Origin of the sequence: Pontibacter anaerobius (assembly GCF_026241195.1) — a bacterium.
Taxonomy (GTDB): Bacteria; Bacteroidota; Bacteroidia; order Cytophagales; family Hymenobacteraceae; genus Pontibacter; species Pontibacter anaerobius.
Genome location: NZ_JAPFQO010000002.1, coordinates 346,029 through 403,699, shown reverse-complemented (window position 1 = coordinate 403,699; position 57,671 = coordinate 346,029). Strand labels below are relative to the sequence as shown.

Sequence of the window (57,671 nt, the reverse complement as noted above, 5' to 3'; positions counted from 1 at the left end):
GCGGCTGCAGATAGCGGCATTGGCGCCCAGTTCCAGAAAGTATTTCACCATAGAACGGCCCAGTCCCGTACCACCACCGGTTACGATGATGGTTTTGCCTTTCAGAGCGCCCTCTTTTAACATTGGTTCAGCTTTAATCATAGGTCTATCGTTTAAGGTTATGCGGCTATACGTTATCTAGGTTTAAACCAGAGATAAGTATAGTGTTGATCTCATTTTTATCAATATACTCCTTTTATCAAAATTAAAGGCAAATGAATAAAGAGCAAATACAGAAAGAGCTGATGCAGGCTGTGGACGGGCTGCTGATGCAAAGTGAGATAGAGGCCCCTTTCGAGTTTGTATACCTCGAGCTGCCCGGTGACAAGCAGCTGACACCTGACGATGTAGTGGAGCACGCCGGTAAACCTTCGGGTATGGCCGTTAAGGTGCAGGAACTGGATGAATTTATGCAACAGGTGCAAGGCGTAGACTCCGATGTGAGGGAAGAAACGCCAGACGGCAAGGCTGCCTTCCGGCACTTAACATCTACACTGAAGCGCCTGCTGCAGAACGTGAAAGTGTACAGCATTTCCCAGATCGGAACGGAAGTATACATACTCGGCAGAGCAGAAAAAGGGAAATACGCAGGCTTGCGCACCATGGTAATTCAGGACGAAGCGACGATAAAGGAACAGGAGGAGTAGCCTTTTCCTAAAAATGATCCTGCAGCAGCTTGTTTACAGCTATGATACCGCTCAGGCAAACACCAGGAATTCCCTGGCCGGGGTACACGGTATCGCCGCAGAGGTAGGCACCGCGGTGGTCTAAACGGGCATCTTTCATCTGCCAGGGCTTTATGCGGCGGTACTGGGGGTAGCCGCCCACTGCACCGTAAGCCCGTTTGGTCCAGAAGATCCAGGCACCGGGAGTCGCAGCCTGTACAGAAAGTATACTTTCCCTGCGGATTAGGCCGCGCTCAACCAGCACGTCAAGTATGGCCATTTCTATACTTTGTTTATCCTTGACCACGTGCAGCTGCGGATCATGCACATGGGTGCTAATGCTGGCCACCATCTCCCCTGCCGGTGCTCTTGCGGTATCCTGCGGATGGCTGAAGCTGATAAAGATACTCTTGCCGCCTATTCCGGGGACCCCCTGCGGCACATGTACCTGGTGGTGCAGCACCTCCTGCCGCTTCTCCTCAGCGCGCAGTACCAGCGACATGGTAAACGCTCCGTTCAATTGTTCGCTCTCAAGCAAGTATGGCTTTAGGCGTTGCTTAGTTTTTTGATCCTGAAAGAGCAGCAGCGTATTGTTCAACGGAATCCCGGAGATCACAAACCTGCTTTCGAAGCTTTCTTTATTTGTGTCCAATCTGTATCCATCAGCTAGAGTTGCCACCGCCTGTACTTCTTGGCCATATTTTATACTTGATCCATTAGCAAGAATATATTGCTCCACAGGTTTAACCAGGTTGATCAGCCCACCGGGTACATAGTAATTGCTATAGAGGGTGTAGCAAAGTGCTGTTGCTCCGAACAGCTCATTAACCTCTGGCAGGTAGCTCTGCGCCGTTATCAGCAGCTGCTCGTTCACAAAATCGACAAACAACTGGTTTTGCAGCAGATCATACTTGCGCAGCACGTCTTCCATCGTCAGAAATGCCCCGGGCAAAAGCTTCACCTGACCGGGTCTGGCACGTAGCCCCGAAAGCAGCAGATCTTTAAAATTGGAGAAAGGAAAACTCTGCTGCTGCAGCGAGGAGCGCCATACTTGCTGGCTCATGCTGAAGCAATGCTCCCAGAACGGGCGCTGGTTATACTTACCGAACACTCTTTCCGCTTCAGCAATCCAATCGTGCAGGTGGGCATGCCTGGTTAGGGTTTGCCCATCCGGCAGGTGTACCTGCATCGGTATCTGTAGTTGCTGAAGCGGCACCTGAATACCGGTTTCATCCAGAAAATGGCGCAGCGGCATGTGCTTGTCCAGGCCAACCAATGTGGTGGCGCCTGTTTCGAACCAGTAGCCTTTTCGTTTATAGGAAGTGGCGCAGCCGCCTGGGTACTTGGCCTGTTCCAGCACGCACACCTTCAGCCCACGCTTCGAAAGCAGGGCCGCCGCCGTCAGAGAACCGAAGCCGGAGCCAATTATCGCCACATCATATTTCATTTATACTTTACTTTGTGCCACTTTTAACAGAAGTATTGCCATTCTAAACCATGTGGGGCACGTATTGTTGTGGAAGTATAAACTCAAGAAGAAAAGATGGAGGATAAAAAGACAATCAGCATCATGGGGTGCGGATGGCTGGGCATGCCGCTGGCCGAGCAACTGATGTTGCATGGTTATACCGTGAAGGGCTCTACCACTACCCCGGAGAAGATAGAGGTGATGCTGGAGAAGGGCATACAGCCTTTCCTGCTAGACCTGGGCAGCGAACAGCTTGACAAAGCCGCACTGGAGGATTTTCTGGACGCTGATGTGCTTGTGCTGAACATTCCCCCTCACCTTCGCTCCGATGGCGGCGAGGCCTATCTAAGCCAGATGCACCTCCTGCTGAAAGCCCTTCTCTCTTCGCTGGTAAGCCGCATACTTTTCGTTTCCTCCACCTCCGTGTACCAGGACTTGAACAGGGTGGTTACAGAAGAGGATATCAGTTTTACGGAAGAGGCAGACCCTGACAATATGCTGCTGCAGGCGGAGCTGCTTTTCCAGGACCGGGAAGATTGGGTTACGACCATTGTGCGCTTTGGCGGCCTGGTGGGCGGCAACCGGCAGCCGGGTCGCTGGTTAGCTGGTAAAAAGAATGTGCTTAACGGCGATGCCCCGGTCAACCTCATCCACCTCGATGATTGCGTGAATATCCTTTACCGTATTCTAGAGCAGGAAAAATGGGGCAAAGTATACAACGCCTGTGCCGATGGCCACCCGCTCCGCAAGGAATTTTATACTGCTACAGCCCAAGCATTAAGTCTTACGCCACCAGAGTTTGCAGATATGGAGGAGACAAAGTTTAAGCTTATTAATAGCCAAAAACTGAAGGATGAACTGTCGTATACGTTCATCCACCCTGAGCCAATGACATTCTTTTCGTAATTTTGCTTTTTAAATGGAGGGTAATGCGCCGGGAAGCATTGATGACAAAGTATAAAAGCGGCCACCTCCCAAAAACTAACGAGCAAATTAGCAGATGCAGATAGCAGTAATCGGTGGCGGAGCCGCAGGGTTTTTCGGGGCAATAACGTGTGCGGAGGCAAACCCACAGGCAAAGGTGCTGCTATTGGAAAAGACGAACAAGCTGCTCTCTAAAGTACGCGTTTCGGGCGGTGGGCGCTGCAATGTTACCCACAACTGCTTTGTGCCAACCGTTTTTTCGCAGTATTACCCGCGCGGAGGCAAGCAGCTGAAAGAGGCGTTAAAAGTTTTCGGTGCTCGCGAGACAGTGGAGTGGTTTGAGCGGCGCGGCGTAAAGCTGAAGGCTGAGTCCGATGGCCGGATGTTTCCCGTTACCGATAACTCCGAGACCATCATCGAATGTCTGCAGCAGCAAGCCCGTATAGCCGGGGTGCAGATAAAAACCAGTGCAGCCGTAGAAAGTATAAAACCTGTCCGGGACGGGAATAAAACATACTTTCTGCTTAACCTCAGCAACGGCGAAATTATAAAAGCCGACAAGGTGCTTGTTAGTACCGGCGGCAACCCCAAAAGCCAGGGCTACGACTGGCTGCGGCAGCTGGGCCATACTATACAGGAACCGGTACCATCGCTGTTTACGTTCAACGTCCCCTCTTCCCCGCTTAAAGAGTTACAGGGGGTATCTGTACCGCATGCACGGGTACGTATTGCCGGACAAAAGCTGGAGTATGAGGGGCCGCTGCTCATCACCCACTGGGGCTACTCCGGTCCGGCGGTGCTGAAGCTATCGGCCTGGGGTGCCCGTTATTTTTACGAGCAAAAGTATGCTTTCACGGCCCTCATCCAGTGGGTGCCGGAGCAAACCGAAGAAAGCCTGCGGGAGCAACTGCAGCAGTATCGGCAGGCACACCCGAAGAAAATAGTAGCCGGCAACTCCCTTTTTGGTTTACCGCAGCGGCTTTGGCAGGAACTTACGCAGCTTGCCGAAGTACCGGAACAGGTAAGGTGGGCAGATCTCCCTGCAAAAAATACAAATAAACTGGTAGAAGCACTACTGCGCATGCCGGTGCCGGTAAACGGTAAAACGACCTTTAAGGAAGAGTTTGTGACGTGCGGCGGCATAGATTTACGTCAGGTGAACATGAAAACAATGGAAAGCCGCCTACAGCCGGGGTTATACTTTGCAGGCGAAGTGCTGGATATTGATGGCATTACCGGAGGCTTTAACTTCCAGGCTGCCTGGACCACCGGTTACCTGGCAGGCAAGTCATTGGCTTAAATTTCGTTCAAGCGCCCTAATTGGCAACCAAAGCACTTCCATATCAGTATTAATGCATATTAGAACAAAACTGATAAAACTATGGAAATTAATAAAGAAGTACAGTCCACTGTACACCACCTGATTGAGCGTTGTAAAGATGGTGCCAAAGGCTACAAAACAGCATCGGAGGATGTGGAGGACCAGGATCTGAAAGACCTGTTCCGCAAGTATGCCGTGCAGCGCGACAGCATGATCACGGAGCTGCAGGATCAACTGCACAAAATGGGCCACGTAGATGATGAGTCCAGCTCCATTGAAGGCACCATGCACCGTGCCTGGATCGACCTGAAATCTGCGCTTACTTCTAGAGACAGGGTGCGCGTGCTGGAAGAGTGCGAGCGCGGCGAGGACTATGCAGTAAAAGCCTATAAGGAAGCTCTTGAAAAAGACCTTCCTGCACAGCTGAAGCAGATTATTGAGCAGCAGTACATGGATGTGAAACACGCCCACGACCACATCCGCTCACTGCGAGATGCTGCTAGAGACTAAAAATATCGAATCTCTCACTAAAAGGAGCTGTAAGGCTCCTTTTTTTGTGCCCTTTACTCTGTTTGTTTGCGTTTATAACTATAGGGGATTTTTTCTCAGTTAAATATAAAGCCTATGTCTCTTAGAAAGTTATATGAGGAGGGGTTGAAAGAAGCGCTGGCAGATAACTACTTGGATCACCCACGTAAATATTTTACGCATCAAGATTTTAACAACATACCTTTTATACTTAAGAACTACTTGGAGTCCTGCGGGTATATCGGGAGCCCAAAACATCAAAACATCCTGTTACACTTTGAAGACGCTGAAATAAAGATGAAGCCGGGCAAAAAATGGCTGCACCTTACCTGTCAGCAATTCAATTCGGCCTATCCTCCTGTCCGTATTGCGCTACTGCAGAGCAAACTGTATGGTTTTGTACAGTTTGGAGCCATAGACAGGTACCAGCACGGCCATGGAGACATGCACGTGAAGCTTGCCGGCCTAACAATCAATAAAAACTCAGGGATGGAAATGGACCGTGCTGCTCTGGTAACTTACCTGGCAGAATCAATCTTGCTGCCTGCAGCGTTGCTGCAGAATAACATTAGCTGGCAGGCTATAGCAGCCGACCACATAAAGGCCAGCTTAACAGATGCAGGCATGACAGTAACCGGAGAGTTTTACTTCAACAAAAACAACCAGCTGCATAGGTTCAAGACAGAAGACAGGTTTTTCTCGGAGGGCGCAGAATATGTGCGCAGGCCCTGGTCTGCTTTTTATGAAAAATTTGAAGAGCGGAACGGCATAAGAATGCCTACATCAATCAGGGCGGTCTGGCATATGCCCGATAACCAGGATTTCGAGTACTTCAGGGCCATCATCAAAAAGGTAGACTATAACCTGAGCTCCCCAAAAAGCTAAGTTATACAGAAATGAAAGCCTTTAAAAAACAACAAGGGCAACATCCGTCTGATGTTACCCTTGTCATATCTAACTGCGTTAACAGTCAGCTTAATCTTCCAACCTTTTTATGATACTCTATTAACGGACGGGCTAAAATTAGGTTATGCTTTTCTGAAAAATTTTTAAATCAAAAAGGCCGACGTTTCAAGTCGGCCTTTTCTTCAAGCTCGGAAGTTTAACACTTCTTGCGCTGATTACATTTATTTATACGTGCAGTAAAATGCAGTGTTTCAGCAAAATGAAAGATTAAAACCTTCTTTTACGGAAACCGCCGCCGCCGCCTCTTCTATCGCCGCCTCGGTCACGGTCGCCGCCGCCACCGCCGCTACGGCGGTCTCTGAAGCCACCACGATCGCCGCCGAAACCTCCGCGATCGCCACCTCGGTCACGATCACCGCCACGGAAACCGCCGCCGCCTCTGCGGCCGCCTCTGTCTCCTCCACGGTCACCGCCGCCACCGAAGCCGAAGTCTTCTCCGCCTTCTTTCGGGCCTGAACCTTTCTTCTGTGACTTTTCAACGATCACCATACGGCCATCATACTCCACGCGTCCAATGCTCTCCACGATTTCAGCCGTGTATTCGGTTGGCACCTCTACAAAGCTGAACTTGTCGTACAAATCAATATCGCCTACACGCCCTTCCGGAATGCTGGAGTTCTGCGCCAACAGGTCGATCAGGTCGCGTGGGTGTACGCGGTCTTTCTTACCGATAGTGATGAACAGGCGGTCCATACCTTCTTTGGCAGCATTCAGGCCTTTTTCAGCCTCAGCACCTTTCTCCTTCACCTTCTGCTCCTTCAGGCTCATTTTCAGGAGCGCTGCAGCCAGGTCAAGCGGGGTGTAGCCCTCTGTCTCGTTCACAAAACGCTCGATGCGCGCCACGTGCTTGGCCAGGTGGCCCTTCTCCAGCACTTCCTTCACTTTGTCGAAGAAAATATTGGTGCGGATCTCGTTTACGTCCTCCAGGGATGGGACTTGCTGCAACACGATCTTCGCCTTGGTATAGCGCATGATGTCCTTCAGTTTGTAACCATCCGAGCGGCCTCCTACAAAAGAGAATGCCTTGCCAGACTTACCGGCACGGCCGGTACGGCCAATGCGGTGTACATAAGATTCTTCGTCCTGCGGCAGGTCGTAGTTAAACACGGCCTCCACATTCTCTACGTCAAGTCCACGGGCAGCCACATCGGTTGCTACCAGTATTTCAAGGGTACCGTTTCTGAATTTGTTCATCACGGCAGTACGCTGGTTCTGGTTCAGGTCACCATGCAGGGCGTCTGAGAAATAGCCGCGAGCCTGCAGGCCGCTTACCAGGTCGTCCACCATACGCTTCGTGTTACAGAAGATGATCACCGACTTCATGTTATACATGTCCAGCAAGCGGGAAAGAACCTCCTGCTTGGCGCTGTTACGTACTTCAAAATAAGCCTGGTCGATGTTGGTTACGGTCAGCTCCTGGTGTACCACTTTCACAATAACCGGGTCGGTCTGGTAACGCTTGGTCATCTCCATAATCGGCTTAGACATAGTAGCCGAGAAGAAGATTGTCTGGCGATCTTCCGGAATACGCTCCAGCACATACTCAATGTCTTCACGGAAGCCCATGTCCAGCATTTCGTCCGCTTCGTCAAGTATGATCTTCTTCACACCGTCCAGTTGCAGGGTGCCACGGTTAATGTGGTCCATCACGCGGCCCGGCGTACCGATTACGATCTGAACACCTTGTTTAAGGGCGCGCAGCTGGCGGTCGTAGCTTTGGCCGCCATAAATAGGCACCACGCTGATTCCTGGCTTATACTTTGCCAGTTTCTGGATCTCTCCGGATACCTGAATGGCCAGCTCGCGCGTTGGGCATAAGATAAGCGCCTGCACACGACGGTCATTCGGGTCAATGGTTTCAATGGTTGGGATGCCGAAAGCGGCGGTTTTGCCAGTGCCGGTCTGGGCCTGGCCGATGATGTCTTTTCCTTCTAAAACAACCGGGATTGCTTGTGTCTGGATTGGGGAGGCTTCTTCGAAACCCATGTCAGCGATGGCACGCTGTACTTCCGGCGAAAGCGGAAGCTCTTCAAATCTGATTTTGTTCATCTAACTTTTTATAACTGATACATCTGGAGGCAGCCTGCTAATCAACCATTCTCTGCAATTAAGAGAGCGACAAATAAAAACAACTAAGTAGCCAACAGTGTAGTAACCAGTTATCTGTAAATCAGACTGTTCCAAATAAGGTGCAAAGGTACTGACTTAATTCCAAATTAACTAATACCTGCCATAAATTACCACAAATCCTTAATTGGACACCATTTTAAGATTTTCACCCTCAAAATCAGTCCTTTTACTCATTTTTATAATTTAAATATGTATACTTAAATTTTTCTCTTAAATTACGCTTTAATTCTAAATAAATATAAAATAAAGGCAACTAACTTAATCACCACTCGTTAAAAGTTTATATTCACCAGTAAAATACACCTATTCGCCATGGATAAGATTTTATGGTGAATTATTTAGACAAACCCTGCGTAGTATACTCATAAAATCAGTTAGATTTTTAAGAGTAATGTTCCTTTTTTCCTGATCCGCTTACCAGAAAATTGCATCACTACAAAGCATTTTGCAACGCTAACAAGCTTGCAAGCGACTATGTAACAGCATTTTAGTGTTTATTCTGAAAGCTATAAAGATTCTTATAATATATAGAAAATATTTTTAAATCATTAAGCCCGGTATTATGTTGCACTTCTCCAAAATCTCGACCAAAGGTAAAGACTTCAACCTTATCGCATCAGGTGCGCTTGCTTTTAAAATCCACAACAAGATTTTAAAAGATGAAACCTACCACAAAGGTGCTAAGATCAGCCGTAACATGCTGCTAGGCAGTGCGCCTGCCAAAGCCCTGAATGCTGACCGCCGCAATGTGTTCTATGTGATCCTGTCGGACGTAGACAGAACGAATATAGAAGCACTTTGTGAACTGATAGCTCAGGAGCGCAAAAAAGGAAGCTACGCGGTGTGCCAGGTTATCCCACTGTACTACAACGAGCCCTCCTTTAAAGCCCTGAAAACACTGCGCCAGAACTTTGATGAGGTAATTGAACTGAACAAATTTAACCTGGGCACAAGCAAAGCCCTGATAAGTGCCGAGCAACAGCGCTGCCTGATCACAGACTACTCGCTATCTATGGCCCGTATCATGTACCATGTTTGCGTAAAAGACTTCGCCCCTATTTCACAGGAAGCAAAGGGAGAGCTGGTGTATGCTGGCTAAAAGCTGTAAGGTTTTGCAAAGATTACAAGAGTCTCTGACCTGAAACAGGCGGAGGCTCTTTTTTTATTCTCTTGCTGCTGTTACACTTACACCTTTTTTGCTAATATTTTTAGCCTTATACTTGATACATGCGCTGGCAAAACTGTATCTTTAAAGTATAGATACCACTGCCATGCCATCTGTCTTTAAGATATACTCCTCCTCTGCCGGCTCCGGCAAAACCTATAACCTGACCAAGGAATACCTGAAGCTGGCCCTGCACACCTCCGACCCGGACTACTACCGCGGCATACTGGCTATCACCTTCACCAACGATGCCGCTGCCGAAATGAAGGAGCGCATCATGGCCGCGCTTCGCCAGTTCAACGACACCAGCCTGCCGGAAAAAGACAAGCAGAAAAGCGAAAACCTGTTGCGCCAGATAACGGAAGAGTTACAGAATGAGTACCCGGAGGAGCAGTTCGATGTGGAGGAGGTTCGGAAAAGGGCAGCCGTGCTTTTCCGGCAGATACTCTATAACTACTCCGACTTTAGCGTGAGCACCATCGATAGTTTCGTGAACAAGATCGTGCAGGCTTTTACCAGAGAGCTCAACATCCCTCAAAACTTTGAGGTGGACCTGGACTCCAATACGCTGGTCAGCACTGCCGTGTCGCTACTGCTCGATAAAGTAACCGACTCGAAAGACGACCTGCTCTCACAAACCCTGGAGCAGTATGCGCTGGAGAAAGCCCGCGAAGGGAAAAGCTGGACTATGCTGCCCGACGACCTGAGGGACTTTGCCAAGAACCTCCTGAACGAGCAGGTATACGAAGCCATCACCGACCTGCAGCAACTGAGCCTGGAGAGTTTTCGGGAGGTGCGGGAGCAGCTCTTCCTTGTACAGCAGCAGGTAGCTGAAACGGTGGAAGAAGCGGCGCAGCAGGCCATGCAGCTGTTCGAGAAAGCCGACGTCTCCCCTGCCGACCTGTACCAGGGCAACCGCGGCATATGGTCATACTTTAACAAGTGGCTGAAAGAGGTAGACCTGAACTACAGCAACAGCAACGCGCAGAAAACGATTGAGGATGATAAGTGGTTCGGCGGCAAAGCCTCTGCCTATGCCAAAGCGCAAATAGAAAGTATAAAACAGCCGCTCACGGACCTGTACTATCACATCGAAAGTATAAAAGAGCAGTACGCCGCCACTTTTACGCTAGTGCAGCAGGTGGTGCCGCACCTCTATAAAGTATCCTTGCTGAACGAGCTGGAAAAATGCCTGCAGGAGATCAAGCTGGACAAGAACACAGTGCATATCTCCGAGTTCAACAAGCGCATCATTGATATTGTGCTGAAAGAGCCGGTGCCGTTTATCTATGAAAGGCTGGGCGAGAAGTACAGGCACATCCTGATCGACGAGTTTCAGGACACCTCGGTGCTGCAATGGAACAACCTGCTGCCGTTGGTGGATAATGCCCTGGCTTCCGGGCACTTCAGCATGGTGGTTGGTGACGCCAAGCAGGCCATTTACCGTTGGCGCGGCGGCGAGATGGAGCAGATTCTGCATCTCTATAAAAACAACACACGCCAACTGTACGAGAACCGCCGCCACGGGCCGCTGATCCGGGAACGGTATGAGTCGGTGGACCAGGCGCTGCAGCCGCAGAACCTGAGCGTGAACTACCGCAGCCGCTCCGAGATCATCGACTTTAACAACGAGCTCTTCACGTTCATCAGCCAGGAGCACCAGGAGTTCGGCATGTTCACCTCCATTTACGACAAGGACTTTGCGCAGCAAGTGCCCCCGGGCAGCGACAAAAGCGGCGGCCATATCCAGATCATGTTTACGCATGATGATGACCTGAACCTGAAGTATGACCTGAACAGCTGCGAACGCACCGAGCAACTGTACGACGGCTATACTTCTGAAAAGGCGCTTACTTACGACGAGAGCACGCTGAATATGGTGCTGCACCTGGTGCAGCAGGCTATGGCCGAAGGCTACACCTTGAAAGACATGGCTATACTTTGCCGCACCAATATAAAGAGCAAGCTGATCGCCAATTTCCTGAAGGAGCGCAAGTTTGACATCATCTCACAAGACTCGCTCTCGCTGCAGTTTGCCGAGGTCATTAACCTGATCATCGCCATGTTCCGGGTCTTTAACCGGCCTAATGATTCCCTGGCCAAATCTGAGGCGCTATACCTGGTGTGCAAGGTGTCGCTGGGCGTGATTCCGGATGTGGAGATGACCAAGACCATCGCTGATATCGCCAACGACAAGGAGAACCAGTCTTTCTTTGATCAGTTGCGGCTGTTTGATTTTGATGTGCAGGAGCGCGAAACCGGAAACCTCTCCATTTATGAGCTGACGGAGAAGCTAATCCGCATTTTTGACCTGCTGGGCAAGAACAACGAGAGCGAGTACCTGTTCCGCTTCCTGGACCTGGTGCTGGAGTACAGCCTGAAGCACAGCAATAACCTGAACAATTTCCTGGCATACTGGGATGTGCAGAAAGACAAGCTGAGCATCAACACGCCCAAAGACCGAAACGCCATCACCATCACCAGTATCCACAAATCAAAGGGACTGGCCTACCCCATCGTGATCATCCCGTTTGCAGACTGGGGCACTGAACCCAAGCGCGGCTCGCTAATGTGGAGCCCGCTGCCGGATGAGGTGAGCGTGACTGGCAAGCTGCGCAGCGTGGCAGTTAACATAAGCTCTAAGTTGGAGAACACCATTCTTGCCAAACAATACAGCACCGAGATAGAGAAAACCTTTATAGAGAACCTGAACATGCTCTACGTGGCCCTCACCCGCCCCATCGACAGGCTGTATTTGATCGGCAACGCCAAAGACCTGCAGGAGGAGCGCAAAGCGCCGAAGCTGGACGGTCAGGCGAAGAACGTGAGCCACCTGCTTTACCGTTACCTGGTGCACAAGGAGCTATGGGAATTCGGGAAACATTGCTACCAGCTGGCGCAGGGCAAGCCGCAAAGTATACATCACCGCCCGACAGACGAGAATTCATACTTGCTGGAGCACCTGGCCTCCGCCGACTGGGAGCAGCGCCTGAAGATTAAGCAACACGCCAACAACGTGTTCGACTTTGAGACGCAGACTGCGCAACGCCAGCAAAACCGCAAGCTGCACTACGCCCTGGCCCGCATCGCCTTTACCCCGGAGCTGGATAAAGTGCTGCGGCAAATGGTGTACGAGGGGATTATCAGCGAGCGGGAAAAGCCGGAGCTAAAGCAAAAACTGGCCTCCGTGCTCAAGCACCCCGATCTAAACCGCTACTTTACAAACCAGGTGGTGGTGGAGCACGAGAAGGAAGTGCTGGATGCCCGCGCCTACCTCTACAAACCCGACCGCATCGTGTTTGACGGTGACACAGTGGTATTGATAGAGTTTAAAACACCGCCGCCCGAGCCGGAGCACAAGTATAAACTGGACCATTACGCGGTGCGCTTTAGGCAGCTGGGCTACGAGAAAGTTAAATGCATCCTCTACTATTTCGAGACAGAAGCGGTGAAGGAGTGGCAGTACGGCGGAAAAAAGACGGAGCAGCTGGGCTTAGGGCTTTAATTTTAACCTGCCAGAACAGTTCATCAGATACAGTAAAGTATAAACATACACATCAACCCGACTACAGGCATTTAAGATTTTAACAATAGACAACCATGGAACAACGCATCACATTGATCACGCTTGGGGTTAGAAACCTGCAGCGATCCAAGGATTTTTACCAGCAGGTGTTTGGCTGGCAGCCTGTTGAGACAGACTCTGAAAGCATCGTATTCTTTCAGTTGAACGGGATTTTACTGTCGCTTTTCCCGCAGGAGTCGCTGGCCGATGATGCCGGAGTGTCCGCAGAAGGCAGCGGATTCAAGAAGTTTTCCTTGGCGCACAACGTGCGTTCCGAAAAAGAGGTGGATGAGCTGGTGGCTGAACTGGAGCAAAAGGGCGCCATCGTTGTGAAACATCCTGAGAAAGTGTTCTGGGGCGGCTACAGCGGCTATGTCGCCGACCCGGACGATAACCTGTGGGAAATCGCTTATAATCCCTTCATACTTCCGGAGGAACCGAAGGGCCATCGGCATACTTCCATCCATTAAAAATCAGGAATTTTGGGATTTCCTAATATGACACGATCATCAGTTTTGACAGACGAAGCCGGCGTTATACTATAAAAGCCATAACTTAAGCTGTCATCCTGAAAGGATCTTGTTAGAGAGTTTCAAAAGCCTCAGCTCAAGCAACCAAGATTCTTCCAGAATGACAAAAAGAGGTATTCTCAATCACTAGTTCAAAATTCACCCATTCAAAACTACTCCCACGTGCAAACCTTTCTGGAGCTAACGGCTAAGTACGTTTACGAAAAGTATAAAGAGAACATCAGCGAACTGTGTGTAGTGCTGCCGTCCAGGCGTGCCAGCTTCTTCTTTAAGACCGCGCTGGCGCAGGCGTCTGACGAGCCGATCTGGTCGCCGGAGGTGTATGCCATGGAGGACTTTATCCGCAGCCTCTCCAAAACCGATGTGCTGGAGCCGATAAACCTGCAGCTGGAGCTTTTCGACCAGATGCGGGAGCAAGACCCGAAGCTTGACTTCGACAACTTCGTAACCTGGGCCGGCACCCTTCTGGAGGATTTCAGCCGGATAGATCAGAACCTGGTAGACACGGGCAAACTGTTTGAATACCTGGGCGAGGCAAAGGCCCTGGAGCGCTGGGACCCCAAATTCTTGGGCAAAGAGCTGTCTCCTACCCTTAAAAAGTACTTCAGCCTCTGGGATAATATCGAGAAAACCTACCACAGCCTGCAAAAGCGTTTGCTGGAGAACAAGCAGGCCTACACAGGTATGGCGTTCCGCAAGGTTGCCCAGAACATAGAGCGCATCGCCAAAGAAACCGAGTGCCACCAGTTCATCTTCATCGGACTTAACAGCCTTACCCGCTCCGAGGAAAAAATCATCCGGACGCTGCTGAAGCATGACAAAGCCGAGGTGCTTTTTGATTCGGATGATTTTTACATGGACGAACTGGGTCTTAGCAACCGGGCCGGGAGCTTCCTGAGCAAGTATAAAAGCACCTGGAACCTGCCGGAGTGGCGCTGGCAGCAAAACCTGCTGCTCACCGATGACAAAGAGATCAACGTGATAGGCGTGGCCAATGCCAGTATGCAGGGCAAACTGGCCGGGCAGTTGCTGCAGGAGATACGGGAACAGAACCCGCACGCGCAAACTGCCATCGTTTTGCCCGACGAAACCCTGCTGCTGCCGGTGCTGCACTCCATTCCGGCGGATGTACCGACTTATAACGTGACCATGGGTCTCAGTTTCCGGGGCACGCCGCTTTTCAACCTCATCGACCTGCTCTTTGAGGTGCACCTGACAGGCGTAACGCAGCTGCAAAGTTCCGGCTACAAAGTATACCAGTACCATCACCTGAGCGTTACCAAACTGCTCACCCACCCCTTCATCCGCCGGTATGAATTATACTTAAATGATGATCCCGAGCAAGCCAGATTCCATGGCATGATCCGGCAGGTGCTCGATAAAATGGTGCAGGAGAACAAGGTGCTCATCACGGCCCAGGAACTGATCGAGCTTAGCCAGCACCACCCCTTGTTCGAGGTGCTCTTCCGCACCTGGCGCGACTGCGACGACATCATTGTGGCCATGTATGAACTCATCGAACTCTTGCGTGAAGTATACACGCATGGCCACAACAGCATCGAGACGGAGTACCTGTACATATTTTATACTTTGGTGAAGCGCCTGGATACCATTTTTGATTGCCGCGAGCACAAGATTTCGGTGCGCAGCTTCCGCAAGTTCCTGTATGAGCTGATCGGGCAAACAAGACTGCCATTCAGCGGAGAGCCAATCTCGGAGGTGCAGATCATGGGTATGCTGGAGACGCGCGCACTTGATTTTGAGAACCTGATCATCCTGTCGGTGAACGAGAACGTGCTGCCCGCACCCAAGCGGCAAGAGAGCCTGATGCCGTATGATGTGCTGCGGGAGTTTGGCCTGCCGACCTATGCCGAGACGGAAGGCGCCATGGCCTATAACTTCTACCGCCTGCTGCAGCGCGCCAAGAAAATCAACCTGCTGTATGTACTCCCTTCAGATACCTATGGCTCGGGCGAGAAGAGCCGTTTTATACTTCAGTTGCAGAACGACCTGGCCCTGCGCAACCCGAAGATCAAATTCCGGGACATGATAGCGGCGGTAGAGCAGCAGGAGACGCGCAAGTATGAGGAGGACATCGTGGTGCCAAAATCGCCGGAAACCATTGCCCAGCTGCGGCAGGAGCTGGAGCGCGGCCTCTACCCTTCGCACCTGAACATGTACATCAACTGCTCGCTGCAGTACTACTTTACCCGCATCGCCAAAATGCAGGAGATGGATGAGGTGGAGGAACAGCTGGGGGCCGATCAGTTCGGTACCATCGTGCACCAGGTGCTGGAAGATTTCTTCCGTCCGCACGAGCAGAGCGGTAAGCCTATACTTGCCGGCCATGTAGAGCAGATGCTGCAGGCGCTGCCGGATAAGGTAAAGGCTGAGTTCAGCAAAGTGACGCTGGGCGCCAAACCGGAGCGCGGCATGAACTACCTGCTCTATAAGGTGGCCGTGGAGGTGTTGGAGAAATACCTGCAGCAGCTGAAGGAGTCGGACGAGTTACCGCTTTACGTGCTGCGCCTGGAGGAAACGCTGGCCACCACGCTTCCGGTGCAGGTAGGTGACGAGATGGTGCACGTGCGCATCGCCGGCAAGGCCGACCGCATCGACCTGACCGGCCACGAGCTGCGCGTGATCGACTACAAGACCGGCAAAGTGGAGCAAAACCAGCTGCGCATCAAGCCCGAGGAGGTGGACCTGCACTTCCTCACAGACCAGAAGTATGGCAAGGCCCGCCAGCTGTGGCTCTACGAGTACGTATTGAAGCGGGTGCTGGACGAGCAGCCGGGAGCCATCCTGCGCAACGCAGCCCACATCACGCCGCAAAGTATAAACCCGAAATCCGGCATCCTGTCCTTCCGTAATTTAGAGCCGGGGGTGCTTTCCTCAGACTTTAGCTCGTTCGCACAGGAGGATGATTTACCAAAAGGATTTATAGAAAAATCGGAAGAGCTGCTCAGCGCGTTTGTGCGAAAGATGCTGGACCCATCCGAGCCGATTCAGAAAACAAAGGATCTGGATGTGTGCAAGTGGTGTGCTTACAGGGGAATTTGTGCGAGGTAAGTTCTTCATACTAGGAAAGCTACCTTCGTCGCAGTACTTGTTAGCCTGATATGTTTTATCTGTTGCACTCAGGAAACTTCTAGACTTCAAGTTTATCCTGAAGATACTGCGATATCCGGCAGCAGTGGAACACAGGCAGACTCTGTTACCCCTTACTTTCCAAATTATATTAATATTGATAATAAAAAGTTCTTAACATATGTAGACACACTCCTGAACAGCATGAATTCTGTTGTGACGGTTGCGCTTCAGGAGAAAGTGCTGTACAACTACTACTTCGGCTATGATCAGTATCGTTTTATATGGTTCAGATCATTCGATCCCCCAGTAACTTTTACCATGTACAGGGAAGGTGATGATGTGTGGCTCAGGACAAAAATGCTGGTGCGCTATCCTCAATTAGGAAATGAGATGTATACTTATTTTGACTCCGTTTCTAACAATTTTGTTTTCACTGATTCCGTGCTACGAAGTACAGAGTTTAGAGGCAACATTGTGCTGGATGAAACAAAAATGCTTTCCTTATGCGATTGGCAGACATTTGAACAGCTGCTACAGGAAACAGGCTACTGGAGTATGAAGCCATCAGTTGACAGATATGGTTTTGATGGCTCCCGCTGGATTGTAGAAGCACATTTAAAAGACAGGTATTGGTTAGTAGACAGGTGGAGCCCCGAGAACAACTTCAGCAGAATTGGCAGCTATATGGCTAGTCGTTCCGGATTAAAATTCAAGTTTTATTAACTCGCTTTTATACTTTAAAAAGTATAAAACGAGCCTGGGCGTCTTTCCCAGGCTCGTTTTATTTGTGATCACCCTTTCTGATAATTAAATCCCAGCAAGTTCTGTATACTATCCCGGTGCGCATCTGTAGACATACGCTCTGCGCCCTTGTCCACCATTTCGTCCGTGCCGATGAGCAGCTGGCGCTTGATGTTGTCGGGGTCTTTCTCCCTGGAGAAATACAGGGCTACATAATCATTTTGTCCAAAATTACCCCGCACGCCAATACCAGAATCATTCAGAATGCTATCGAGCTTGTCTACAACACCGGGCTCTTCTACATCGGCAAAACCAAAGTATTTAAAGCCACTGTCCTGTACTTCTTTGTTCCTCTTAAACACTTTCCTGAGATTCCCTTCAAATTGCTGTGTAACCTGTGCATCATCAAAGTGATACAGCAAAACATAGTTAGTCATAAGCTTTAATTTTAAGTTTGTTTATAGAGCATTTTTAAATTGCACAGAGTTATACATTCACCGCCTTCATCTGCTCTGCGTGGTAGCGGTCTCCGGCAGCTACGCCTTTCGGTGCGATGGCATCAATCTGCTTCATCTCCTCCTGAGTCAGGTACACATCCAGCGCCCCAACGTTTTCCTCCAGGTATTTGCGGCGCTTGGTGCCCGGAATCGGAATAATATCATCTCCCTGGGCCAGCAGCCAAGCCAAAGCCAACTGTGATGCGGTGCAGTTTTTCTGGTCAGCCAGCTCCTCAATTTTATTAACCAGGTCCAGGTTCTTCTGAAAATTCTCGCCCTGGAAGCGTGGCGAGTGGCGTCTGTAATCATCCTCGGCCAGGTCCTCATACTTCCTGATCTGTCCGGTTAAAAAGCCTCTACCAAGCGGGCTGTAAGGCACAAACCCGATCCCCAATTCCCGACAGGTGGGAAGGATCTCAACTTCAACGTCACGGCTCCAGAGCGAATACTCCGTCTGTAGCGCCGAGATCGGGTGTTCCTGGTGGGCTCTTCTAATAGTCTCCGTGCCTGCCTCAGACAGCCCCAGGTACCTTACCTTGCCCTCCTTCACCAGTTCTGCCATCGCGCCAACAGTTTCCTCGATGGGTGTGTCTTTATCCACCCGGTGCTGGTAGTATAAGTCGATGTAGTCTACGCCAATGTGCTTTAAACTGGCTTCACAGGCCTTCTTCACATACTCAGGCTTTCCGTTTACGCCCAGAAAACTGCCGTCTTTGCCGCGCACATTGCCAAACTTCGTAGCCACTATCACCTGGTCGCGCTTGCCCTTTATAGCTTTGCCCACCAATTCTTCGTTTGCACCTACGCCATACATGTCTGCTGTGTCCAGAAAATTCACGCCCAGTTCCAGCGCAAGGTGTATGGTAGCAATAGATTCCTGGTCGTCGCGGTTACTGTAAAAGTCTGACATGCCCATGCACCCGAGTCCCAGGGCGGATACTTCAAGTCCTTGTTTTCCTAGCTTTCTTTGTTTCATAAGTAGAATTGTTAAATTGACGTGTAAAGCATCTGCTCTACCTAACGTTAGCTATAGTTTACGCTGACCGGAGCGGCTGGATGTGCATAACCTGCTACAAATGAACCAATACCATGTATAAGCTGGCGAGTGAATTTTATCAGCTATGTTAGAGACCAAACCATACTTGCAACAAGACATGAATCAGAAAATAAACGTGGGCCTGCTGGGCTTCGGAATGGCCGGGCGAATTTTCCATGCACCATTTATCTCGAATGTACCGGGCCTTCATTTAAAAAAAATAAGAGCTAACCGAGCTGAGAGCGTGGAGCTAGCCAATAGGCGTTACCCTGAGGCCAAGGTGGTACCTGATGAGCAGGATATCTTAGGCGATGAAACTATAGACCTGGTTGTAATTGCCACGGCAAACCCGACGCACTATACCCTGGCAAAGGCCGCACTGCAAGCAGGCAAGCATGTATTGGTAGATAAACCGTTCACGATAACAAGCGCCGAGGCAGAGGAGCTTGTATCGCTTGCCCGGGAGAAACAGAAAGTGCTGACTGTGTACCAGAACCGCCGCTGGGACTCAGATTTTAAAACCGTGCAGAAGGTGGTGGAGGCGAAGTTGCTGGGCAACCTGGTTGAGTATGAGGCGCACTTCGACCGCTTCCGGAACGAGATAAAGCCCAACACCTGGAAAGAGGAGGATTTGCCCGGAGCCGGCATCCTTTACGACCTTGGCTCGCATCTCATAGACCAGGCTTTAAACTTGTTTGGGGAGCCGCAGGAAGTATACGCCGACGTGAAAGTGCAGCGGCAGAACTCGCAGGTGCCGGATTACTTCGAGGTGGTGCTATATTATGAAAAAATGAAAGCTATACTTAAGGCCGGCATGCTGGTGCGGGAAACCGGTCCGCACTTTATACTTCATGGCACCAAAGGCTCCTTTGTAAAGTATGGCATGGATGTGCAGGAAGAGAACCTGAAGGCGGGCCGCTTTCCGGAAGATACGCTCAAATGGGGTATGGAGCCTAAAAACCTGTGGGGGACGCTCAATACCACAATAAAAGGAGCGGATTATAAAGGCAAGTTAACCAGTGAAAAAGGAGACTACACTGGCCTGTATCAGAATGTTTACAAAGCCATACTTGGCCTGGAGGAACTGGTAGTAAAGCCGGAACAGGCGCGAAACACCATTAAAGTAATAGAACTGGCTATGCTGAGCAGCCGGGAAAAGCGCAGAATAAAGTATAGCTAAACCTGTACACGCAGTTGGAAAGCCTTTGGCGTAGTGCCCACTTCTTTCTTAAAAGCCCGGATAAAGTAGTTGAGGTTCTGGAATCCCGCCATATAACAGGTTTGTGTAACAGAGTTAAACGGGTTGCTGAGGTATTCTTTGGCAAGCCGGATGCGCTCTTTCAGGATGTAGTCTGCCGGGGTGTAGCCAAACTCCTCTTTAAACTTGCGGAAAAAGTTGGCTCGGCTCATGCAGGCTTTCTCGCTTAGCTTGTCTACATCGATCTTTGAGGTGATGTTCTCCTTTATATACGCTATGATAAAGCCGAAGCGGTGGCTGCAAGCCAGGCGTTTATAGTTCTGCTCAAAAAAAGCGCGCGCCTGCGTTTGCATCAGCCTTACCAGCAGCTCCCGCAGCGCCAGGTTTACCAGTATATCCTTTTCGCGGCTGTGTTCATTCAGGCTGATATTTATCATGCGGTTGATGATGTCAGCAAGTTCCAGGTTATTGGCCAGGTGCAGGTGCTCCACCCCGACCTTCCACTCCTCTCCTGCCTCTGCCTTGGTGTGCCGCTCGTTCAGCAGCTGAATGGTGGAGCTGATCTGCTCGGCGGAAATGGCCAGCGCAAGGCACTGCGTCGGCGACTCTTTGCCCGCCTCCGGAAAATCGATTTTCATCAGCTCGTTTGGCGGAACAATCACCGACTCGCCGGGCAGATACTCAAAACCGGGCTTTTCTGACAGGTGCATCACCTTTTTGCCACGCAGCATACTGGTAAGCACCCAATCCCCGAACTGCAGGTTAACGCCTTCTGCCTGCTGGTGTGTTTCAAAGATATTCAGTTCGCAGGCATCCATACTATACACCGACCTGTTTTCTACTAACGTAAACAGAGAGCGCTCATCACGCAGCGGAACAGACTGTAATTTATGAGTTAGAGCCATAGCTTAATCTAGGAATTTTACTGATTAATATCAAATTGATACGATAAGAACACAGAATGAGACGATAGGTTGAGAAATTAATTGAGTAATTACTGACCTTGGAGAATGTTCTTTTAAAACTTAAAAGTATAACCTATGAGCTCAGTAGCAATGCCTCAACAAGAGTCCGCCGTTCTGGAGCGGCCTCAGTTCAAAGAAAAGTATGATCACTTTATCGGTGGTAAGTGGGTAGCCCCCGCCAGCGGTGAGTATTTCGAGAATGTTTCCCCTATCGACGGAAAGCCCTTTACCAAAGCCGCACGCGGCAACAAAGAAGACATAGACAAGGCCCTGGATGCGGCACATAAAGCCTTTAAATCATGGTCCAAGACCTCTGCCGCCACACGCAGTAAGCTTCTGTTGGATATTGCCGACATCATGGAGAAAAACGCGGAGATGCTGGCCCGTGCCGAAACCGTAGACAACGGAAAGGCCATCCGCGAGACACGCGCCGCCGACATTCCGCTCTGCATAGATCATTTCCGCTACTTTGCGGGCGTTATTCGGGCCGATGAGAGCACCATGTCGGAGCATGATGAGTTCACGATCAGTATAAACCTGCAGGAGCCTATCGGGGTGGTAGGGCAGATCATCCCCTGGAACTTCCCGCTGCTGATGGCTACCTGGAAAATGGCCCCTGCCCTGGCCGCCGGCTGCTGCGTGGTGATGAAACCGGCCGAGCAGACCCCCACCAGCATCATGCTGCTGATGGAGCTGATACAGGATATTCTGCCGGAAGGTGTGTTGAACGTGGTGACAGGCTTTGGACCTGAGGCCGGAAAACCACTAGCCTCCTCCCCGCGCGTGGCCAAAGTTGCCTTTACCGGCGAGACCACCACAGGCCGCCTGATCATGCAGTATGCCTCAGAAAACCTTATCCCGGTAACCATGGAGCTGGGTGGCAAGTCGCCGAACGTGTTTATGCCAAGCATTGCCGATGCCGATGACGAGTTCTTTGACAAGTGCGTGGAGGGTGCCGTGATGTTTGCCCTGAACCAGGGCGAGGTGTGTACCTGCCCATCACGCATGCTGGTGCACGAGAGCATTTTCGACCGCTTAATGGAGCGTGTGATACAGCGCACTAAAGACATTAAAGTAGGTCACCCGTTGGCAGAAGACACCATGATGGGTGCGCAGGCCTCTAATGATCAGTTCGAGAAGATCCTTTCTTACATGGATATAGGTAAGCAGGAAGGGGCCGAGGTGCTTTGCGGAGGTAGCGTGGCCAGCCTGAACAGTGGCCTGGAAAACGGATACTACATACAACCAACCATCTTCAAGGGCAACAACAAAATGCGTGTGTTCCAGGAGGAGATCTTTGGCCCGGTTTCTTCTGTAACCACCTTTAAAACGCAGGAGGAAGCCATCGAGCTGGCAAACGACACACTGTACGGACTTGGTGCCGGCCTCTGGACCCGAGATGCGCATGAGATCTACCAGATGCCGCGTGCCATACAGGCAGGCCGCGTGTGGGTGAACTGCTACCATCACTACCCGGCGCACGCTCCGTTCGGTGGGTATAAGAAGTCTGGTTTTGGGCGTGAGACGCACAAAATGATGCTGAACCACTACCGCCAAACCAAAAACATGCTTATCTCCTACAACAAGAATAAGCTCGGTTTCTTTTAATTAAAACACAATCCAAAGCCCTGCCGGTTTACAACTGGCAGGGCTTCTTTTTAAAAGTATAAAGTATAAGTATGGAAAAGGTAGCGCGTGTAGAAGTTACAGAGGCCGCCAAAGAGGTGATAGACAAACTGCGTGAAAAGCACGGGCCTCTCATGTTTCACCAAAGCGGTGGCTGCTGCGATGGCTCACAGCCTATGTGCTTTGAGGAAGGCGAATTTAAGGTAGGCGACAGTGACGTGCTGCTCGGAGAAATTCACGGCTGCAAGTTCTATATTGCCCGCGACCAGTATGAATACTGGAAACATACCCAGTTAACGCTGGACGTTACCCCTGGCCGTGGTTCCAGTTTCTCGCTAGAGATTCCGCTGGGGCTGCGCTTCATTATCCGCTCTCGCATTTTCACGCCCGAAGAAATGGAGCAGTTGCAGCAGCAGTAAGTATATTATACTCTACAGAAAGATAAAAGCCTGTGCCACACGCGGTAGCACAGGCTTTTATTATACTTTATACTTTTAGCTAAGCCACTGCAACATACTCAATTTTAGGCTGTTGTTTTTGGTTCTTCAACGAGTAGTCCACATCATCCCCGCCGCGGGCCATGCCCACCAGGTATAGCGCCACTGCGGTTGCCAGAGCAATAAGCAGCGCCGGCAGGAATCCATCTACTTTAAAATTGCCAACCAGCATATCCACCAGCTTGATCATAAGCGCCGTTACAATCAACCCGACGATCGCCTCCAGTAGAAAGAATGACACCAGGTTCAACAAACCTCCCAGCAGCCAGCCTATGGTAGCATTGAATATACCGACCAGAAAAGCCACCCAAAGCGCAGTCCAGAAACTTTTAACATGCACGCTTGGCAGTATGTATGCCATCAGCAGAATGACACCGGCACTAACAAGTAAATTTACAATAAAGCCCATAGTTCTATTTTTAAGTCCAAAATTTCATTCCTGACTTACTACGTGCACTGGATTGAATTAGATAGGGGAAATCTATTATTTAATATATTCAGGCTTGAGTTTGTCGCGGTAGTTGTCTTCAAACTTCCGCACCTTCGGCTTGGCCACCGACATGACATAGGGGTCTTGCGGGTTACGGCGGTAATAATCCTGGTGATACTCCTCAGCAGGCCAGAATTCCTTAAACGGCTGCACATACGTCACGATCTTGTTCTTATAGGTGCCAGCCTCGTTTAAATGCCCGATGTAATCCTCGACCAACTTTTTTTCTTTCGCATTTTTGTAGAACACAATGGAGCGATACTGCTTGCCATAGTCTGGGCCTTGGCGGTTTAAGGTTGTGGGGTCATGGGTGGCAAAAAAAACCTCCACCAACTCCTGGTAGGTAATCTGCTGCGGGTCATAGTATACTTGCACGGCTTCGGCATGGTCCGTTTTGCCGGCACTAACCTGCTTGTAAGTGGGCTCCTTCTGACTGCCACCCGAATAGCCTGAAATAACAGCCTTTACTCCCTGGAGCCTTTCAAAATAGGCCTCCGTACACCAGAAACAACCACCCGCAAAAACGCCGCTGGGTAACCCTGCGGTATCTTCCTGCTGAACCTGCACGTCGCTCGCCGTCAGCTGGAAACGGTCGGCGTTGGTAGCCTCAGAGCAAGCTATAAAACAAAATAAGATAGATAGAAAGGGAAGTATACTTTTGGTAACCATAATAGATGCATTTATACTTTATAGTACGCGTGGCTGCCAGGGTTGTTTTTTGTACAGGAGTACACAGGTATCAAACCAAAGCTGTATTTTTATACTTTAACCAACCTGTTTGCGCTTTGTTCATACTTTATAACGATCAGCTACTGCCGGAACCTGAGTTTAAGTTGCCCCACACCGACAGGGCTTTCCAGTACAATGATGGTTTTTTTGAAACAGCTATAGTTGAGCAGGGCAAAATCCGGTTTTGGAAGGATCACCAGCAGCGCATGCAGGAAGCCGCTAAAGCGCTGCACATGGAACTACCGGATTACTTCCTGACATATGACTTTGCCGAGCGACTGTTGCAGTTAGCGCAGGAGCCGGAAGATAAAACGTACGGAAGGTTAAAACTGAAAGTATGGCGTGCTGGTGCCGGGCTTTACTCCCCACAAACCAACCAGGTGAACTGGCTGGCTACGTACACATCAACTACTCCCGCTTCTCACCAGCCACTACAGATAGGCATCTGCCGGAACGTACATACAGCTTATACTTCTGTTTCGCATTTTAAAGGCCCCAACGCTCCCCTCTATGTGCTGGCTGGAGTTGAAAAACAGTCCCAGCAACAGGATGACATGCTGCTGCTGAACCAGCAAGGTATAGTGGCAGAGCTAATTTCGTCGAACATATTTTGGCTAAAAGGTAGCACCCTCTACACCCCAAGCCTCCAAACCGGCTGCGTAAATGGTATTCTGCGCCGCAACATCATCAGGTGGTGCAACCATAAAAATCTAACGCTGCAACAGGTACTACAAAAGCCAGAGGCACTCTTCCAATCCGATGTTGTCTTTTCTGCAAATGTTACCGGTGTACGGGCGATTGCAAGTATAAATGGTGCCCCGGTTCAGCAACGGGAGGAGCTGCTGTTAAGGATCAGGGAAGGCTTAAACTTGTAAGTCATGTAAATAAAAAGCTGCACCTCTCCTACTCAAACCTTTAAACGGCGATCATTCTGGCTTTGTACTTTAAACTGCCTGATTATACTTGCCAGGGCAATTTATCAATTGCTGTAGCAACATCCATAAACTTAATAACATCCCATACCTAGCTTTACTTACATTCCTGTTTAAATTTATTATAGCACAATAAATAACCTTAGTTGCAGTAGCCCCGTAGGAGCGGATATCTATTATAATACGCAGATATACAAATATTTTCTGCACGGGGATTTTATTTTAATTAAATTTAAAACATCTAAACACCAGAATTAAGATTCACACAACCGACTTTCTCTCATTGTTTATGTTCAATTTTATAAATAACTTTTATGAGGAAAGTTTACATTTTGGCCTCGCTGTTCGTCGGCGGGTTAAGCTGCCAGGTGTCTGCACAAGACAACTTCGGGCAGCGTGTGAAAGCAAGCATGGAGGAAGCCAACGGCAACCCTGTGCTCATCGATTTTAAAGCCGCTGGAAACCAGTCGCTGCGCGCCAGCGAAGCCAGCCAGGCTATCCGCTCTTACCTCGGCCTAACAGCAGATGAAGAGCTGAAGCTCATCAAACAGGAAACTGATGACTTAGGCTTTGTGCACCAGCGTTATGACCAGTACTACCAAAATGTGCGCGTTGAATATGGGGATTTCAATGTGCACACTAAAAACGGCGTGGTACAGGCTATGAGCGGTGAGTTTAAGAAAGTAAAGGGCCTGAACACCAAACCGGCCTTGCCTGCCCGTGCTGCCCTGCAAAAAGCAATGGCGTATGTAGGGGCTAAAACCTATGCCTGGCAGGATGTCGACCAGGAAGCCTGGATCAAGAAAGAAAAGTCTGACCCGCACGCCACTTTCCTGCCAGAGGGAGATTTGGTTATCGTGAAAAACTACCTGAGCCAGGACAAGGCTAACCAGGGAGAGCATGTGCTGGCCTGGAAATTTGATGTGTATGCCATGGAGCCGCTTAGCCGCGCTTACATTTATGTTGACGCGCACTCAGGTAAGATTGTGCACAAGGATGCGATCATCAAGCATGCCTCAGCCTCGGGTACCGCTGCCACGCGTTACAGCGGCACACAAACCATTAGCACCGACAGTTACAATGGCTCTTATCGCCTGCGCGATGTAACCCGCGGGAATGGCATTGAAACCTACGACTGTAATACAGGAACCAGCTACACGGCTGCTGTTGATTTTACGGACGGCGACAATAACTGGACCTCCGCAGAGCACAACAACACAGCAAAGGACAATGCTGCGCTGGATGCCCATTGGGCCGCCCAGAAAACGTATGACTACTTCCAGACGAAGCATAACCGTAACAGCTACGACAACGCCGGCGCGAAAATCAAGAGCTACGTTCATTATGATAAGAGCTATGAAAACGCGTTCTGGAATGGCTCCGTGATGACCTATGGGGATGGTGCCACCCGATTCGATGCCTTAACAAGCCTTGATGTGGGAGCCCACGAGATAGGCCACGCAGTGTGTTCCTACACCGCAGACCTGGTATATAGCAACGAGTCAGGTGCCCTGAACGAAGGCCTTTCTGATATCTGGGGTGCTGCCGTAGAGTATTATGCCGCCCCAAGCAAAGCTACCTGGCTAATTGGCGAGGACATTGACAAGCAGCGTCCATCGCTGCGCTCAATGAGCAACCCGAACGCAGAAAGCCAGCCAGATACTTATAAAGGCACTTACTGGTACTCCGGTACCGGCGATAACGGCGGTGTGCACACCAACAGTGGTGTCATCAACTACTGGTTCTACATCCTGTCTGTTGGGCAGTCTGGCACCAACGATCTGGGCGTGAGCTTTAACATCTCCGGCATTGGTATAGACAATGCTGCCAAAATTGCCTACCGCATGGAGAGTGTGTACATGACCTCTAATTCCACCTATGCCGACGCCCGCACCTATGCCATTAAATCGGCAGAGGATCTTTTCGGGGCAGGCTCTAACCAGGTTATCCAGACAACAAACGCCTGGAATGCCGTGGGGGTAGGTGGCAAGTATGGCGAAATTTCCTACTGTATCTCGCAAGGCAACAACTCTTCTTACGAGTGGATTTCCAGCGTAAAAATCGGAGGCTTTACCAAAACGTCCGGTGCAGCAGGTTATTCAGACTTTACGGGCACCACCGTGAACCTGAGCGCTGGCAGCAACGGCGTAACGTTAACACCTGGCTTCGCCAGCACAACGTACAATGAGTACTGGAAAATCTGGATTGACTATAACAAGGATGGCGACTTTAATGATGCCGGAGAACTCGTGTTTGACGCAGGCGGCTTAAGCAAAACAGCCGTATCCGGTACTATGAACATTTCCTCTTCTGCCACAGGCACAACGCGTATGCGTGTTTCCATGAAGTATAACGGAGCCCAGACAGCCTGCGAGTCGTTTGGCTATGGCGAGGTGGAGGATTATACCGTTAGCTTCTCCTCGGCCCCGGCTACATGCTCCGTGCCTACAGGCCTGTCAGCTTCCGGCATCGGCACTACCTCTGCCACACTTTCCTGGTCTGCCGTGGCAAACGCCACAAGCTACAATGTTCGCTTCAGGCCAACCGGCACCTCAACTTGGACAACAGGAACCGCTACGAGCACATCTGCCAGCGCAACCGGACTGACGGCAGGCACTACCTATGAGTTTCAGGCAAGCAGCGTGTGCAGCAGCGGCAGCTCTGCATATTCTTCCTCCGCTACTTTTACCACAACCTCCGGCAGCGTGAGCTACTGTGCTTCTAAAGGCAGCAACTCCGCCTACGAGTGGATAGACCTGGTACAGTTTGCGGGCATCAACAGAACATCCGGCAACGATGGCGGCTACAGGGATAACACCAACTTGGTGGGCACCGTGGCTCCGGGCAGCAGTACCACCATGTACATCAGCGCGGGTTTTGCCAGCACGGCCTACACCGAGTACTGGAAAGTATGGATCGACTTTAACAAGGATGGCGATTTTGACGACTCGGGTGAACTGGTGGTAAGCGGCTCCAGCTCCAGCAGCGGCACCTTGAGCGCCACAGTGAATGTTCCATCCACTGCCTCTTTAGGTACAACGCGCATGCGCGTGTCTATGAAGTATAACGCAGCGCAGACTGCCTGCGAAACCTTCAGCTACGGTGAGGTAGAGGATTACAGCGTGAACATCAGCAGTACGCTTTCTGCCGTTGCGGCAGCCTCTACAGGTACAGTTTCGCAAAAAGTGGAGCTATTGGGTGAGGAAAAGGCCGCTTCGGCACTTGTGTACCCTAACCCTACACGCGATTACCTGAACGTTGCCGCCCCGTCGCAAAACGCACAGGTGCGCATTATAAGCGTAACAGGCGCTGAGGTGATGCATGTGCAGCTGCAGGATGGCAACAACCGCCTGAACATAGCGCAACTCCCGAAAGGTATTTACACGATTGAAGTGTTCGATGGGCAAAAGCAGCTGTACCAGCGCTTCGTGAAAGAATAACTTTGTTTTTATCCTGCTTTATACTTACAGCACCCGGCTACATGGCCGGGTGCTGTTTTTTTAGGCTTCTGCCTCTAACCGTGTACTTTTATTCTTGCCCCTGCTGCTGCGTCTAAAACTTTTCCGATCGATACCGTATATTTGTATCTACAAACTTTAATCTATAAGTATGGAATCTATAAAAGGTAAAAATGCGCTGGTAACCGGCGCCGGAAAAGGTATAGGAAAGGCCATTGCCCTGGCGCTGGCAGCAGAAGGTGTAAACGTGGCCCTGATGGCCCGCACCACCAGTCAGTTGGAAGAGGTAGCAGAAGGTGTAAGAGCAAAAGGCGTGAAAGCAGCTGTAGTTACTGCTGATGTAACAGATATGGAAGCTGTTAACAAAGCTGTGGAGCAGGCCCGCAATGAGTTTGGCGCTATAGATATTTTGATAAACAATGCTGGTGTGGGTGCCTTCGCCAAGTTCCTGGAGATGGAGCCGAAGAAGTGGGAAAACATCATTAAAGTTAACCTGCTAGGGCCATACTATGTAACCCGCGCCGTGCTGCCGCAAATGATAGAGCGACAGACTGGTGATATTATCAATGTGTCGTCCACGGCTGGGCAGAAAGGCGCTCCGGTAACAAGTGCCTACAGTGCCTCTAAATTCGGATTGATCGGCATGACGGAGTCGCTGATGCAGGAGGTGCGCAAGCACAACATCCGCGTTACTGCCCTCACACCAAGTACCGTAGCCACCGATATGGCCATCGACCTGAACCTGACAGACGGCAACCCGGAGCGCGTGATGCAACCGGAGGATTTTGCCGAGCTGATCATCGCGCAGCTGAAACTGAACCGCCGCGTGTTCGTGAAGGAGGCCGGTTTGTGGTCTACTAATCCGTAACAGCTCTAAAGCATATGTATAAAACAAAGCCCGAAGTGATTGCTTCGGGCTTTGGTAATTTAGAATGTTAGATGCTTAGATTAGCAGTGAGGTTGGCTCTGTTAAGAACTTAAGTCATTGTCCTGGTTAAAAATGGCATAACGGACATGCAAACTGATGGCTGGAAAATATAGCTTATACCTCAGGTGCACCTGCCCTAATGTAAAATTATCCGAATCAATAATGCGCTTTTGCTCTATTAGGCTGAGGGGATTAGGCACTCCCCCACATTTTTGATTTCCGTTTTCGGTTAAGTAGGTGGAATAATTGCCATACTATTGTTAATACCCCACTTATAAACAAAAAAAGCACAGGCCGCTGAGCCTGTGCTTATACTTTAAAACTACAGTGTTTTTACTTCTTCGGGTACCACTCTTTCAGCCTCACCTCAATGTCTTTGTTTTTGGCATTCACCTGATTTTTAAACGATTCTACATCGCTCATTCCCTCTGTGCCGCGGTAATGGTACGGGTACACGATCTTAGGCTGAAACTCCAGCACGGCATCGGCTGCCTGGTCCACATCCATGGTATAGGGTAGGTTCATACTTACAAAAGCCAAATCAATATTTTTGAGGCTGCGCATCTCAGGAATACCCTCCGTATCACCTGAAATGTACACGCGCTTGTCACCTATTTCTAATAAGTAACCGTTGCCCCTGCCTTTCGGGTGGAAAACGCCTGCAGTGTCCGGCAGGTTATACATGGGCAGCGCTGTAATATTAATTCCCTGCTGCATGCTTTGCCCGTTATTTTTGAGTATGACCAGCTGCTGCTTATACTTATTAGGCAACTGATCAGCCACGGCCTGCGGAACGACCAGCTTCACTCCTTTCGTATCGAGCGTTCCCAGCGTGGTTGTATCCAGGTGATCGCCATGGATATCGGTAATAAGTATGAGGTCTGGCTTGGCTACACCTTTAAAAGCCTCAGCCCCTCCAGTTGGGTCCACATAAATGGTTTTCGCCTTGAATTTAAGTGCGAGCGTGCCATGTGAAATAGGCTGCACCACCAAAGGCCCGCCACTCGTCTTGAGGGTATCTGGTGAGCTAGTTTGCTGTGCCTGCACCTGCACAAAGGCAAGGCCAAATACGAATGCAAGAATAGACTTTAATCTCATAGTTATAGGTTTTTAGCTCTTAACATACGAAACAAAAGCATGTTTTGGCTAAAGCAAGTTAAACTGCCGGAGGTGGTGCCTGAAATGCTTGCTGTGGAATATCACCCACTCCTGGTAGTTCAACTTGCCTAGAGTGGGGCTAACAGGCGTTGCCGCCGGCCGGTCCTGAAAAAAAGAATCAAAAGCCTGAAGTTCGTTCCCTAAGCTTTTAATTGCATTTTCCAGATCAGTATGCTCTAAAGCTGCTGGCTCTTCTCCTAACATCGGGGCTCTGAAGCCTGGTACAAGTTCCTGCTCGCTGTAAATGGTATACTGCTTAAACTTCTCGGCCTTCTCCTGCCGGTAATAAAGCTTTTGTGGCTGTTTCCCGTTAGAGAACTGCACTACATAAGCCAGGTGCTCCACCATGTGCTGCGGCGACATAAGGCCAAACTGAGGCTGGGCATCCGGCTTCAGCTGTTGCAGCTGGTTTAAGATATAATCTCTGTCCTGAATAATGTCTAGCATACTTTACCTCCTATTAGTATCCTGATTTATACTTACACAGCTACAGGTGCCTTAATGCCAGGGTGTGGGTTATAGTTTACCAGTTCGAAGTCTTCAAATTTAAAACCGAAAATATCCTGTACATCCGGGTTCAGCTTCATCTGCGGCAACTCACGCGGCTCGCGGGTCAGCTGTAGTTGCGCCTGCTCCAGGTGGTTGAGGTATAAATGCGTATCGCCGCCGGTCCAGATAAACTCGCCAGGCTCCAGGCCCGTTACCTGGGCCATCATCAGCACCAGCAGCGCGTAGGAGGCTATGTTGAACGGTACACCCAGGAAAACATCGGCAGAGCGCTGGTATAGTTGGCAACTCAGTTTGCCCTCGGCTACATAAAACTGGAAAAAAGCGTGGCAGGGCGGCAGCTTCATGTGCTCGATCTCGGCCACATTCCAGGCACTCACAATAATACGTCGCGAGTCGGGGTTGTTTTTCAGTTGGTTCACCACCTGCGTTATCTGATCGATGTGGCGGCCGTCGGGTGTAGGCCAGTTGCGCCACTGTGAGCCGTATACAGGCCCCAGGTCGCCGTTTTCATCCGCCCACTCGTCCCAGATGCTTACACCATTCTCCTTTAGGTATTTTATGTTGGTATCCCCTTTCAGGAACCATAGCAACTCATGAATGATGGAGCGCAGGTGCACTTTCTTGGTCGTAACCAGCGGGAAACCCTGCTGCAGGTCGAAGCGCATCTGGTAACCGAACACACTCAGCGTACCTGTGCCGGTTCTGTCTTCCTTTCTCACACCTGTGTCCAGGATGTGCTGCATCAAATCTAAATATTGCTTCATCGTTTGGGAGTTCTCATGTGTAGCCTTAAAGATAATATTATTTGCGATATGCTAGTACAGCTTGAGTCAGCATCACATGGGCGCATGTAGCAAAAGAGCCTCCTGCAAGGTAGAGCAGGCTCTTTTTCAAAATCTTGCAGAAAGCAGACTATCTGTTTTCTTTTTTCATGCAGCAGGATTTTGTTTCTCCGGCTGAGGCAGTCGCCATGTTGCAGCTTTTTGCTTTGGCAACCGCTTCTTTCCCTTTCTTCGTCTTTCCCGAGCTGGTGCTATGGTCCATTTTACATTTACCATCTTTGCAGGCCAAAGTAAGTATGGCTAAGCCAGCTCCTATAAAGCCCGCCATTGCCAGAGTCAGCGCTATTTTTTTGTTTGAACAAAAAGGGTGATTTGAAGTTGATACTATCATAAATGTACAATCTTTGTGTCTTACACCAAATGATATCAATCAGTTTTAAAACACCTTGAACTACAGAAAATTAAGCTACTTTATACTGCTGTCGGTGTCGGTGCTTACGACCCTGAGCATCTACTTTGCCGCACGCCTCCGATTCGACTATAACTTCGATAATTTCTTCCCGAAAGGCGACCCGGACCTGTCGTATTATTTCAGCTACCGCGATAAGTTCGGCAATGATAACGATTACCTGCTCATCGGCCTCGACAACCAGGGCAAAAGCCTGTTTGACCGTAACTTTTTGACGAAGGTTGACACCCTGACCCATTTTCTGCAGCGGCAGCCCCATGTGGAGGCGGTTCTCTCTCCCACCACAATCAAAAGCCCGGTTATTGAAGCTTTCGGTTATTTTGAGATACCATACCTGCACCCAGACGAGCCGGAAAGGTATGAACAGGACTCTATCAATATTTATACTTCTAAAGAACTTATCGGCACTTTATTCTCGGAAGATGCCACGGCGATTTCGCTGTTTGTGCAGACTACGGATAACCTCGGCAAAGGGGCCAGCGACACCCTGATGGCCGCCCTGAACCAGAAACTGGAAATGCTGCAGCTGAAGGAGGAGCATGTAGCCGGGAAGGCGCTGGCGCAATCGGTGTTTGTGGAGAAGATGCAGGTAGAACTGGCCATTTTTATGTCGGCCTCAATTTTACTGGTTATCTTCTTCCTCTGGGTTGCCTTCCGTACGGCCTGGGGGGTGCTGGTGCCGCTGGTTGTGGTGCTGCTCTCGGTGCTTTGGGCGATGGGTGTGATGGGCCTTTTTAACAAGCCTATTGATTTGATGACCGTGCTCTTGCCCACCATTATGTTCGTGGTAGGCATGTCGGATGTGATTCACATACTTTCGCGCTACATTACCGAAGTTGGGAATGGCATGCCGAAGCTGCCAGCGCTTAAACTGACCGTGAAAGAAGTTGGCATGGCGACTTTCCTCACCTCCCTCACCACTGCAGTTGGTTTCCTGACGTTGCTGACAACGGCCATCGTGCCCATCCGAAATTTCGGACTGTACACAGCCATATCCATTGGTTTGGCCTACCTGTTGGCCTTTTCGGTGTTGCCGGCTATCCTGCTGCTCATTAAAGAACCGAATAAAGTAAGAGCCCGGAAAGTGAGTTTTTCATGGCCGGTTATGATGCGTAACCTGCTGCGCTTCGTGCTGCTGCACCCTAAAGCTATACTTGCCTCCGGTTTTGCTGTTATTCTTGTTAGCCTGGCAGGCATCAGCCTGATTAAAGTTGACACTACCCTGTTGGAGGACCTAGGTGATGAGGACCCGATTATACAGGACTTTTACTATTTTGAGGAGAAATTCTCCGGGGTGCGTCCGTTTGAACTACACCTGGTAGCTGCTGAAGGCCATACCATGTTTGATGCCGAAGTGCTCCATGAGGTAGCGGAACTGGAAAATTACCTCTACAATACATATGGGCTAAACTTTATCACCTCCCCTGCCACCATCGTGAAAACACTAAACCGAGCACAGAATGGCGGTTTGCAGGAATATTATACCCTTCCGGCTACTAAAAGCGGATTGCAAAGTATAAAACGCCGGTTGCAGGCGTACAAGAACAGAAGCGAATTGCGCAGCGTGGTTACCCCAGACGCGAAAGAAGCACGGTTAAGTGGTAAAATGAACGATATCGGGAGTGCCCGGGCCACCGTGCTCAACGACTCACTGCAGGCTTTCATCAACCGCAGCATCGACCCAGAAGTACTGCAAACCCGCCTCACCGGCAGCGCCCTGCTGCTGGATAAAAACAACGAGTACGTTACCTCCAACATGATGCAGGGGCTGCTCATCGCTTTCGGCGTCATTGCTGTCATTGTGGGGCTTATCTTCCGTTCGTTCCGTATGATTATCATATCCCTTGTTCCCAACATTATTCCGCTGCTGATGATAGGCGGCATTATGGGTTTTATGGGGGTTAAGCTAACGGTGTCCGTCTCCATTATCTTCACCATTGCTTTTGGCATCGCCGTGGACGATACAATCCACTTCCTGAGCAAGCTAAAACTGGAACTGATGGCCGGAAAATCGTTGCCTTACGCTGTAAAGCGTACTTTTATCTCTGCGGGCAAAGCCATCATCATTACATCCTGTATCCTGGTGGCTGGTTTTCTTACCTTGGTGCTCTCCACCTTCGATGCCACGTATTATGTAGGCTTGTTTGTGAGCCTTACGTTGGTGTTTGCCGTGGTGGCCGACCTGCTGTTACTTCCCGTGCTGGTGCTCTACTTCTACCGCCTTCCTAAAAAATAAATTAAGCACGATCCAATAAGGATGACCATATTTGCGTGTAAATTGAAGGATAAGTACTGAAGAGAGATGATGAAGAAACTATTTGCGATGGCCATACTTTGCGTGTGGTTTACAGGGGCACTGGCGCAGGAGCAGGTGAAAGAAGAAGACAAATTGTCGCGGTTAATGAGTGAGCGGGAGCAGCTGATATTGGAGTACCAGTACTTTAAACAACAGAACAGCAGCTTCTGGGGCACACAATCTAAAAAAGACCTGCTGAACATCATAGAAACACTCAAGAAAATCATAAACCTGGATACGGAACTGGTGGCTGCCGTTAAAGAGAACAGTATTCGCCAGTACGCGCAGAGTACGGTAGAGAGCAAGCGCCAAGGCAAGCTCACCATAGAGGACCAACGCAATTTCGAAAAGCAGGTAAGCAGCCTGCAAGGCGAAGTAAAAACGCTGGAGAGCACACTCCGTAAAAAGGATCGCGAAATGGCTGAGCTACAGTCCCAAGTGCAGGCAAGCTACGACGTGAAGTATGGCAAAGACAAGGTGATCAGTGTGCTGGCTGTGGGCGCCTTTATACTTTTATTGTACGCTGTTTTTCTGCATGTGCGCCTGAGCAAAGCCAAGTCTAAACCAGGTAAGAGAAAGAAAGCATAAATTTATACTTCGCTGTGGCAAGTATGAATCTTATAAGGTACGGTTTTTGTTATACCTTATGCTGCAGATGCAACATTAAAGCGCAGGTATAAAGATGTTTGTACTTGTATTACATCATTTAAATATGAAGGCTGGAGCAACACTACCAGCCTTTCTTTTTGGTATACATGAGCGAAATATTATTAGAACTAAAGCAGGTACAGGAGCTGCTTAAAATAGAACAGGAAGAGGACCGCCAGCAATACAAAATAAAAAGCCTGAAAAGCACGATTGCAGAGCGCAAGGCCATGGGCTTCTGCTGGTACCCCGTAACAATTTCCAAAGAAGAGCTGGGCTTCGGCAACAAGGTGGTGCTGGAACTAGAGCGCACCAAAGACCGCGACCAACTGCACCTGTTCCAGGTAGGGAAAACGGCTGCCTTGTTCAGCAACAGCGGGGAGCGCCAGAACCTGAATGGCGTGATCGTGGGCCTGAAGCGCAACAAAGTGTTGCTAGCCACTAACAAAGAAGACCTTCCGGACTGGGTGGATGAAGGCCGCCTGGGCATTGACCTCACGTTTGACGAAATGAGTTACCGTGAGATGGAGATTGCCATGAAAAAGGTGATTGAGGCTTATAAAACACGGCTGGCGGAGCTGCGCGATATACTTCTGGGCGATGTGCCTGCCCGCTTCACCGAAGCCACCATGGAGAATATTCCATCTTTAAACCCATCTCAAAACGAGGCAGTGCACAAGATCGTGCAGGCAAAGGATGTGGCGATCATTCACGGCCCTCCGGGCACCGGTAAGACCACCACCCTGGTGCAGGCCATACTTACAACGCTACAAACACAGAAGCGCCTGCTCGTTACGGCACCTTCCAACACAGCGGTAGACCTGCTCACCGAAAAGCTGGCGAATGAGGGCGTAAACGTAATCCGGATCGGGAATCCTTCCAGGGTGTCGGATGTGCTGTTGGAGCATACCCTGGATGCGCAGATAATGGCACACCGGTCTTACAAAAACCTGAAAGACCTACGCAAGACAGCCGAGGAGTACAGGCGCATGGCATTCCAGTTTAAACGCAAGTTCGGGCACGAGGAGCGGGCGCAGCGGCAGCTCTACAAAATGGAAAGCAAGCGCTTGTTAGAGGAAGCCGATCGTGTGGAGGAGTATATTACAGAGGATCTGCTGAACAACGTGCAAGTGATAACCTGTACCCTGGTGGGCGCCGCCAACAAAGCCATCCGCCACCTGGAGTATGATACCGTTTTTATAGATGAGGCCGCACAGGCACTGGAGCCCGCCTCCTGGATTCCGATTTCGCGGGCGAAGCGCGTAGTGCTGGCTGGTGACCATTGCCAGCTTCCGCCTACCGTAAAATCCTTTATGGCAGAGCAGAAAGGCTTGGGCAAAACTTTGTTTGAGAAATGCATCGAGCGCCAGCCAGACGTTTCGGTAATGCTGAAGACCCAGTACCGCATGCACCACCACATCATGGAGTTCTCGAACCAGCAATTTTACAAGGGGGAACTGATGGCGCACGAAAGCGTGCACAGCAGCGACCTGCATGAGTACAACCCGCACTTTGCACCAGGGCTGGCTGTGGAGTTTGTGGACACAGCCGGGTGCGGCTATAATGAGGTGGAAACGCCGGAGAGCAGCAGCTCGGCTAACCCAGACGAGGCAAACCTACTGCTCAACCACCTGGCGCACCTGCTTAAAAATTACAGCCACGCCGATGAGGACGTGGAGCACCTGCGTATCGGTGTTATTGCCCCCTACCGCGCCCAGATAAACTATCTGGAAGACCGCGTGGAGCATATGCCGAAGCTGCATGAGCTACGGCAGCTGCGTCACCTGTCAGTGGGTACTGTGGATAGCTTCCAGGGGCAGGAACGCGATATCATTTACATCAGTATGACGCGCAGCAATGAGCAGGGTGAAATTGGCTTTCTGGCAGATATGCGCCGCATGAATGTAGGCATGACGCGTGCCAAGAAAAAGTTAGTGATTGTGGGCGACAGCGCCACACTTAGCCAACACCCTTTTTACGCCTCGTTCCTGAACTATGTAGAAAGTATAAACGCCTACCGCAGTGCCTGGGAGCTGCAGGAACTAATGGCGTGAAACCTGTAAATATTGGACGGAGTTTAGAGGTGTGGATATAATTTCCTAACTTTCTAATCTCAGACACAAAATAGCAAGACATGAAGATTGAAAAAAACAAAGTAGTCACGCTCTCCTATGAACTAAGAATCATGGACGAGCAGGGCGAACCTAGCCTGATAGAAACAGCTGACAAAGAGCAACCAATGGTCTTTATTTACGGCATGAGCGGCCTTCCGGAGCAGTTCGAGGAGCAGCTGGAAGGTCTGTCTGTTGGGGATGCATTTGACTTTAAGCTGAATGCCGAAGAAGGCTATGGCAGCCAGGATGAAAACGCTGTAGTTGATCTGCCAAAGCAGGCATTTGAAATAGAGGGCGCCGTGCCGGAGGATATGCTGGAGATTGGCAACTACATACCCATGACAGACAGTGAAGGCAACCAGCTGCAGGGCCGTGTGGTGGAGGTTACTGCAGACACCGTAAAGATGGACTTTAACCATCCATTGGCAGGCAAAGAACTGTTCTTTAAAGGAACAGTAGAAAATATCCGCGAAGCTACGCAGGATGAGCTTTCCCATGGCCATGTGCATGGCGAAGGTGGAGTGCATCACTAAAAAGTATAAACCTCAAAGTATAAAAGGGCGCTGCAGGAATTTTCTGCAGCGCCCTTTTTATCTATAGGGCTAAAATGATGTATAAACCACTTAATTTATACTTTAATCTCAACCCGATTGCCTGTACGCGCAGCTTCGTATATCGACTCTAGTATCCGCACATCACGCAGGCCCATCTCTCCCGGAACCGGGATTTCTCTGTCATCCAGAATACAGAGCGCAAAATCGTCCATCTGCCTTGCCTGCTGGTTTACGTTAGGCAGGTTCATGGGGCCTTCGCTGGTTTCACCCTGTATGCCGGAGTATCCGAAAGAAGGCTGCAGGCGCCACCACCCTTTTTCTGCCTTGCCATACAAGAGGTTCTGGTTTTTGTTGTAACTGGTCGTGCAGTTGGCCATAGCGCCATCCGCAAATTCCATCTGCCAGTTGATGGACTGCTCCACCTCATCAAAAAAATCAGGCCTGGTAACCTCACCAAACTTAGCCGTAACAGCTACGGGCGTTTTTCCCATCGTATAAATAGCACCCTGCACGCAGTAAATGCCCAGGTCCATCAGCGGTCCTCCGCCTGCCAGCTCTTTGTCCAAGCGCCAGCGGTCGGGGCTTCCGCCAATCACGAAACTGTCCTCCGCCTCTATCCGCTGCACCGGGCCGTATACTTGCTGCTGCCCCAGCTCCATCACCCGCTGGTGATGCGGCTCAAAATGCAGGCGGTAACCAATCGAAAGCTTCACCTTGTTCTCCTTACAGGCCTCTATCATGCGCTGGCAATCAGCCACAGAGGTAGCCATCGGCTTTTCGGAGATGATGTGCTTTTTTGCCCTGGCACCTCGAACAGTATACTCGGCATGCATGCCATTTGGCAGCACAATGTAAATAATGTCGATGTCCGGGTTATCAGCTATCTGGTCGTATGTCTCGTAATTGTAAATGTTTTTTTCCGGGATCTTATACTTGCGCTTCCAGGTCTCGGCTTTAGATGGAGTGCCGGTTACGATGCCGGCCAGGTAGCAATGCTCCGTTTCCTGAAGCGCCGGAGCCAACTGATTTGTGGCGTAGTTTCCCAGGCCGACCAGAGCAATCCCCAGCTTTCGGTTTTGCCCGTTGTCCTGTCCGGTTTGCTCTACCTGTGTGTTTTCTTTATCTGAGCCGGACGACTGACAGGAGGAGGCGAAGGAGGCCATAGGCAAACCCATCGCAGTGGCGCCAAAGGCAAGCGAAACATCCTTCAGGAATTTACGGCGGTTGTGGCGAAAAAGGAAGATTGTTTGTTTCATGAGGAGATGCGGAATAGCGTTTATACTTTCTCTTTAGAAAAGTATAAGTATAACATCCTAAAAGGTTTAAACAATCCGCGCTATCACTCTACAGCTGCCCTTTTACCGCAGCCACGTACTTCTCCAGTTCCGGAAAGAAAGCCTTGAAATCGGCCAGGTAAAATTCATACTGCTCAACCAATTCCTCGGCGGCTGTCTCCATACCTGACACAAACGAAGTGCGGCGGCTCATACCCTGCAGCGCCTGGCCTATGCCTTCCACCTCTGCATAAGACTCCAGCCAGTTTTGCCGCTGCATGTATCCAAAAAGGTGCTGCATCCGTGGCGGCAGTACATGGTGATGCTGCTGAATCAGGGTATAGGCTTTCTGAACAAAATCCGGGAGCGGCTCCCTGGCATAGTGCTCAAAATTGCAGGCCAGGAAATGGTCATAATACATGTCGGCGATAACGGGAGAGAACTTTTTATACTTTGGCCGCAGCCTGGCTTTTGTCTCTGCCACTACCGGGTGGGTGTCGGTATAGGTATCTATAAGGCGGTGCAGGCGAATGCCTTTAGCCACTCCGGGCGGGTAAAGCTCCGCCTGTCGCCCTTTTACGGCGTCGGCTATAAAATTGCCCAGCAAAAGCTCATCATCTGTTCCGGAAAGGTAAATATGCGCGAGGTAATTCAAGGGGATGTTTTGAATAAGGAATAAAAGTATAAACCAGTAGCCTGGCCAATTGTTTTAGTGTTACAAAGCGATTTAAGTTGCCTCAGCTAAAGTATAAACCCTAAGCTCAGGAGCCGCGTAATCAAACACAAACAAGATATAAAGCTATGAATAACGACCAAAATACCAAGGAAAACCTTGCCAAGCTGATAGATAAAATCAAGGATGTGAAGATTGCCATGATGACCACCGTAGACGACGATGGCACGCTGCGCAGCCGCCCCATGAAGACGCAAAAAACAGAGGCAGACGGAGACTTGTGGTTCTTCACAGGATACGAGTCAGGCAAGTCGCATGAGATTGAGCATGATGCACATGTAAACCTTAGCTATGCCGAGCCAAGCGATAACCTGTATGTGTCTGTGTCCGGCAAGGCAAGCGTGCTGCGCGACCAGCAGAAAATTAACGAACTATGGAGTGCAGACATGAAAGCCTGGTTTCCGGATGGGAAAGAGGACAAGAATATTGGCCTTATAAAAGTGTCGATAGACAAGGCAGAATACTGGGACACCCCAAGCAACACCATGGTTACCTTATATGGCATGGCCAAGGCCGCCCTAACCGGTGAACCAGCCAAAGGAGGCGAAAATAAAAAGATCAACCTGTAGTTTACTACGTATAAAGAAATCTCTCTGCAACACCTGCCGAACAATCTGTTTTGGCAGGTGTTCTTTTTTAAGTTGCTATAGAACAGCAAAACTTTAAGCGACAAACCTTAACAGGAAACCACCATGCACGCTGCCTCTCCCCGCCTCACCACCCTTACCCTGTTCGGCATTCGAAAAGGCCACATACGCTGGGGCCTTGCCCAGATGGGAACCTCCGGCCCAAAGCTGCAGCAAGTGCCGGGCCTGTTGTTTTACAAGTTGCTGGGCAGCGGACACGGCAAAGGGTTCAGCATAAAACCTAACTTCAGAAGGTATGGCCTGATGTGCACCTGGGAAAGTGAAACTGCGGCAGATGCTTTCCTGCAGGACTCTCCGTTGATACAGGAGTATAGAAGCCACACCAACGAAGTATGGACAGTAAAGCTGCTGCCTTTCCAGTCGCATGGGCAATGGGATGGTGTTGCCCCCTTTTCTCCATCGCTCTCTGAAAAGTATGAAAGCGGCCCCATAGCCGTGCTTACAAGGGCAAGTATAAACTGGCGGGCATTGCCAGGTTTTTGGCGTTTTGTACCGAAAACAAGTATGGCTTTGGATGCCGCAGAGGGACTGATTTGCTCAATTGGGTTGGGTGAATTGCCGCTGGTGCGCCAGGCCACCTTCAGCGTTTGGGAGTCGGTGGAGGCCATGAAAGCCTATGCCTATAAAAACCCGCTGCACCAGGAGGTGATGCGCCGCACCCGCTCTGATAACTGGTATAGCGAGGAACTTTTTGCCAGGTTCAAACCTATCAGCAGCCAGGGCACCTGGAGCGGCTCAGACCCGCTGGAGAAGGTGCTTGCAAAGGTGCAGATCTAGAGCATCCCGGCCATCCCAAAAAGCATCACACAGATACTGCTGCCGATATTCAGAAAGCGTATGATTTGTGGGTTTTGCAAAAGCTTGCCAAGAGTGGCGCCAAAGTATGCCAGCGCGAACTGAACGACTATACTTCCGGTGAAAATGGACAGCCCAAGTATAAACACATGCCCCACACTTGTTACCGGCGAAACCAACTGCCCCGAAAAACCGACAAAGGCAACAACGGTTAAGGGATTGACCACGGTAAGCAGGTAAGTCGATAGCAGATAGGAGAAACTGTTCTTCCGCTCAGCTGCCAACTCACTTTTACTACTTCCATCAGAAGTTTTCAGGCTCCCGTGCAGCATCCAAAGACCAAAAGCTAATAGTATAGCTGATGTCAGAAGTTCGAAGTAGTGTGCATTCAGTTTAAGAAACCCTACCAAGACAGAGCCGATGGTAAAGGCAACCAGGCCGTAGGTGAAATCTGCCAGCGCAGCCCCGAGTCCGCACATCAGCCCAATTTTTAGCCCTATTGTAAGTCCTCGGTTTATGATCAGGATAGCGATTGGCCCAACGGCAATGGCAAGGGTAACACCGAATATAAATGCTTTTAACGTTTCCATTTCTCAAACTTTTATCGGTAGACGAAAAACTGACTAAAAAGACGCAGAAACAGGTAGTTATCTGGAGTGGTGATTCTTCTTGAGCTGCTCCATAATATCCTCCAGCAGGTCTAGTTGCATTTGCTGGATCTCCACCATTTGCTGGTTCTGGTGCATCAGCAGGTGGTCTATTTTCTCGTGCAGCAGCCTGATCTCCAGTTCGGCCTTCAGGTTTACCTTGTAGTCGTGCTCAGAGCGACTGCGGTCTTTGGCCTCCTGGCGGTTTTGGCTCATCATAATAATTGGCGCCTGTATGGCAGCTAAACAGGAAAGTATGAGGTTTAGCAGGATGAACGGGTAGGGATCAAAGGGTTTGGTGGCTAACACATACACGTTTATCGCCATCCATACCAACAAAAAAGAAAAGAAGATAGAGATAAAGGTCCAACTGCCGCCGAAACTGGCAATGTGGTCTGCCATGCGGTCGCCGAGGCTAATCTGCTCCTCCAACTCCTCCTCCACATTGCTGGACAGAAGCTCCTGCCTGTTTATACTTTTAACTACATCCTCCTCCAACTCCGTCAGCTCGCCCAGTTCCTTCCGAAGCAGCTGCTCCAGGTACAGTTTGCGGTACTTTGCCAGTACGTCCAATGCCACAAACTTATCCTCATCAAACTCCGGGTAATCCTTCTTTATCAGCTTGAGTACATTAGGCCGAATAGCCTTGCCAGGCACCAGCAGGTGGTTCGGCAAATGCTTTTTAGTGATTTGGCAGAGTCCGGTTGGCTCACGATGATGGCGCATGGTATGGAGTTAAGCTTACGGGCTTATCCTTATACCACTTTATTCATTCAAAGGGTTCTGGTCTGTATTTAGCTGCTTCAGCACCCTCTCCAGGTGTGCCTTCATACCGTCGTAGGGGCGGTAACCACGGCTGATGAGGTGGATGCTGGTACCGTTCAGCAAGTATAAACTCGGAAAGGCGGTGGCCTGCAGGTGGCGGGCAATAGTAAAGTCCTGCTGGGTTTTCTCTTTCATTTCTTCGGATGCATACTTTTCTAAAAAAGCATCCTCCTCCACACCAAACGAAGATGCTATACTTGCCAGTACCGCCGGCTTGGTCACATCGGTATTTTTGGCATAAAAGGCGCTTTGTACTGCCCGGGCCATGTCAAATTCATACTCCGGCTTCAAATAGCGCATACTTACCACCGCACGGCAACCCGGCTCCGTGTCGTAAACAAAGTCGTCGCGTTCAAAAAAAGTATAGTCAAATGGTTGCTCAGTTATCTTCTCTACATCCTGCCAGTGGGTTTTTATACTTTCTTTCATCTGCTCCTCCAGCGGCTTTTCCGTACCGGGGCGCAAACCGCCCATTACCAGCTTAAACTGCAGGTTCCCCTCCTGCTCTTCTACCAGTTGCTTGATGACCGGCGCAAAGCCATAGCACCAGGAGCACATTGGGTCCATCACGTAAATCAGGTGGATGATATCCAGTAGGTCGTGTTTCTTCTGTTCCATGGCGCAAAGGTATTTATATTTCTTTGTACGTTGGTGTTGGGTTTGAAGTAGAATGGAAAAGGGTTTACTGAGGTTGGTGTGTTTGTCTATTTATACTAGATGGCTTTTACTTTCCTGAACTCCTCTTCTGGCGCAAGTCTTCTGACTTGAGTCCTTATATGGTGTAAAGTTTGTAACGCAATTATAGCCATACTTTATACTTTGGCTATACTTTGTACCTGCCTTTCCCGCTGTTCCGGACATCCCTGTCCGGAACCTCTCTGCCGCGGATTTTCTAATCCGCATACTTATACTTGCCTCGTCTAGCCGCTGTTCTCCTTAGCATGAAACAAGCTATCCTTGTTAGCAACTGTTCTTCCTCAGCCTTACAAGCCTAAAGTTGCACCTCAGGCCTTGGTTCCCTCCAGCCCGGGAGGGCTCGTCCTCGGGCATCGCGCAGGGACCTTTTCCTTTGCTCCTGCGTCGCAATGCCTCGCTGCCGCTCGTCACCGGAAAAACTCCAAAGGCGCTCAACGGGAAGACTGGGATCAGTTTCAATAGCTGCTGCCTTTGCTATGAAAAGAGGTCTAAGTCCCCCTTCGAAGGGTCAGCGGATGTAATCGCCTGCTGAAATTACCCCTCCTCTGGACTAGCCAAAACAAGAGTTTTGAGCTAGTGAGCGTAGCTCTAGGGGTGGGTTTATACTTTTGCTGATGACATCCCTCAACTATGAAATTTCAGCCACCCGCATTAGACTAATGAAACGGGAGTTTGAAACTAGCGAGCGTAACGCTGAAGGGCAGGGGTGGTTGGAAACGGATCTACTTATTTTTAATAATCTAAATCCCATTCCAACTAAGAATTTAGCCCTGCAACAATCCAACAATTAAAGATTAAGAATTATCTTAGCAGTTCAACTAGAATATAAAGTACAGCTATACACTATGTCAGAGTATAATTTCAACCAGATTGAGAAAAAGTGGCAGCGTTACTGGGAAGAAAACCAGACGTTTAAAGCCACTGCCACCAGCGATAAACCGAAGTACTACGCCCTGGATATGTTCCCGTACCCATCCGGTGCCGGTCTGCATGTGGGCCACCCGCTTGGTTACATCGCCTCTGACATTGTGAGCCGCTACAAGCGCCTGAAGGGCTTCAACGTGCTGCACCCGATGGGCTTTGATGCCTTTGGTTTGCCGGCAGAGCAGTACGCAATCCAAACCGGTCAGCACCCGGCCATTACCACAGAGCAAAACATTAAGCGCTATGTGGAGCAGCTAAAAAACATTGGCTTCTCTTTTGACTGGGAGCGCGAGATCCGCACATCTGAGCCAAACTACTATAAGTGGACGCAGTGGATATTCATGCAACTGTTTAACAGCTATTACAACTATTCTGCTGATAAAGCGGAAAGTGTAGATAAGCTGATAGCTGAGTTTGAAGCTAATGGCAACGCCAACGTAAACGCTGCCTGCGACGAGGATACGCCTGCTTTCTCTGCGGAAGACTGGAAAGGGATGAACGAGCAGCAGCAGTCTGAAATCCTGCTAAAATATAGATTAACCTATGTTGCCGAAGCCGTGGTGAACTGGTGCCCTGCCCTGGGTACGGTACTGGCCAACGACGAAGTAGTAGGTGGCGTGTCGGAGCGTGGCGGCTACCCGGTAGAGCGCAAGAAAATGCGCCAATGGATGATGCGTATCACGGCCTATGCCGAACGCCTGCTGCAGGGCCTGGAAACAATCGACTGGCCGGAGCCTATCAAAGAGATGCAGCGCAACTGGATCGGTAAATCGGTTGGTGCCGAGCTGGACTTTTCAGTGGAAGGTGCTGATGACAAGATCAAGGTGTTCACGACCCGCATCGACACAATTTTCGGGGTATCATTTGTGGTGCTGGCGCCAGAGCATGAGCTGGTAGAGCAGATCACTACCGATGCGCAGCGTAAAGAAGTTGAGGAGTATGTAACAGTCGCCAAAAACCGCTCGGAGCGCGAGCGCATGACAGATGTGAAATCCGTGAGCGGTGTGTTTACAGGTGCCTACGCCATCAACCCTCTTTCCGGAGACAAAGTACAGATCTGGATTGCCGATTACGTGCTGGCAGGCTATGGTACAGGTGCCGTAATGGCCGTACCAGGCCACGATAGCCGCGACTATGCCTTTGCCAAACACTTCGGCCTTCCGATTCCGCAGGTAGTGGAAGGTGGAAATATCGAGGAGGAAGCTTACGCTGGCAAGGAAGGCAAAATCACCAACTCCGGCTTCCTGAACGGAATGGAGGTGAAAGACGCAATAAAGGCAGGTATAGCTAAAGCCGAGGAACTGGGCGTGGGCAAGGGCCGCACGCAGTACCGCATGCGCGATGCCGTTTTCAGCCGCCAGCGTTACTGGGGCGAGCCGGTGCCGGTATACTTCAAAAACGGTGTGCCGCACTTGATCAAAGAGGAAGAACTGCCGCTGGAGCTGCCCAAGATCGATCAGTACCTGCCAACAGAAACAGGCGAGCCACCATTGGGCCGCGCCGTGGACTGGAAGTATGATAACCAGCACGAGTATGAACTGAGCACCATGCCGGGCTGGGCTGGCAGCAGCTGGTACTGGTACCGCTATATGGACCCGCAGAATGACAATGCCTTTGCTGACGCGGACATCGTGAAATACTGGCGTAATGTAGACTTATACATCGGTGGTTCTGAGCACGCCACAGGCCACCTGCTGTACTCCCGCTTCTGGAACAAATTCATGTTTGATATGGGGCTGGTAGTGGAACAGGAGCCGTTCAAAAAGCTTATCAACCAGGGCATGATCCAGGGTCGTTCCAACTTCGTTTACCGCATCAACGGCACCAACAAGTATGTTTCCAATGGACTGAAAGAGCAATACGACACTTCGCAGCTGCACGTAGACGTGAATATTGTGGAGAACGATGTACTGGACCTGGAGGCCTTTAAAAACTGGAGATCTGAGAATGCGGATGCAGAATTTATTCTGGAGGATGGTAAGTACATCTGCGGAGTGGAGATTGAGAAGATGTCGAAGTCGAAGTATAACGTAGTAAACCCGGATGACATTGTGGAGCGCCAGGGAGCCGACACACTGCGCATGTACGAGATGTTCCTGGGGCCGCTGGAGCAGTTTAAGCCTTGGAACACCAACGGCATGGACGGCGTGCACAAATTCCTGAAGAAATACTGGAAGCTGTTCTTCGATAAGGCTGGAAACCTGCAGGTAACAGACGAGGCTCCAACGGCAGAAGAACTGAAGTCGCTGCACAAGACGATCAAGAAGGTGGAGGAAGACATTGAGCGCTTCTCATTCAACACCTCCGTGTCTACCTTCATGATCTGCGTGAATGAGCTGACGCAGCAAAACTGCCACAAACGTGCTATCCTGGAGCCATTAACTGTCATCCTCTCCCCTTACGCACCACACATCACAGAGGAACTGTGGGAGCAGTTGGGCCATACCGAAAGTATCAGCTACGCCGAGTTTCCACAATGGAAGGAAGAGTACCTGGTGGAGAACACATTTGAGTACCCGGTATCGGTGAACGGTAAAATGCGTGCCAAGCTTACATTTGCCTTGGATACACCGCGCGAGGAGATCGAGAAGGCCGTGTTGGCTGAGGAGCAGGTAACCAAGTTTTTTGATGGAAAAGCACCAAAGAAAATAATTATAGTGCCTAACAAAATCATTAACGTGGTAGTATAAAAAATCCCCCATATACCAACTAACTGAAAAAGAAGCCGCCGCTGCAACTAAAACAGGGCGGCCTCTTTTTTTACCGGAATTTAACAGCTCTGTTCCCTGGTTAAGTATGACCTATAACTTCTAATCAGTTGTATTATAACCTTTACTTGGATTTACAGCACTCATTATCAATAAAAAAGGTGACAGAAGAAGCATGGGCCTCTCCTATCACCTTCGGCTGTTTTAAGGTGCGTAAGGTTAATAAAGTTTGGTGCTATTTACGCGCTAATGCTCTCTAATGCGGCCACTCTATCGTCAACTGTTGCGATAGATTCGCGAACCTTACTCAGCAGATCCACCAGTGTGCTGGCTTCGTCTTCTGTAAGACCCTGCATCAGGGCATCCAGCTGAAACAGTTCCTGGTCAATTTCGCTGAGGATGGTAAGACCTTCCGTAGAAATCAGGATGTTTACCAGACGCTTGTCGGTTGGGTTTTGGTTTACATCTACCAGGCCTTTTGCGTTAAGGCGACTAACCAGCCTGGAGGCATCAGACATTTTATCCAGCATTTTCTCGCGCAGAAAAGAGGTAGAGACAGGTTTAGGGAATTGCTCTCTTAAAATGCGCAAAGCATTATACTGCTGGCTGGTGAGGCTACGTTTCTTAAAGAAACTCTCCTGACTGTTGCTCAGGAAGCCGTGGGTATAAAGGATGCTAATGCTGGCTTTCTGCCACTCGTTCCTAAAGGAACTAATACATAATTGATTGTTAAGGGACATAGGATGTGTTAAGGTGAGTTTCTCAATTATAAGAAAAATTTTGCAATTGAGGAACTTTTAACACAATAAAAAAATCATCCTAAACGTTACTTTTAGTGAAATTAATGGGATAAAGCCCCGTTAACCTCATAACACTGATATAGATACACGCTGATTGACTTTATAACTATATCGCAGGTTTTCCACTCCACCACCTCCTCCTCAACAGAAATATCAAGCCAAACCTAGCTCCTGCTGCTGTGCTTTCTTGAGTTTGCTTGCCACTAAAGTATAAGAATCATCTATCCACTCTCTGATCAGGTTATGGGGTAAGCCGGCTTCCGGCAATACTGTGTTCCAGTGTATTTTGCTCATGTGGTAGCCGGGTTTAACCTGTGTGTAGCTTTCCCTTAGCTCCACTGCCTTTTCAGGGTCGCATTTCAGGTTTATACCATTGCTGTACCCAGCGATACTGCAAAGCGCATATATTTTACCACATACTTTAAACACCAGTGTATCTTCATCAAAAGGTGTTTCTTCGGTTGTACCTGGTTTTGCCAGACAGTAATCTCTGAAGTCCTCAATGTTCATGTTCCTGCCTTAAATGTGCTTTACTATAAAGTATACTATGCCCGCCAGAAACATCAGAATCGATATTTTATTAATGGTATGCATTGTACGAAGGTTGAAATTCGTCTTGCGGTTGGGGTCCTTCTTCCGAAAGAAATAAGTGGCCACCTCCGACAGGTTAAACAGTCCCTTTTTCATAATACATGGTTTTCGGTGTAAATAAAAGTCTGAGTCACTATTTTCTGGCAATTCAGACTTGTAATGCGAGTTAATATCCAAATTTGCAGGGATATCAATTTGATTTCCGCCACGGATTAAGCTTACTCCTCCAACTGTACCGGCTCAATCCACCTGCTATCCTCGCGTATTAGTTCTATTAGTTCGTCCACGGCGCGGTCAGCAGGTACGGATTTCTTTACCACGGTCTGCCCACGGTACAGCGCAATCTTATCCTTGCCAACGCCTACATAACCATAGTCAGCGTCGGCCATTTCGCCAGGTCCGTTTACAATGCAACCCATAATACCGATCTTCACTCCTTTCAGGTGGTCGGTACGTTTGCGTATCATGGCTGTGGTTTCCTGTAGGTCGAACAGGGTGCGGCCGCAACTTGGGCAACTGATGTACTCTGTTTTGCTCATGCGGGTGCGGGCAGCCTGCAGTATACCAAAACTCAGCTTGTTCAATGTGTCAATGGTCTGCAGTTCTTCCTGCTTCTCCTGTTCCGGCAGCAGCTCTGTGCTCAGCAGCACACCGTCACCCAGGCCGTCAATGAGCAAACCGCCTACATCGGTCGCGGCATACAGCTGCACCTGGTCCGGTGTCAGGTCGCCATAGGAACGCTTGATAATGCAGGGCGTTTGGATCCCGTTATTCATTAACCGGATAAAGCATTTGCGCAGCTCCGGCATGGCATGCTCGTTTTGGGTGTGCAGCATCAGCACAGTTGTCCTGTCCTGCTTCAACGCTTCTATCAGTTCCGGTGAAATATCGCCAATGGCGGCAAGTATAAAATTCAGCTTGCCATGACGTTCCGCACTAGATAAGTATTCCTCTGTGTGCATCAGCGGATGGCGGTCGTCGCGCTGCTCCGCCTGTTGCCAGGCAGTATAATTCACGATCTCCTTCAGGCCGTTCGGCAACATAAACGAAATTGGGTTATCGCCGGTGTAAATATAGTCAGCGCCCAGGTCGTTCATGTTAAACTTATCGAGCAGCATGGAGTACAAATGGCCTACAGCCTTCAGGTCGGCATACTTTATATCGGTCAGTCGGCTTAGGTCCGCTACCACGCGGGGCACATTCAGCCCGCCCAGGTTCTCTACCTCCACGGTCTCGCGGCGGTGGTACTGAAACGGGTCGATCGGGTTTTTACAAAGCGGCTTAATGGGCTGCGCCTTCTCTGCACGATGGGTATAACGGTCAATAAGAGCCTGTGCTACCGGTGCCTCCGCTTCGGGTGCCTCCGTCAGGGAAACACGAACGGTGTCTCCCAAACCGTCCTCCAGTAAGGTGCCGATACCTACGGCAGACTTGATGCGGCCATCCTCCGCCTCCCCGGCTTCTGTTACACCCAGGTGCAACGGATAGGGCTGCAGCCCCTCATCATCCAGCTTCTGTACCAGCAAACGGTAGGCCTGCACCATCACCTGTGTGTTGGAGGCTTTCATGGAAATCACGATATCGAAAAACCCTTCGTCCTCGCATATACGGATAAACTCCAGCGCACTCTCCACCATGCCTAGCGGGGTATCGCCATATCGGCTCAGGATGCGGTCAGACAAGGAGCCGTGGTTCGTACCGATGCGCATGGCGGTGCCGTGCTCTTTGCAGATGCGCACCAGCGGCACGAAGCGCTCGCGAATTCGGTCCAACTCAGCCTGGTAAGAGGCGTCGTCGTACTCAATAACCTGAAACTTCTTTTTATCGGCATAATTGCCCGGGTTCACGCGCACCTTCTCCACGATGCGGGCAGCCACCTCGGCGGCATTAGGGGTAAAGTGGATATCAGCGATTAGCGGCACGTTGTAACCGCGCAAGCGCAACGCATCTTTTATGTTCTGAAGGTTTTCAGCCTCTTTTATACTTGGTGCCGTGATGCGGATATACTCGCAACCAGCCTCAATCATGCGGATGCACTGCTCCACCGAGCCTTCGGTATCCATGGTATCCACCGTGGTCATCGATTGCACCCTGATTGGGTTATCTCCACCAACCGGCACGCCGCCGATGTTCACGACGCGCGTTTTACGGCGCTTATACTCTACCAGGCTTGGGCAGTAAGAATTCATTGTATGTTCAAGTTGACAATCCATGCGTATCTTTAACTAAAGTAGCGGCTGCTTTGTTCAATCGGCAAAATACGTAATTTTCTGCTCAAGCTCCCGCATCTTAGCTCCTTTTCAAAGTAAGGTATAAAAGCGCATACTTATACTTGCTTTCATTTATCTGTAAAACTCCAAAGTATGGCTACAGCAACAGCCCAATCTTCTGCCACCACAACGCCACTGGTTATACTTGCCAGCGCGCGGCAAAACAGCGATACACAATTAGTAGTGCGTAAAGTGTTAGCGGATCAAAAGTATAAGCTGGTCAACCTGATGGACCACCACATCATGCCTTATACTTACAAAGGTGTTTATGCTGAAGAAGATGAATTTACAAGTATAGCCGGGGTGATGTTGCAGCATGATAAAATAATCTTCGCTACGCCGGTTTACTGGTACAGCATGAGCGGTATGCTAAAAAACTTTTTCGATCGGTTAACGGACCTGGTGACCATTCATAAAGAGCTTGGCAGGCAAATGGAGGGCAAGAAAGTATACCTTTTAGCGGTAGGCACCGACGAGAAGCTGCCATTCGGTTTTGAAGAGCCCTTCAGGTTAACGGCTGCTTATTTCGACATGCACTACAACGGCTGCTACTACAGCACTGCGGCACAACTACATGCTTCAAACCTCCCAAAAACAGCATCTTTCGTAGAACAAGTATATACTTGATGTACCTATGATCTACATGCACCAGTTTATACCAAAAAACGCCTGGCCAAAGCTACAGCAGCTGCAGCAGTGGGGACAACTACGCCAGGAGCAGATGAGCCAGGCTTATTACATTACCAAGGATACCGTGCTACAGTACCTGCGCCACCAGATAGAGCGGGGCAACTGGCGCGAAGTACAGGATGTGCTGAAGGGGAAACCGATGACAAGTACCGGCAAGTTTTTATACTACGAGCTCCGCGACCGGGTAATTGGCAAGCTTATCATGCGGCTTGGTTTGCGCAAGATCATAGCAGTTGGTTTGGCTGTTATATTGCTCCCCATTATTCTTGCCCAGGCTGCCGGAGAACTCATAAAACGGGTGAAGCGCTAAAAAAGCAAAGGCTCCCAATGCGGGAGCCTTCACGTATCAACCTAATAAAAACTATAATCTTAGTGGCGGAACAGCAGCTCGCGGTATTTCACCAGTGGCCAATCCTCGTCATCCACCATCAGTTCCAGTTTATCTACACTGTAACGAATAGGCTCGAAATAGCTTAGCACCTGCTCGTTATACATGATGGCGCGCTCACGGGCATCCTCCACTTTGTTTGCCACTTTTCGGGCGTTCACCATGTCGCGCACATTCTTCTGGATAGAAGTGATGTGGCTCGACATTTTCTTGATACCCTCGATGGTGCTCTCCGTGTACTCATCCTCCAGCCCCAGCTCTTTCAGGCCACGGATGTTCTGGATAAGCTTGTTCTGGTAAGCGATGGCAGTCGGGATCACGTGGTTCATGGCCAGGTCGCCCATAATGCGTGACTCTATCTGTATCTTCTTGCTGTACTCTTCCAGCAGAATCTCATGGCGTGCCTCCAGCTCTACTTCAGAGAAGATGCCGTGTTTGGCAAATATCTCTTTCACCTCAGCCCTTTCGTACACATCCAGTGCAAGCGGTGTAGCTTTAATGTTGGAGAGCCCACGGCGCTCTGCCTCTTCTTCCCACTCCTTGGAGTAACCGTTGCCCTCAAAGCGGATAGCCTTAGAGGCAGCCACGTACTCACGCAGAATCTGGATAATGGCCAGCTCTTTTTTCATACCAGACTCGATCAGCTCGTCCACAGACTTGCGGAACTCCTGTAACTGATCTGCTACAATCGTGTTCAGCACCGTCATCGGGGAGGATGAGTTGGCTGTTGAACCTACCGCACGGAACTCAAACTTATTGCCTGTAAAAGCAAACGGAGAAGTACGGTTACGATCGGTGTTGTCGCGGAGTACTTCCGGAATGCGGTCAATGCCTAGCTTCAGGTACATGTTATCTCCCTTCTCGATCGGCACTTTAGAGGTACGCTCAAACTCATCTAGTACGGCTGTCAGCTGCTGTCCGATAAACACGGACATAATTGCCGGCGGGGCCTCGTTAGCTCCAAGTCGGTGATCGTTGCTGGCTGAGGCTATACTTGCGCGCATCAGATCGGCGTGGGTGTATACTGCTTTAATGGTGTTGATAAAGAACGTGAGGAACTGCAAGTTCTCTTTCGGTTTTTTACCCGGGCTTAAGAGGTTTACCCCCGTGTTGGTGCTCATGGCCCAGTTATTATGTTTGCCACTGCCGTTAACACCTTTAAATGGCTTCTCATGAAGTAGCACTTTAAAGTTATGGCGCTCTGCCACACGGTCCATGATGTCCATTAGTAGCTGGTTGTGGTCTACAGCCAGGTTGGCATCCTCAAAGGTAGGGGCGCACTCAAACTGGTTCGGGGCAACTTCGTTGTGGCGAGTTCTGAGCGGAATACCCAGTCGTAGGGAAGTCTTCTCAAAATCAACCATAAAGGCATGTACCCGGCTCGGGATGCTACCGAAGTAGTGGTCCTCCAGCTGCTGTCCCTTGGCCGGGGAGTGCCCGAACACGGTACGGCCGGAGATCACCAGGTCAGGGCGTGCTTCGTAAAGCGCTTTGTCTACCAGGAAATACTCCTGCTCAATGCCCAGGGTGGTGTTCACCTTGTTCACGTCTTTGTCAAAGTACTGGCAAACTGGCACGGCGGCGTCGTTCAGCAGCTTCAAAGACTTGAGCAAAGGTGTTTTATAGTCGAGTGCCTCACCCGTGTAAGACACAAATATAGTCGGGATACAAAGCGTTTTAGTGCCGGCATTCTCGATCAGGAAAGCCGGGGAAGATGGGTCCCAGGCGCTGTAGCCGCGGGCCTCAAAGGTATTACGGATACCACCGCTCGGGAAAGAAGAAGCATCAGGCTCCTGCTGCACCAGGGCGCTGCCCTTAAAGCTTTCAATCGCCTCGCCATCGCCAGACAGATCAAAGAAAGAGTCATGCTTTTCGGCAGTAGCGCCAGTAAGAGGCTGAAACCAGTGCGTGTAGTGCGTAGCACCCTTGCTCATGGCCCAGGTTTTCATGGCAGCCGCCACAGCGTCAGCCAGGTCCCGGTCTACCTTATCGCCGGCCTCAATGGTGCGCTGCAGGCGTTTATAGTTTTCAGACGACATGGTAGAACGCAATGCAGACTTGGTAAATACGTTCTCTCCGAAGTAATCAGAGATTTTGTGGGAAGGTAAGATTACCTCTCCCGGTTTTCGCTGACTTGCAAGCTCCAGCGCTTTAAATCTAAGAATTGCCATGGGGTTTTGGGTTGGGTTAAATATATGCAGCAAATATAATCAGAAATATCAACATCAAAATAAAAGGGTATCATTTTTAATGGGGCAAATTCAGATTTTACGCCATTTTCGCCTGACCACCCCCTTTTAAGAATTACCCTCCACTCCACAATCAACCTATATCCTCACAGCACCCCTATAAATAAACACCCCCTACACAAAACAATCAGAAACTAACTATTCAAATTATCTGTTATGGGAGGCTGACATATAGTTTATATTTGCGCCGTGAAAAAACGCATTTTCTTCCAACCCTTATACTTCCTGTTCTGGATGCTATACTTTGTAGTAGCCAGAGCTGTTTTTCTGGTGTATCACCTGGACCGCAGCGCAGAGCTTACTTCCTCAGATGTACTTTATACTTTTGTGTATGGCCTGCGGCTGGATGCCTCTTTTGCGGCTTATATAAGTATACTTCCGTTTCTGCTCTTGCTATTGGCTAGCCTGTGGCATCGGCTGCAGGTGGCTACAGCTGTACGTTACTATACGATTGTGCTGCTCGCACTGCTCTCTACGCTATTGACTGTAGATTTGGAGCTCTACAGCCACTGGGGATTCCGGCTGGATGCCTCGCCCCTGCAGTATCTGAACTCTCCCACCGAGATGACTGCCTCTGCCGCCTCTGCGCCTCTGTTCATACTTTTCATGGTGACGCTGGCCGTTTCGGGTGTGTTTATACTCTTTTTTCGCCGGTACTTTGACCTGGCAACCTATAGCCATAGGGCAAATAAGTGGCTGCTGGCCGGTATCTCATTCGTTTTTGCTGCTTTGCTCATACTGCCCCTGCGTGGCGGGTGGCAGCAGATTCCAATTAACCAAAGCGTGGTATACTTCTCGGATAAGCCATTTGCCAACCACGCCGGCCTGAACATGCCCTGGAACCTGATGCACGCCCTCCTGAAGTATGAGAAATCGGGCAGCAACCCTTATAAGTACATGCCAGAGGACCAAGCGCAGAAGATGGTGCAGGCGCTTTATACTTCAGCACCAACAGATTCTACCGAGCAGCTTTTGTGCGTACAGCGGCCAAACGTGTTGTTCATTATCCTTGAAAGTTATACAGCCAAGTTTGTTGAGAGCTTGGGCGGCGAGAAAGGTATAACACCTAACCTGGATAAACTGGCAGCGGAGGGTATCAGCTTCACCAACATCTACGCTGCCGGCGACCGCAGCGAAAAAGGCATGGTGGCGCTGCTGAGCGGCTACCCGGTACAAACCACTACCTCTATTATAAAGTACCCGCACAAGTCAGAAAAATTACCGCAGCTGAGCGAGGTGTTTGAACAACAGGGCTACAGCACCAGTTATTATTATGGCGGAGAACTCGAGTTTGCTAATATCAAATCATACCTGCGCAATGGCGGCTATGATAAGTTGGTGGACAAGTATGATTTCGACCCGAGTACCTATAATTCAAAGTGGGGCGCGCACGACCATGTGCTGTTTGAGAAGGTCCAGCAGGAACTGAAGCAGGAGAAACAGCCTTTTTTCAGCACAGTTTATACTTTGAGCAGCCACGAGCCCTTCGAAATACCGATTCCGGCTAAGTTTGCCGGCAATGACGAGGAGGCACAGTTCCGCAACAGCGTGTTCTATACCGATTGGGCTTTGGGAAAGTTTATAGAGGAAGCAAAAAAGCAGGATTGGTGGCAAAACACACTAGTTGTATTGGCCGCGGACCATGGCCACCGACTGCCGGGTAATGATCCGAACCATGCGCCCGGCAAGTATAAAATCCCGTTTATACTTACAGGTGGAGCACTTGAGAAAGAAGGGATTGTAATTGAAGGCATCGGGAGCCAGACAGACATTGCCGCCACCCTGCTGGCCCAGTTAAACCTTCCGCACCAGGCCTTTAAGTGGAGCCGAAACCTGATGGCACCAAACCCCTCTCCTTTTGCGTTTTATGTTTTTAACGATGGCTTCGGGTTCGTCACTTCGGCAGGAGCGCTGGCCTTTGATAACGTAGCGCAGAAGCCCATACTACGCGAGGAACGCATTACCGAAGAGCAACTTCAAACAGGCAAGGCATACATGCAGACTTCATTTGAGGACTTTGTTAAAAAATAAGTATAAATGGTCGATACACGGAATGGTCAAATTCACTTCCTTACTTTAATTGCCATTTTACTATTTGTCGCCCTTAAATCACGTTACGCCACCTTTACGCACTCACAATAAAAATTCGTACCTTTGCCCCCTGATTATGAAGAAAGTAGCTTTTTATACCTTAGGATGTAAACTTAACTACTCCGAAACCAGCACGATCGGGCGTATTTTCCAGGAGCGGGGTTTCGAGAAAGTAGAGTTTACCGATAAACCGGATATCTACGTCATCAACACCTGCTCGGTGACCGATAATGCCGATAAGAAGTGCCGCAAGATTGTGAAGGAGGCCCAGAAGCACTCTCCGGATGCCTTTATCACAATTGTAGGCTGTTACGCGCAGCTTAAACCAAAGGAAATCTCTGAGATTCCGGGGGTAGACGCCGTGCTGGGTGCCGCAGAGAAGTTTCAGCTGGTGGACATCCTGGAGACGTTCGAGAAAAAGGACAAGGCGCAGGTATACGCCAGCCCGATCTCAAAGGCCAATACGTTCCATAATTCCTACTCCTTCGGAGACCGTACCCGCACCTTCCTTAAAGTACAGGACGGCTGCGACTATTCCTGCTCCTTCTGCACCATTCCGTTAGCGCGTGGCAACAGCCGCTCCGACAGTATCTCTAATGTGGTAAGATCTGCTGAGGAGATTGCTGAGTCCGGCGTAAAAGAGATTGTGCTGACAGGTGTAAACACCGGCGATTTTGGATTACAGAACGGCAAGCGTGTGGAGTCTTTCTTTGAACTGGTGCAGGCCTTGGATAAAGTGGAAGGTATAAACCGCTTCCGCATCTCCTCTATCGAGCCGAACCTGCTGAAAGATGAAATCATTGAATTTGTAAGTCAGAGCCAGCGCTTCATGCCGCACTTCCACGTGCCGCTGCAGTCAGGTTCCAACAAGATACTGAAGTTGATGCGCCGCCGTTATCAGCGCGAGCTCTACGCCGACCGTGTGGCCAAAATCAAATCGCTGATGCCGCATTGCTGTATCGGTGTGGATGTGATCGTGGGTTTCCCGGGTGAGACGGAGGAGGATTTCCTGGAGACTTATAACTTCCTGAACGAACTGGATGTGAGCTACCTGCATGTGTTCCCTTACTCTGAACGTGAGAATACACTGGCTCCCGACATGGAGGGCAAGGTAAGTATAAAAGACCGCAACCGCCGCGCCGACATGCTCCGCATACTTTCCGAGAAGAAAAAACGCCATTTCTACGAGCAGAATATAGGCAAAGAGTTTACTGTGCTGTTTGAGGACGACGTGAAAGACGGCAAAATGGAGGGCTGGACTGAGAACTACGTACGCGTAGTGGCCAAGTATGACCCGGTGCTGGTAAACGAAACCAAGCACGTG

General features: G+C 49.9%; 49 protein-coding genes (2 of these 49 cut by a window edge). 28 read left to right on the top strand and 21 right to left on the bottom strand.

Translation table 11 applies throughout. The annotated features are described in order from the left end of the window. Nucleotides 1-141: the beginning of an SDR family oxidoreductase gene (locus OO017_RS05085; RefSeq protein ID WP_266051371.1), read on the bottom strand. It extends 735 nt beyond the left edge of the window; 141 of the gene's 876 nt are visible here — the first part of the coding sequence; its start codon is at nucleotides 139-141; the stop codon falls past the left edge of the window. A 113-nt stretch (nucleotides 142-254) separates the two neighbouring features. Here OO017_RS05085 and OO017_RS05080 point away from each other — a divergent pair, with 113 nt between their 5' ends. Further along, nucleotides 255-686, top strand: a complete 432-nt coding sequence (locus tag OO017_RS05080) for a nuclease A inhibitor family protein (protein WP_266051370.1) — start codon at nucleotides 255-257, stop codon at nucleotides 684-686. Between the two features lie 7 nt (nucleotides 687-693). Here OO017_RS05080 and OO017_RS05075 read toward each other — a convergent pair whose 3' ends face one another. Further along, the gene (locus tag OO017_RS05075; protein ID WP_266051369.1) at nucleotides 694-2,151 is read right to left on the bottom strand and encodes a phytoene desaturase family protein; all 1,458 of its coding nucleotides are present in this window, start codon (nucleotides 2,149-2,151) and stop codon (nucleotides 694-696) included. A gap of 96 nt (nucleotides 2,152-2,247) precedes the next feature. Between OO017_RS05075 and OO017_RS05070 the strand changes: the two genes are divergently transcribed. From OO017_RS05070 to OO017_RS05055, 4 genes are all read left to right on the top strand, one after another. After that, on the top strand, nucleotides 2,248-3,078 hold the full coding sequence (locus OO017_RS05070) for an SDR family oxidoreductase (RefSeq protein ID WP_266051368.1): 831 nt from the start codon (nucleotides 2,248-2,250) through the stop codon (nucleotides 3,076-3,078). 94 nt (nucleotides 3,079-3,172) lie between these two features. Next, nucleotides 3,173-4,396, top strand: a complete 1,224-nt coding sequence (locus OO017_RS05065; protein ID WP_266051367.1) for a BaiN/RdsA family NAD(P)/FAD-dependent oxidoreductase — start codon at nucleotides 3,173-3,175, stop codon at nucleotides 4,394-4,396. A gap of 81 nt (nucleotides 4,397-4,477) precedes the next feature. Further along, on the top strand, nucleotides 4,478-4,927 hold the full coding sequence (locus OO017_RS05060; RefSeq protein ID WP_266051366.1) for a ferritin-like domain-containing protein: 450 nt from the start codon (nucleotides 4,478-4,480) through the stop codon (nucleotides 4,925-4,927). A 114-nt stretch (nucleotides 4,928-5,041) separates the two neighbouring features. Continuing rightward, nucleotides 5,042-5,830 carry a DUF6544 family protein gene (locus OO017_RS05055; RefSeq protein WP_266051365.1) on the top strand — a complete coding sequence of 263 codons (789 nt, stop codon included), beginning with the start codon at nucleotides 5,042-5,044 and terminating at the stop codon, nucleotides 5,828-5,830. Between the two features lie 288 nt (nucleotides 5,831-6,118). On the opposite strand, the gene OO017_RS05050 is transcribed toward OO017_RS05055, so the two are convergent. Then, nucleotides 6,119-7,960, bottom strand: a complete 1,842-nt coding sequence (locus tag OO017_RS05050; RefSeq protein WP_266051364.1) for a DEAD/DEAH box helicase — start codon at nucleotides 7,958-7,960, stop codon at nucleotides 6,119-6,121. 643 nt (nucleotides 7,961-8,603) lie between these two features. Between OO017_RS05050 and OO017_RS05045 the strand changes: the two genes are divergently transcribed. The 5 genes from OO017_RS05045 to OO017_RS05025 all read left to right on the top strand — a co-directional run bounded on the left by OO017_RS05045 (nucleotide 8,604) and on the right by OO017_RS05025 (nucleotide 17,117). Next, complete coding sequence (locus OO017_RS05045) at nucleotides 8,604-9,140, top strand: hypothetical protein (RefSeq protein WP_266051363.1); 537 nt, start codon at nucleotides 8,604-8,606, stop codon at nucleotides 9,138-9,140. 172 nt (nucleotides 9,141-9,312) lie between these two features. Next, nucleotides 9,313-12,711 (top strand): UvrD-helicase domain-containing protein, encoded by a 3,399-nt coding sequence (locus OO017_RS05040; protein ID WP_266051362.1) that lies wholly within the window; start codon nucleotides 9,313-9,315, stop codon nucleotides 12,709-12,711. Between the two features lie 95 nt (nucleotides 12,712-12,806). Then, nucleotides 12,807-13,241: a VOC family protein gene (locus tag OO017_RS05035; protein ID WP_266051361.1), complete on the top strand. Its 435-nt coding sequence runs from the start codon at nucleotides 12,807-12,809 to the stop codon at nucleotides 13,239-13,241. Nucleotides 13,242-13,463: 222 nt separating this feature from the next. After that, a complete protein-coding gene (locus OO017_RS05030; RefSeq protein WP_266051360.1) occupies nucleotides 13,464-16,373 on the top strand; it encodes a PD-(D/E)XK nuclease family protein in 2,910 nt (969 codons plus the stop codon). 222 nt (nucleotides 16,374-16,595) lie between these two features. Further along, entirely contained in the window at nucleotides 16,596-17,117 is a 522-nt protein-coding gene (locus OO017_RS05025) for a hypothetical protein (RefSeq protein WP_266051359.1), read from the top strand. Nucleotides 17,118-17,185: 68 nt separating this feature from the next. Here OO017_RS05025 and OO017_RS05020 read toward each other — a convergent pair whose 3' ends face one another. Both OO017_RS05020 and OO017_RS05015 read right to left on the bottom strand, forming a co-directional pair. Further along, nucleotides 17,186-17,572 (bottom strand): hypothetical protein, encoded by a 387-nt coding sequence (locus OO017_RS05020; protein ID WP_266051358.1) that lies wholly within the window; start codon nucleotides 17,570-17,572, stop codon nucleotides 17,186-17,188. A 49-nt stretch (nucleotides 17,573-17,621) separates the two neighbouring features. Next, nucleotides 17,622-18,608 carry an aldo/keto reductase gene (locus tag OO017_RS05015; protein WP_266051357.1) on the bottom strand — a complete coding sequence of 329 codons (987 nt, stop codon included), beginning with the start codon at nucleotides 18,606-18,608 and terminating at the stop codon, nucleotides 17,622-17,624. A gap of 178 nt (nucleotides 18,609-18,786) precedes the next feature. Here OO017_RS05015 and OO017_RS05010 point away from each other — a divergent pair, with 178 nt between their 5' ends. Further along, entirely contained in the window at nucleotides 18,787-19,848 is a 1,062-nt protein-coding gene (locus tag OO017_RS05010; protein WP_266051356.1) for an oxidoreductase, read from the top strand. On the opposite strand, the gene OO017_RS05005 is transcribed toward OO017_RS05010, so the two are convergent. After that, nucleotides 19,845-20,771, bottom strand: coding sequence for an AraC family transcriptional regulator (locus OO017_RS05005; RefSeq protein WP_266051355.1), 927 nt, complete (start codon nucleotides 20,769-20,771; stop codon nucleotides 19,845-19,847). The genes OO017_RS05010 and OO017_RS05005 overlap by 4 nt on opposite strands. Before the next feature lie 135 nt (nucleotides 20,772-20,906). Here OO017_RS05005 and OO017_RS05000 point away from each other — a divergent pair, with 135 nt between their 5' ends. Further along, entirely contained in the window at nucleotides 20,907-22,439 is a 1,533-nt protein-coding gene (locus OO017_RS05000; protein WP_266051354.1) for an aldehyde dehydrogenase family protein, read from the top strand. A gap of 71 nt (nucleotides 22,440-22,510) precedes the next feature. Then, a complete protein-coding gene (locus OO017_RS04995) occupies nucleotides 22,511-22,876 on the top strand; it encodes a DUF779 domain-containing protein (protein WP_266051353.1) in 366 nt (121 codons plus the stop codon). Between the two features lie 79 nt (nucleotides 22,877-22,955). On the opposite strand, the gene OO017_RS04990 is transcribed toward OO017_RS04995, so the two are convergent. Together OO017_RS04990 and msrA are read right to left on the bottom strand one after the other, a co-directional pair. Further along, nucleotides 22,956-23,363 carry a phage holin family protein gene (locus OO017_RS04990; protein WP_266051352.1) on the bottom strand — a complete coding sequence of 136 codons (408 nt, stop codon included), beginning with the start codon at nucleotides 23,361-23,363 and terminating at the stop codon, nucleotides 22,956-22,958. Between the two features lie 75 nt (nucleotides 23,364-23,438). After that, complete coding sequence (gene msrA / locus OO017_RS04985; RefSeq protein WP_266051351.1) at nucleotides 23,439-24,113, bottom strand: peptide-methionine (S)-S-oxide reductase MsrA; 675 nt, start codon at nucleotides 24,111-24,113, stop codon at nucleotides 23,439-23,441. A 116-nt stretch (nucleotides 24,114-24,229) separates the two neighbouring features. Between msrA and OO017_RS04980 the strand changes: the two genes are divergently transcribed. From OO017_RS04980 to OO017_RS04970, 3 genes are all read left to right on the top strand, one after another. After that, nucleotides 24,230-25,048, top strand: a complete 819-nt coding sequence (locus OO017_RS04980; RefSeq protein ID WP_266051350.1) for an aminotransferase class IV — start codon at nucleotides 24,230-24,232, stop codon at nucleotides 25,046-25,048. A gap of 371 nt (nucleotides 25,049-25,419) precedes the next feature. After that, complete coding sequence (locus OO017_RS04975; protein WP_266051349.1) at nucleotides 25,420-28,545, top strand: M4 family metallopeptidase; 3,126 nt, start codon at nucleotides 25,420-25,422, stop codon at nucleotides 28,543-28,545. Between the two features lie 169 nt (nucleotides 28,546-28,714). Continuing rightward, on the top strand, nucleotides 28,715-29,431 hold the full coding sequence (locus OO017_RS04970) for a 3-ketoacyl-ACP reductase (protein WP_266051348.1): 717 nt from the start codon (nucleotides 28,715-28,717) through the stop codon (nucleotides 29,429-29,431). A 393-nt stretch (nucleotides 29,432-29,824) separates the two neighbouring features. Here OO017_RS04970 and OO017_RS04965 read toward each other — a convergent pair whose 3' ends face one another. The 3 genes from OO017_RS04965 to OO017_RS04955 are packed head-to-tail and all read right to left on the bottom strand — an operon-like array spanning nucleotide 29,825 to nucleotide 31,923. After that, nucleotides 29,825-30,589: an MBL fold metallo-hydrolase gene (locus OO017_RS04965; RefSeq protein ID WP_266051347.1), complete on the bottom strand. Its 765-nt coding sequence runs from the start codon at nucleotides 30,587-30,589 to the stop codon at nucleotides 29,825-29,827. 48 nt (nucleotides 30,590-30,637) lie between these two features. Beyond that, entirely contained in the window at nucleotides 30,638-31,096 is a 459-nt protein-coding gene (locus OO017_RS04960; RefSeq protein WP_266051346.1) for a DUF1569 domain-containing protein, read from the bottom strand. A 32-nt stretch (nucleotides 31,097-31,128) separates the two neighbouring features. Continuing rightward, entirely contained in the window at nucleotides 31,129-31,923 is a 795-nt protein-coding gene (locus OO017_RS04955) for a thymidylate synthase (protein ID WP_266051345.1), read from the bottom strand. Nucleotides 31,924-32,057: 134 nt separating this feature from the next. On the opposite strand from OO017_RS04955, the gene OO017_RS04950 reads away from it, so the two are divergent. The 5 genes from OO017_RS04950 (at nucleotide 32,058) to OO017_RS04930 (ending at nucleotide 37,998) form a co-directional block, all read left to right on the top strand. Continuing rightward, nucleotides 32,058-32,312, top strand: a complete 255-nt coding sequence (locus tag OO017_RS04950) for a hypothetical protein (protein WP_266051344.1) — start codon at nucleotides 32,058-32,060, stop codon at nucleotides 32,310-32,312. Between the two features lie 75 nt (nucleotides 32,313-32,387). Then, nucleotides 32,388-34,646: an efflux RND transporter permease subunit gene (locus tag OO017_RS04945; RefSeq protein ID WP_266051343.1), complete on the top strand. Its 2,259-nt coding sequence runs from the start codon at nucleotides 32,388-32,390 to the stop codon at nucleotides 34,644-34,646. Between the two features lie 66 nt (nucleotides 34,647-34,712). After that, entirely contained in the window at nucleotides 34,713-35,294 is a 582-nt protein-coding gene (locus tag OO017_RS04940) for a hypothetical protein (protein ID WP_266051342.1), read from the top strand. Nucleotides 35,295-35,461: 167 nt separating this feature from the next. Then, the gene (locus OO017_RS04935) at nucleotides 35,462-37,405 is read left to right on the top strand and encodes an AAA domain-containing protein (RefSeq protein WP_266051341.1); all 1,944 of its coding nucleotides are present in this window, start codon (nucleotides 35,462-35,464) and stop codon (nucleotides 37,403-37,405) included. 80 nt (nucleotides 37,406-37,485) lie between these two features. Further along, nucleotides 37,486-37,998 (top strand): FKBP-type peptidyl-prolyl cis-trans isomerase, encoded by a 513-nt coding sequence (locus tag OO017_RS04930; RefSeq protein ID WP_266051340.1) that lies wholly within the window; start codon nucleotides 37,486-37,488, stop codon nucleotides 37,996-37,998. 95 nt (nucleotides 37,999-38,093) lie between these two features. Here the strand turns inward: OO017_RS04930 and OO017_RS04925 are convergent, their stop codons facing one another. Together OO017_RS04925 and OO017_RS04920 are read right to left on the bottom strand one after the other, a co-directional pair. Continuing rightward, on the bottom strand, nucleotides 38,094-39,275 hold the full coding sequence (locus tag OO017_RS04925; protein ID WP_266051339.1) for a Gfo/Idh/MocA family protein: 1,182 nt from the start codon (nucleotides 39,273-39,275) through the stop codon (nucleotides 38,094-38,096). 88 nt (nucleotides 39,276-39,363) lie between these two features. After that, complete coding sequence (locus tag OO017_RS04920; RefSeq protein WP_266051338.1) at nucleotides 39,364-39,948, bottom strand: acyl carrier protein phosphodiesterase; 585 nt, start codon at nucleotides 39,946-39,948, stop codon at nucleotides 39,364-39,366. Between the two features lie 146 nt (nucleotides 39,949-40,094). Here OO017_RS04920 and OO017_RS04915 point away from each other — a divergent pair, with 146 nt between their 5' ends. Continuing rightward, nucleotides 40,095-40,595 carry a pyridoxamine 5'-phosphate oxidase family protein gene (locus tag OO017_RS04915; protein ID WP_266051337.1) on the top strand — a complete coding sequence of 167 codons (501 nt, stop codon included), beginning with the start codon at nucleotides 40,095-40,097 and terminating at the stop codon, nucleotides 40,593-40,595. 123 nt (nucleotides 40,596-40,718) lie between these two features. Continuing rightward, nucleotides 40,719-41,450, top strand: coding sequence for a DUF3291 domain-containing protein (locus tag OO017_RS04910; RefSeq protein WP_266051336.1), 732 nt, complete (start codon nucleotides 40,719-40,721; stop codon nucleotides 41,448-41,450). Here OO017_RS04910 and OO017_RS04905 read toward each other — a convergent pair. Genes OO017_RS04905 through OO017_RS04895 form a run of 3 tightly spaced genes read right to left on the bottom strand, consistent with a single transcriptional unit; the run spans nucleotide 41,447 to nucleotide 43,558 of the window. Next, on the bottom strand, nucleotides 41,447-42,058 hold the full coding sequence (locus OO017_RS04905; protein ID WP_266051335.1) for a LysE family translocator: 612 nt from the start codon (nucleotides 42,056-42,058) through the stop codon (nucleotides 41,447-41,449). The two genes, OO017_RS04910 and OO017_RS04905, sit on opposite strands and share 4 nt — an antisense overlap. Nucleotides 42,059-42,115: 57 nt before the next feature. After that, nucleotides 42,116-42,841: a DUF1003 domain-containing protein gene (locus OO017_RS04900; protein ID WP_266051334.1), complete on the bottom strand. Its 726-nt coding sequence runs from the start codon at nucleotides 42,839-42,841 to the stop codon at nucleotides 42,116-42,118. A 39-nt stretch (nucleotides 42,842-42,880) separates the two neighbouring features. Further along, on the bottom strand, nucleotides 42,881-43,558 hold the full coding sequence (locus OO017_RS04895) for a DsbA family protein (protein WP_266051333.1): 678 nt from the start codon (nucleotides 43,556-43,558) through the stop codon (nucleotides 42,881-42,883). Nucleotides 43,559-44,481: 923 nt separating this feature from the next. On the opposite strand from OO017_RS04895, the gene leuS reads away from it, so the two are divergent. Next, the gene (gene leuS / locus OO017_RS04890; protein WP_266051332.1) at nucleotides 44,482-47,250 is read left to right on the top strand and encodes a leucine--tRNA ligase; all 2,769 of its coding nucleotides are present in this window, start codon (nucleotides 44,482-44,484) and stop codon (nucleotides 47,248-47,250) included. A gap of 257 nt (nucleotides 47,251-47,507) precedes the next feature. On the opposite strand, the gene OO017_RS04885 is transcribed toward leuS, so the two are convergent. The 4 genes from OO017_RS04885 to ispG form a co-directional block, all read right to left on the bottom strand. After that, a complete protein-coding gene (locus OO017_RS04885; RefSeq protein ID WP_266051331.1) occupies nucleotides 47,508-48,008 on the bottom strand; it encodes a MarR family winged helix-turn-helix transcriptional regulator in 501 nt (166 codons plus the stop codon). A gap of 213 nt (nucleotides 48,009-48,221) precedes the next feature. Further along, on the bottom strand, nucleotides 48,222-48,578 hold the full coding sequence (locus OO017_RS04880; RefSeq protein ID WP_266051330.1) for an MmcQ/YjbR family DNA-binding protein: 357 nt from the start codon (nucleotides 48,576-48,578) through the stop codon (nucleotides 48,222-48,224). 9 nt (nucleotides 48,579-48,587) lie between these two features. Next, nucleotides 48,588-48,755, bottom strand: a complete 168-nt coding sequence (locus OO017_RS04875; RefSeq protein ID WP_266051329.1) for a DUF6728 family protein — start codon at nucleotides 48,753-48,755, stop codon at nucleotides 48,588-48,590. A 122-nt stretch (nucleotides 48,756-48,877) separates the two neighbouring features. Next, nucleotides 48,878-50,848 carry a (E)-4-hydroxy-3-methylbut-2-enyl-diphosphate synthase gene (ispG, locus tag OO017_RS04870; protein ID WP_266051328.1) on the bottom strand — a complete coding sequence of 657 codons (1,971 nt, stop codon included), beginning with the start codon at nucleotides 50,846-50,848 and terminating at the stop codon, nucleotides 48,878-48,880. Nucleotides 50,849-51,022: 174 nt separating this feature from the next. Between ispG and OO017_RS04865 the strand changes: the two genes are divergently transcribed. Then, nucleotides 51,023-51,556 (top strand): flavodoxin family protein, encoded by a 534-nt coding sequence (locus OO017_RS04865; RefSeq protein WP_266051327.1) that lies wholly within the window; start codon nucleotides 51,023-51,025, stop codon nucleotides 51,554-51,556. A gap of 7 nt (nucleotides 51,557-51,563) precedes the next feature. After that, a complete protein-coding gene (locus OO017_RS04860; RefSeq protein WP_266051326.1) occupies nucleotides 51,564-51,929 on the top strand; it encodes a hypothetical protein in 366 nt (121 codons plus the stop codon). 59 nt (nucleotides 51,930-51,988) lie between these two features. Here the strand turns inward: OO017_RS04860 and OO017_RS04855 are convergent, their stop codons facing one another. Continuing rightward, nucleotides 51,989-54,178 (bottom strand): glutamine synthetase III family protein, encoded by a 2,190-nt coding sequence (locus OO017_RS04855; protein ID WP_266051325.1) that lies wholly within the window; start codon nucleotides 54,176-54,178, stop codon nucleotides 51,989-51,991. A 267-nt stretch (nucleotides 54,179-54,445) separates the two neighbouring features. Here OO017_RS04855 and OO017_RS19960 point away from each other — a divergent pair, with 267 nt between their 5' ends. Further along, nucleotides 54,446-56,287 (top strand): LTA synthase family protein, encoded by a 1,842-nt coding sequence (locus OO017_RS19960; RefSeq protein ID WP_266051324.1) that lies wholly within the window; start codon nucleotides 54,446-54,448, stop codon nucleotides 56,285-56,287. A 136-nt stretch (nucleotides 56,288-56,423) separates the two neighbouring features. Next, nucleotides 56,424-57,671 carry the 5' portion of a tRNA (N(6)-L-threonylcarbamoyladenosine(37)-C(2))-methylthiotransferase MtaB gene (gene mtaB / locus OO017_RS04845; protein ID WP_266051323.1) on the top strand. The gene runs 72 nt beyond the window's last position, so 1,248 of the gene's 1,320 nt are visible here — the first part of the coding sequence; it begins with the start codon at nucleotides 56,424-56,426; its stop codon lies off the right edge, out of view.

Excerpts from the sequence above, each read along its gene's own strand:
- OO017_RS05080 (WP_266051370.1), top strand. The coding sequence starts at position 255 with ATGAATAAAGAGCAAATACAGAAAGAGCTGATGCAGGCTGTGGACGGG.
- OO017_RS05075 (WP_266051369.1), bottom strand. The coding sequence starts at position 2,151 with ATGAAATATGATGTGGCGATAATTGGCTCCGGCTTCGGTTCTCTGACG.
- OO017_RS05070 (WP_266051368.1), top strand. The coding sequence starts at position 2,248 with ATGGAGGATAAAAAGACAATCAGCATCATGGGGTGCGGATGGCTGGGC.
- OO017_RS05065 (WP_266051367.1), top strand. The coding sequence starts at position 3,173 with ATGCAGATAGCAGTAATCGGTGGCGGAGCCGCAGGGTTTTTCGGGGCA.
- OO017_RS05060 (WP_266051366.1), top strand. The coding sequence starts at position 4,478 with ATGGAAATTAATAAAGAAGTACAGTCCACTGTACACCACCTGATTGAG.
- OO017_RS05055 (WP_266051365.1), top strand. The coding sequence starts at position 5,042 with ATGTCTCTTAGAAAGTTATATGAGGAGGGGTTGAAAGAAGCGCTGGCA.
- OO017_RS05050 (WP_266051364.1), bottom strand. The coding sequence starts at position 7,960 with ATGAACAAAATCAGATTTGAAGAGCTTCCGCTTTCGCCGGAAGTACAG.
- OO017_RS05045 (WP_266051363.1), top strand. The coding sequence starts at position 8,604 with ATGTTGCACTTCTCCAAAATCTCGACCAAAGGTAAAGACTTCAACCTT.
- OO017_RS05040 (WP_266051362.1), top strand. The coding sequence starts at position 9,313 with ATGCCATCTGTCTTTAAGATATACTCCTCCTCTGCCGGCTCCGGCAAA.
- OO017_RS05035 (WP_266051361.1), top strand. The coding sequence starts at position 12,807 with ATGGAACAACGCATCACATTGATCACGCTTGGGGTTAGAAACCTGCAG.
- OO017_RS05025 (WP_266051359.1), top strand. The coding sequence starts at position 16,596 with ATGAATTCTGTTGTGACGGTTGCGCTTCAGGAGAAAGTGCTGTACAAC.
- OO017_RS05020 (WP_266051358.1), bottom strand. The coding sequence starts at position 17,572 with ATGACTAACTATGTTTTGCTGTATCACTTTGATGATGCACAGGTTACA.
- OO017_RS05015 (WP_266051357.1), bottom strand. The coding sequence starts at position 18,608 with ATGAAACAAAGAAAGCTAGGAAAACAAGGACTTGAAGTATCCGCCCTG.
- OO017_RS05010 (WP_266051356.1), top strand. The coding sequence starts at position 18,787 with ATGAATCAGAAAATAAACGTGGGCCTGCTGGGCTTCGGAATGGCCGGG.
- OO017_RS05005 (WP_266051355.1), bottom strand. The coding sequence starts at position 20,771 with ATGGCTCTAACTCATAAATTACAGTCTGTTCCGCTGCGTGATGAGCGC.
- OO017_RS05000 (WP_266051354.1), top strand. The coding sequence starts at position 20,907 with ATGAGCTCAGTAGCAATGCCTCAACAAGAGTCCGCCGTTCTGGAGCGG.
- OO017_RS04995 (WP_266051353.1), top strand. The coding sequence starts at position 22,511 with ATGGAAAAGGTAGCGCGTGTAGAAGTTACAGAGGCCGCCAAAGAGGTG.
- OO017_RS04990 (WP_266051352.1), bottom strand. The coding sequence starts at position 23,363 with ATGGGCTTTATTGTAAATTTACTTGTTAGTGCCGGTGTCATTCTGCTG.
- msrA (WP_266051351.1), bottom strand. The coding sequence starts at position 24,113 with ATGGTTACCAAAAGTATACTTCCCTTTCTATCTATCTTATTTTGTTTT.
- OO017_RS04975 (WP_266051349.1), top strand. The coding sequence starts at position 25,420 with ATGAGGAAAGTTTACATTTTGGCCTCGCTGTTCGTCGGCGGGTTAAGC.
- OO017_RS04970 (WP_266051348.1), top strand. The coding sequence starts at position 28,715 with ATGGAATCTATAAAAGGTAAAAATGCGCTGGTAACCGGCGCCGGAAAA.
- OO017_RS04965 (WP_266051347.1), bottom strand. The coding sequence starts at position 30,589 with ATGAGATTAAAGTCTATTCTTGCATTCGTATTTGGCCTTGCCTTTGTG.
- OO017_RS04960 (WP_266051346.1), bottom strand. The coding sequence starts at position 31,096 with ATGCTAGACATTATTCAGGACAGAGATTATATCTTAAACCAGCTGCAA.
- OO017_RS04955 (WP_266051345.1), bottom strand. The coding sequence starts at position 31,923 with ATGAAGCAATATTTAGATTTGATGCAGCACATCCTGGACACAGGTGTG.
- OO017_RS04940 (WP_266051342.1), top strand. The coding sequence starts at position 34,713 with ATGATGAAGAAACTATTTGCGATGGCCATACTTTGCGTGTGGTTTACA.
- OO017_RS04935 (WP_266051341.1), top strand. The coding sequence starts at position 35,462 with ATGAGCGAAATATTATTAGAACTAAAGCAGGTACAGGAGCTGCTTAAA.
- OO017_RS04930 (WP_266051340.1), top strand. The coding sequence starts at position 37,486 with ATGAAGATTGAAAAAAACAAAGTAGTCACGCTCTCCTATGAACTAAGA.
- OO017_RS04925 (WP_266051339.1), bottom strand. The coding sequence starts at position 39,275 with ATGAAACAAACAATCTTCCTTTTTCGCCACAACCGCCGTAAATTCCTG.
- OO017_RS04915 (WP_266051337.1), top strand. The coding sequence starts at position 40,095 with ATGAATAACGACCAAAATACCAAGGAAAACCTTGCCAAGCTGATAGAT.
- OO017_RS04910 (WP_266051336.1), top strand. The coding sequence starts at position 40,719 with ATGCACGCTGCCTCTCCCCGCCTCACCACCCTTACCCTGTTCGGCATT.
- OO017_RS04905 (WP_266051335.1), bottom strand. The coding sequence starts at position 42,058 with ATGGAAACGTTAAAAGCATTTATATTCGGTGTTACCCTTGCCATTGCC.
- OO017_RS04900 (WP_266051334.1), bottom strand. The coding sequence starts at position 42,841 with ATGCGCCATCATCGTGAGCCAACCGGACTCTGCCAAATCACTAAAAAG.
- OO017_RS04895 (WP_266051333.1), bottom strand. The coding sequence starts at position 43,558 with ATGGAACAGAAGAAACACGACCTACTGGATATCATCCACCTGATTTAC.
- leuS (WP_266051332.1), top strand. The coding sequence starts at position 44,482 with ATGTCAGAGTATAATTTCAACCAGATTGAGAAAAAGTGGCAGCGTTAC.
- OO017_RS04885 (WP_266051331.1), bottom strand. The coding sequence starts at position 48,008 with ATGTCCCTTAACAATCAATTATGTATTAGTTCCTTTAGGAACGAGTGG.
- OO017_RS04880 (WP_266051330.1), bottom strand. The coding sequence starts at position 48,578 with ATGAACATTGAGGACTTCAGAGATTACTGTCTGGCAAAACCAGGTACA.
- OO017_RS04875 (WP_266051329.1), bottom strand. The coding sequence starts at position 48,755 with ATGAAAAAGGGACTGTTTAACCTGTCGGAGGTGGCCACTTATTTCTTT.
- ispG (WP_266051328.1), bottom strand. The coding sequence starts at position 50,848 with ATGAATTCTTACTGCCCAAGCCTGGTAGAGTATAAGCGCCGTAAAACG.
- OO017_RS04865 (WP_266051327.1), top strand. The coding sequence starts at position 51,023 with ATGGCTACAGCAACAGCCCAATCTTCTGCCACCACAACGCCACTGGTT.
- OO017_RS04860 (WP_266051326.1), top strand. The coding sequence starts at position 51,564 with ATGATCTACATGCACCAGTTTATACCAAAAAACGCCTGGCCAAAGCTA.
- OO017_RS04855 (WP_266051325.1), bottom strand. The coding sequence starts at position 54,178 with ATGGCAATTCTTAGATTTAAAGCGCTGGAGCTTGCAAGTCAGCGAAAA.